This window comes from Streptomyces sp. CoH27 (genome assembly GCF_020181035.1).
GTDB lineage: Bacteria > Actinomycetota > Actinomycetes > Streptomycetales > Streptomycetaceae > Streptomyces > Streptomyces camelliae.
The window spans coordinates 57,476-113,971 of record NZ_JAIQYY010000026.1; the positions used below are offsets into that span (position 1 = coordinate 57,476).

A 56,496-nucleotide genomic window follows, 5' to 3' on the forward strand; every position below is an offset into this window, starting at 1 on the left:
ATCAGCTCGGACTTGTTTCTCGCGAAGGGGATCGAGGCGTCGGTGATGAGCACGACCCCGGCCCGGCCGTTGGACTGCGAGATGATCCACCGTGCGCTGATGCCGGCCACGTCCTCGACCCGGGTGGTGACGTTGGTGAAGAGCTCGGGCCGCCTGCTGGGGCCGGGGGAGGCGACCGCATGCCAGCCGATGAGCGGGATGCCGGCCGCGCCGGCCCGGCCGACCTGCTGCGAGGTCGAACCGGGATCGAAGCCGCCGATGACGATGCCCGAGGGCCTCAGGGTCACGGCCTCGCTCATGGCCGCCTGGATCCCGGCGGGGCTGCCGCCTCCGTCGATCACCCGGACGTTCCAGCCGATGACTCTCGCGGCCTCCCGCACGCCGTTCGTGACGCCTGCGACTCCGGGGTTGGTCATGGTCTGCGCCACATAGACGATCGTCTTGCCGGAGACCGCCGTCGGGCCGCCGGTCGGGCCGTTCCAGGCGGTGTCGGTCTGCTCCGCTCGGGCAACCGCGGCCCGGGCCCTGGTCTGGGCCGTGGGGCAGCCGCTCGGGCCCGTGGCGGACGCCGTGGGGCCGGGCGGCGAGCCGCGCTGACAGCCGGTCAACACGGTTGCCGTGGCCAGCAGGGCGATGGACACCGATCGGGCCGTGACGACGAGGCGGGTGGCCTTGCGGTAGCTGCGGTGCACGGGAGCTCCTCGCGGAAGGACGAGCGTCAGGGGGCGGCCGGGGTTGCGGAGCCGGGCCCCTGGCGTGAGTCATGGAGCGGTGCCCGTGGTTCCGTCTCCGGACGTCGACGGAGGCGGCTGCGGCGGTACGGCCGGTGCGTCGCGGGCCGCACCGGCCCCGGTGCTCAGCCGGCGGGCGGAGTAGCCGGCCAGGCCGACGGCGAGCAGCAGGGTGCCGCCGTAGAACAGGGGGATCGTCCAGAAGTCGGCGCCCATCTGTCCGATGCCGGTGAGGCCGACGGCGAGCACGGCGACGGCGACGACCGTGCCCAGGGCGTTGGGGCGGCCGGGTTTGATCGCGGTGGTGCCGAGGAGGGCGCCGGTGAAGGCGGGCAGCAGATAGTCGAGACCGACACTGGGATTGCCGATCTCCTGCTGAGCCGCCAGCAGCACACCGGCGAAGCCGACGATCAGCCCCGATGCGGTGAACGCGTAGACGGTGTATCTGCGGGTCGGGATGCCGACCAGATCGGCGGCGCGCGGATTGGCACCGATGACGTACAGGCACCGGCCGAGCGGCAGCCGCTCCAGCACCACCCAGAGAGCGACGGCGAGGGCGAGCACGTAGAAGGCGGGCAGCGGCAGGCCGAGGAACCTGGAGTCGTAGAGGCCGGTGAAGGCCGCCGGCAGACCCTGTGGGCCCGGGACGATCCGGCCGCCGCCGGTGACCCAGCCGGTCACGGCGTACAGCATGCTGCCGGTCCCGAGGGTGGCGATGAACGAGTCGATCCGGCCGAACTCGACGACCACACCGTTGAGGACGCCCACGACCGCCCCGCCGGCGATCACCACGAGGCAGGCCCAGGGCCAGGGCCATGCCTCGTCGACGACAAGATGCAGCACCATGACGTGCGCCAGGCCGAGACCGTAGCCGAGGGAGAGATCGAACGAGCCGGTCACGATGGGAACCATGGCGGCGAGCGCGAGGACGGCCGGGATCGACTGGGTGGACAGGATCGAGTCGACGGTGTCCCGTGTGGGAAACGTGTGCGGCAGCGTGAGGGAGAAGAACAGGAAGAGCAGAGCGGTGAGGACCAGCAGGCCGTAGGCGCCCACGAGGTGCCAGGCCGGGCCGCGTCCGTGCGGCCGGGAACGGGGCGGGAAGGACGAGGGCGGGGCGGTCATGAGTCCGTGGTGGTTCCGGGGACCGGCGGCACGGCCGAGGCCGCCCGGGTGAGCCCCGCGACCGTGAGACCCGCTCCGCTCAGCTCGGTTGTCACGCATCCGCGGACGAACACCAGGGCACGGCGGCACACGCCCGCCACCTCCTCGAAGTCGGTCGAGACCAGCAGGACCGCGAGGCCGGCGGCCAGCGCCTCGTCGAGCAGGCGGTAGACGGCGGTCTTGGCTCCGACGTCCACGCTCGCGGTCGGCTCCTCCAGGATCAGCAGGCGCAGGCCCGCCCGCAGGCACCGGCCGATCAGGACCTTCTGCTGGTTTCCGCCGGACAGGGTGGCGATGGGGGCCTCGATGGCGCGGGGACGCACCGCGAACCGTTCGATCAGCTCCGTGGCCCGGGCGCGTTCACGGCGGGGGCTGATCCAGTGCAGCGCGGGCATGCCTCCCGCACGGGGATTGGCCAGGAGGTTCTCGCGGACGGTCAGCCCGGCGGCGCAGCCCTCCCGCTGTCGGTCGCCGGGTACAAAGCCGACGCCGAGAGCGACGGCCTCGGCGACCGTGCGGGGTCGGTAGGGCCTGCCGCCGAGGAGCACCTGGCCGCCAAGGAGGGGCAGGGCGCCGGCGAGGGCGCGGCCCAGGTCCATGTGTCCGGCGCCCGAGAGGCCGACCAGGCCCAGGACCTCCCCGGCCCGGAGGCGCAGCGTGACCGTTCCCGTGCCGGTGGTCCGCGCGCCGTCGAGGGTCAGGACGGCGGGGCCGCCTGCGGGGCCGGTGGCGGGGCGATGGCGGGCCGGTTCCTCGCCGACGATGTCGTGCACCAGCCGGGCGGGGCTGTGACCCGCCAGCGGGCCGTGGCTGACGAGCCGGCCGTCGCGCAGAACGGCGAAGGTGTCGGCGACCTCGTAGACCTCGTCCAGGCGGTGGGTGACGTAGAGGATGCCGTGTCCCTGGTCGCGCAGTGTGTGCAGGACGCGGAAGAGCCGGGCGCAGTCCGCGGCGGGGAGGCGGGCGGTCGGCTCGTCGAGGACGATGAGTGTCGTGCGGGCCGCCAGGGCCCGGCCGATGGCGACCAGGGAGCGCTCTGCCGGGCCGAGACCGGCGATCGGCGTGTCGGGATCGAGGTGTCCGGCGACGGCTTCCAGAGCCTCGGCGCAACGCTCCCGGGTCCGCGGCCAGGAGATCAGCCCGGCGCGACGCGGATATCCGATGGTCAGGGCGAAGTTCTCGGCGATCGTCATCCACTCCACGAGCCCGAGGTCCTGGTGGATGAAGGACATGCTGCGGGAGGCGGCATGACTGCCGAGCGGATGCCCGCCCACCGTGATCCGGCCCGCGTCGGCAGGGTGGACGCCTGCCAGCACCTTGATGAGCGTGGACTTTCCGGCACCGTTGGGGCCGAGCAGGGCGAGGACGCTGCCGGCCCGGACATCGAGGTCGACGCCGTCCAGAGCGAGGGTCCCGCCGAACCGCTTGGCAAGCCCGCGGATGCGGACCACGGGGTCGGCCCCGACGTCCCTGACCGCGTTCGCAGAGGTGTCGGGAGGGTCGTGCACGGACATCTCCGGGGGTCGGCAGGGCGATTTCTTCCCGACTGTTTGCCAGTGATACTAGTGGATCACCTCATGGCATTCCGGATTTTTCGCCTTCTGTGACACCAACGGCTCAGCAGCGCCGACGGCCTCAGACGCCGTCGAGCCCGCATTCGGCCCAGATGACCTTGCCCTGCGGGAGGTAGCGCGTACCCCAGCTCTGTGCCAGCTGGGCCACGAGGAACAGACCGCGGCCGCCCTCGTCGGTGGTGGCTGCCCGGCGCAGGTGCGGGGCGGTGTTGCTGGTGTCGGAGACCTCGCAGATCAGGGTGCGGTCGCGCAGCAGACGTACGCGGATGGGTCCGGAGCCATGACGGATGGCGTTGGTGACCAGCTCGCTCAGCACCAGTTCCGCGGCGAAGGAGGCCTCCTCGACTCCCCAGTCGGCCAGCTGCCGGAGGGCCGAGCCGCGCACCTCGCTGACGAGCGACGGGTCGGCGGGCAGGTCCCAGGCGGCGATCCGGTGGGGGTCCAGGACGTGGGTACGGGCGACGAGCAGGGCGATGTCGTCACGGGGGTGGGCCGGGGCCACGGTGTCCAGGACCGCCTCACAGGTCTCCTCGGGTGTGCGTTCCGGGTGGGCCAGGGCGCCCCGGAGCTGGTCGAGGACCACGTCGACGTCGCGGTCCCGGTCCTCGAAGAGCCCGTCGGTGTAGAGGACCAGCTCGCTGCCCTCGGGGAGGTGGACCTCCGCGGCCTCGAAGGGCAGGCCCCCCAGGCCGAGCGGGGGCCCGGCGGGCAGGTCGGGGAAGGACACCGTGCCGTCGGGGCGGACCAGCGCGGGCGGCGGATGCCCGGCGCGCGCCATGACGCACTGCTGCGTGGTCGGGTCGTAGACGGCGTACAGGCAGGTCGCGCCGATGATGCCGGTTTCTCCCGCGTCGGGGTCCTCCCGGTCGAGGCGCCCCACCAGGTTGTCGAGGTGGGTGAGGACCTCGTCCGGGGGGTAGTCGAGTTCGGCGAAGCTGCGAGCGGCGGTGCGCAGCCGGCCCATGGTGGCGGCGGAGAGCATGCCGTGACCGACGACATCGCCGACCAGCAGGCCGACACGGGTGCCGGAGAGGGGGATGACGTCGTACCAGTCCCCGCCCACCTCGGACTCCGCGGGCAGGTAGCGGTGCGCCACCTCGACGGCGTCCTGGTCGGGCAGACCGTGCGGGAGCAGGCTGCGCTGCAGGGCCAGGACCATGGTGCGCTCCCGCGTGTAGCGCCGGGCGTTGTCGATGGACAGGGCGGCGCGGGTGGCGAGTTCCTGGGCGAGCGAACGGTCGTCGTCGCCGAAGGGTGCCGGGTCCTGCCCGCGGTAGAAGGCGGCCACTCCCAGGACGACGCCACGGGCGACCAGGGGGACCGCGATGAGGGAGTGGACGCGGGTCAGCAGCTCCTCGGTGTGCTCGGGGTCGTGGGCGAGCCAGCCGGCGGCGGTCTTCAGGTCCGGCTCCAGCACCGCCTGCCCGCCGGTCAGACAGCGCAGTTGCGGCGTGGTCGGGCCGTAGTCGACGCGTTTGCCGACCGGGTGGAAGGGACAGTCGTCGCGGATGCCGTGGACCACCGTCCGGTACAGGTCGGTGAACGGATCGGCGGCCTCCTCGCCGCGCGGTACGGCCTCCGGCAGATCGATCGTGACGTAGTCGGCCAGTCGCGGCACCGCCGTCTCGGCGAGTTCCTCGGCGGTGCGGCGCACGTCCAGGGTGGTGCCTATACGCGTGCTCGCGTCGCTCAGCAACTCCAGGCGGCGGCGCGCGGCGAGGGCGTACCGCCCCACGTGCGGCTCTCCCACCATCACGAGCCCTCGCGCCGGGGGCGGGCAGCCGGGGTGACCGCCCGCCGTGCCGCCTGGCCCGCCCGCAGATGCCTCGCCCGTGCCGGGCACGTCGGCTCGGCCGGGGACGAGGCCGGGCGCCGCGGCGCGGGGAACGGCTCCGGACAGCAGGGCGGCGGGGACGACGGAGGCGGCGGGGTCGACGGGGAGGCGCAGCCCCTCCTCGGCCGACTGCGGGACGGTGGCCGACTGCGGGACGATGAGGGGTTCGTGCGGTGAGGGACCGGACAGAATGGCCTCGGTGACGAAGCCTTCCACCCCGGTGGCGCTCGTCATCGGGCGGCTCACCAGTGTGACCCGCCGGCCGTCGGACAGGAGGACTCGGACTGCGGCCCGCTGCGCGCAGGAGATCAGCTCGGCGGCCTTCTCCATCAGGATCTCCTGGTCACGCGGGTGCAGCCCGAAGGCCAGTTCGCCGACACCGACGCTGTGGTGAGGGCCGGTGGCGGCTTCGGCGCCGGTGTCCAGGTACGCCCGCAGCAGGGCGCGCTCACGTTCGGAACTCTGCCCCAGAAGCCGCCTCTCGATGGCGCGGGCCGCCTTGCGGATCACGGTGGCCAGCGCAGGGTCCTCGGCGCTGCGCGGATATCCGAGGCACAGGACGCCCTCGATGCGGCCGCTGATCGGGTCGCGGACGGGAAGCGCGCGGCAGGCGTTTCCCTGCGAGCGCTCGGCGAAGTGCTCGGCGCCGTAGACCTGGATGAGCTGCCGCTCCGCCAGCGCGAGACCGATTCCGTTGGTGCCGGCGTACTGCTCGGCGAACACGAACCCGGGTACGCGCTGGAACGCCGGGAGGCTTCGGGCCAGGGACGCCTCTCCGAAGCGGCGCAGCAGGACCGTGCCGTTCGCATCGGCGACGGAGATGTTCATCTTGCTGCCGGCGAACCAGGACTGCAGCCGGTCGAGCACCGGCACGGCCGCCCGGACGATACGGGCGTCACCATCGAAGTCGGCCCGGTAGGGAGGGCCGGAATCGTCGGGCGAGAGCCCCAGGGCCCGGCAGCGCTGCCACGAGTTCGAGATGGGGGTGCGCACACAGGCTTCCACGGGCTCGCCCTCCAGGAAACGCTCACGCGAACGGGCGGGCCCTGTGCCGTCTGTCGCACGCCCTGTCGGTATCGCTTTCCCGTCGGGCCGAACCACGCTTCGCCTCACTCGCGCCTGCAGGAGTCCGCTTAACCAAAACAATATGACATAGACGAGAAACAGGGACATTCGGCATCTCTAGCTACAGAACGGCTACCGGATTGACGGGCGAGCCCGTGCCGCCCGGGACGTTCAGCGGCGCCACGACGAGCAGGAACTCATGCCGCCCCGCCTCCGCCGTCGCGGCCGACAGGGCCTCCAGGTCGAGGTTGTCCAGCAGCGGCACCCCCATCGCTGCCAGGGCCAGGGCATGGACGGGCGAGTGCACGCCGTCGACAGGTGAGGGCCGTACGTCACTGTCGCCGTCACCGCCGAGCAGCGCGATGCCGCGCTCGGCCAGCAGTGGTACGGCGTCCACGTGGAAGCCCGCGCTCGCCGCACCGGGGTCCCAGGCACCGAGCTCCCCACGGCGGCGGACGTGCCCGGAGCGCAGCAGCACCGCGTCGCCCTCGCCGATCGTCACATCGAGTGCGCTCTCCGCGGCGATGACGTCCTTCGCACGCACCGCCTGCCCCGGCTCCAGCCAGCGGACCCCCAGGACCGCGGGCAGGTCGAGGAGAACCCCCCTCGTGACCAGAGGGCCGAGCGCCGACACCGCTCCGAAACGGGCACCTGCCGCGCCGACGAGGTCCGTCGCCGTCCGGCCGTCGTAGAGCTGCCCCCGGTAGGCGACATGGCACAGGGCGTCGAGATGGGTGACGGCCTTGCCGTGGTAGTCGGCGGCGAGGAAGTCCTTGTGGGTGGAGGGCTCCGGGCTCTCCACGTCACCGAGATCGGTCATGTGGTGCAGAGCGGGCCTGGGGTTGTCCGGGCCGGGCAGGGTGTTCCAGGGCAGCCCGAGCGGGACGACCTTCCCGGCCCGCACCACGGCCGCGGCCCGCCGCACATGCTCCGCGGTCACCCGGTTCCAGGCACCGCGATCGGCCGGGGCCCAGCGGCCCCAGGTGCGGACCGTCTCGAAGAGCGCGTCGAACTCCCGACGGGAGACGGCCGGCCCGTTGCCGGCATCGGCCGGCCCGGGATCCGCACCGTCCGCGGAGCTCGGGCTCATCCGCACTCACCGTTCCCAGCGTCGACACGGCCCCGGGGCGGGGCACCGCTCCGACGGCGGGACACCGCCCCGCGGGCCCGCCGACCCGGCTTCCCAGCTTGGCACGAGCTGCACCGGATCGCCGGTCCACCCGTTCGCCCGACCAGCCCCTCGAAGGCCGAGGGGCTGGTCGGGATGGAACGCGGTGGGCGCAGTCGCAGGACGGCCCGTAGATTGAGGATGAGGCCGTTGGGGCGGGAAGGGAGCGCCATCGGTGGCATCGCTGGTTGATCACGCGGCCCTGTTCGCCGCGACGCCGAGCCCCTATCTGGTGCTCGCTCCGGACCTGGTCATCGTGGATGTGAACCGGGCCTATCTGGCGGTCACCGGACGCACCCGGGAGGACCTGGTCGGCAGGCATGTCTTCAACGCGTTCCCGGACAACCCCGCCGACCCGGAGGCCGACGGGGTCCGCAATCTCGGCGCTTCCCTGCACCGGGTCCTCGCCACCCGCCAGGCCGACACGATGGCGCTGCAGAAGTACGACATCCCTGTGATGGGCCGGCCAGGGGTCTTCGATGAGCGGTGGTGGTCCCCGGTGAACACCCCTGTGCTGGGCCCGGACGGGCAGGTGGACTACATCATCCACCGGGTCGAGGACGTCACCGAGTTCGTCAAGGCGTACCAGGCCGCCCACCCCGCCGGCGTCCGGGTGGGGGAGCGGCTGGAGGAGGCGCAGGTTCTGGAGGCGGAACTGTACGCACGAGCGCGGGAGCTGCAACGCCTGAACGAGGAACTGCGGCAGGCCCACACCCGCGAACGCGAGGTCGCCGTCACCCTGCAGGAAGCCATGCTCCACGCCCCCGACCTGGCCCACCATCGCGACATCGCGGTGCGTTATCTGCCCGCCACCGGCTCCCTCAACGTCTGCGGCGACTGGTACGACGTCGTCGACATCCCGCCCGACCGGCTCGCCGTCGCCGTCGGCGACGTCATCGGCCATGGCCTGAGGGCGGCTGCCGTCATGGGCATGCTCCGCAGCGCCCTGTCCGCCGCCATCCGCGCCCTGGAACGCCCGGCACAGGCCCTTGAGGTTCTCGGCCTGTACGCCCGGTCCGTCGAGGGCGCTCTGGGAACCACCACCTTCAAAGGGGTCATCGACACGCGCAGCCGTCTGATCACCTACAGCAGTGCGGGCCACCCGCCGCCGGTGCTCGCCCACCCCGATGGCCGCTGCGAACTGCTGGACCAGGCCACCGACCCACCGCTCGGCGCCCGTCCGCAGCACGTCCCCCGCCCGCAGGCGAGCCTGCCGTACAAGCCCGGGGACACCCTCGTGCTCTACACCGACGGGCTCATCGAGCGGCGGGGCCAGGACATCGACGCCGGCCTCGGCCAACTGATCGACGTGCTCAGCGAGTTCGGCCGTCTCGGCACCGAACAGCTCGCCGACACCATCCTGGCGCGCCTGGGCGTCGCCAGCGGTGGCCGGGACGATGTCGCACTGATCGTCGTACGGCTCTGACGAGGCGGCAGGTCCCGGACAAGTCCTCTGCCACGGCCGTCGTCAGCGTGGCCGCGAACCCTGCGCAGGCCGGGGCGCGCCCCGCCTCCACCTGCGTTCAGGAATACCCGCGGGCGAGCTCTGTGTTGCCGCGAACATGACGACAAATGCGCCGCTGCCCGAGGTACTGCGATACACCGCCTTCTCCGACAGCCCCGATGGTGGAAACCCCGCCGGTGTGGTTCTGGACGCCACTGCCCTGGACGACAGCGACATGCTGGCCATCGCCGCTGACCTGGGGTACTCGGAGTCGGCGTTTTTGACCCCGCCGCCGCAGGGCCTCGGCGGCCAGGAGGGCCGGGCGTACACCATCCGTTACTTCAGTCCCAAGGCCGAGGTGCCGTTCTGCGGCCACGCCACCGTTGCCACCGCCATCGCGCTCGCCGAGCGGACAGGCCCCGGCGAGCTGCTGTTCGCCACACGTGCCGGCACCGTGCCGGTGGAGGTGACCGAGGAGAACGGAACCGTCACGGCCACACTCACCAGTGTCGAGCCGCACATCGAAGAGATCGCCCAGGCCGACCTGGCGGAGGCACTCGCCGCGCTCGGCTGGCCGGCCACCGACCTCGACCCGGCCTTCCCGCCTCGCATCGCGTTCGCCGGCGCCCGCCACCTCGTGCTGGCAGCCGCGACACGCGCACGTCTTGCGGATCTCGCGTACGACTTCGAGCGTCTCGAAGCTCTGATGCACCGCCTGGACCTGACCACGGTTCAGTTGGTGTGGCGTGCGTCGGCCACCGTCTTCCATGTCCGTGACCCGTTCCCTGTCGGCGGCGTCGTCGAGGACCCCGCAACCGGTGCCGCGGCCGCCGCGTTCGGCGCGTACGCCCGTGAACTGCGCCTGGTTCCCGAGGACGCCGTCCTCACCCTGCATCAGGGCGAGGACCTCGGCCGTCCTGGCGAACTCACGGTGACACTGCGCACGGGTGACTCGCGCATCCGTGTCAGCGGCACGGGAACCGGTATCAGCTGAGGCGCCGACGGGCCCTCGGCGTCAGCAGCAGTGCCCGTTCGCCTCCGCCTTGCTGAAGTCGCCGGCCGCGAAGGCCTTCGCCGGGATCGAGAAATACAGGGTTCCGGCATCGCCCCAGCCCCATCCCAGCTCCGCGTCCTGCGCGAGCTGGAGCAGGTGGACGGCAGGGCCGTCGGAATCGCGACGGGTCACCCGGGACCCGTAAGAGGTGTCGGGCCAGCCGAAGGCGCGATGCCGGCCGGCGGTGTTCCCGTCGATGTCGCCCATCGCGGTCAGGATGAGCGATGCCGCACCCCAGTGCTCGTCCGGGTCGAAGTCGACGTCGGCGTCCTCGATGTCCCAGCAGTCCGGAAGCATGGTCACCTCGGTCGCGCGCAGCGGCCGTACGGGATAGCTCCGTGCCGGTTCGGGGGCGGCTCTCTCGACTGCCCGGGTGGCGGCCGCGGGAATCACGCGGCAGGCCTCGGGCCCGGACGAGTCCAGCAGGCGGTACCGCTCGTACGGCACGTCCGGATCCAGGTGGAAGAAGTTGAGCAGGCCCGGCCGCGTCGGAAGCTCGGCCGCGAGCCAGGGGGCGAGGGCGTCGGTGTCGAGGACGGCGTGCGCGGACAGCGGGACGCCGTCGATTTCGGGCCAGGCGGTGCCTGGTTCGAGCAAGGCGGGCCCGCCGAGCCGGCATCGGCCGGTCGGCTCGGTGCCCGCTGTCGCGGGCTCCAGCCGGAAGCCGCGTCGGGCCATGGCCGCGAACTGCCGGCCGGCCTTCTCACCGAGCCGATCGGCGCATGTCCGGCGCATGCCGACGGGGTCGTCGAATTCCATACCCGGATCCTTTCAACCCGGGCTCACCGGCCACATGGTGGGGGAGACCGTTGCGGACGGAGGCGCTCCCGACCCGCCGGCTTCGACACCGACGACGTGCTCGCCCTGCGCGACATCGCCGCTCGCACCGCCATGGCCATCGACAACGCCCTGCTCTACCGTCCGACTGACCCTCGGTGACGTCATGGGACACGGACTGAGTGCGGCTGCGGCCATGGGCCGCCACTTGCCGGTCCGCCCGGACGGATCAGTGGCCGACCCCGGCCCGCCCGTGGGCATGAGCCTTGACCAGGGAATCACCATGCTCCGCCGGGCAGTTCACCACACCGAGACACCTCTGGACGAGGTATGCGACGCCCTCATGGCCGTACGCCCCCTGGTGAGTTGGACGAGGAATCGGTCGCGGTCGGCGTGTGGTCATGCGCAGCCGGGCGGGGTGACGCCTGGGGACCTGGCCGGTGGTGGCGAACGAACTGGCCGCCGATGCATCTCTGCGGGCCCGCGCCGAAGGGGAGGTAGGTCTCTGGTGGTCCGGGGCGGTGTTCTCCCAGCGGTCGGGATCGAAGCGGTCGGGGGGGCGGGTGGAGGCGGAGTGTCTCCGTGATGATGTGGCCGGCCGTCCGGACCAGGTGGTTGTGCCTGAGGTGAGACAGGACGGGCGCGGTGTGAGACTGGGCGCGGAAGGGGTGATACCTGTGTCGGACCCACCGCACGTGTCCTCCGGTCCCGACACCGCAGTCGAGCATCGGCTGGAAGAACTGATCACCGAGGCGCAGACGGCCCTGCCGGTCGAACTGCCCGCCCTGGCGAACCGGTGCGCCTCGGCGCTCGGACTGGGCACCGCGCTGATCTACCTTGTCGACCTGCAGCAAAGGCTACTCATCCCGCTGGACGAGGCCTTGCAGCCGCTGCAGGTGGACCACTCGTCGGCAGGCTGGGCGTACCGCACCGTCTCCCCGCGGGTCGTCGATGCCGACGACGGCGTGACCGTCTGGATACCTCTGATCGACGGTGCGGAGCGGCTGGGCGTGCTGGCCGTGCGGGTCGCCTCGCTCGACGAGGTACGGATGCGTCGTGGCCGGATGCTGGCCCATCTGTTCGCCATGCTGATCACCTCCAAACGCGCCTACAGCGATTGGCTCGCCGGCCGCACCCGTACCGTGACCATGGGGTTGCCCGCCGAGATGCTGCGGGCTTTTCTGCCACCCCACACCATCAGCAGCAGAAGGTGCGTCTCGACCGCGGTCCTGGAGCCGGCGTACGACATCGCCGGCGACGCGTTCGACCACTCGGTGGTCAAGAACGTGCTGCACACCATGATCATCGACTCCATGGGGCACGATCTGGCCTCCGGTCTGAGCACGTCGGTCGCCATGGCGGCGGCACGGAACGCCCGCCGCGCCGGTGGCGGCCTGGCCGATGTCGTCGGCGCCGTCGACCAGGCGCTCGCCCAGTGGCTGCCCGACCACTTCTGTACCGGCGTGCTGTGCCGGCTCGATGCCGAGACGGGGATCCTCCGCTGGGTCAATTGCGGTCCCCCCCCGCCGCTGCTGATCCGTGGCGAGCGGGTGATTGCCGGGGCACTGGACAGCCCCCCCGCAGCCGCCGATCGGCCTGGCCGGCCCACTCGCCCCGGCGCCCCGGCAGGTCCACGAGGCGACGCTGGCACCGGGTGACTGCGTCCTGCTCTACACCGACGGTGTCGTGGAGGCGCGCGACGCGGACGGTGCGGAGTTCGGCCTCGACCGGTTCACCGACTTCATCATCCGCTCCAACGCAGCCGGCCAGCGCCCCGCCGAGGTGCTGCGGCTGCTCATCCACGCCATCCTGGATTACCAGCGCAACCAACTGCGGGACGACGTGACCATCCTGCTCTTCGAATGGCGCCCGCAGCACCGGATGAGCCGTCATCGTCTCCCATAGCCTCGAAGCAACCGTGCTGCGGTCTGGGCGGGGGTCTCGTCCAGGGTGTAGACCGTCCGTGTCGCGACGAGTCGGGTGCCGTTGTCGTCGAGCCAGTGGGCGAGGAAGTCATGTCCGTCGATGATCCAGGATCGGCCCTTGCTCGCCATGCAGCGTTGCCGTTGGACGCTGAGTGAGGTCCCACGGTTGGGGGAGGGCAGGAGCCGGATGACGTCCGGGCAGCAACTCAGTGCCGTGCGGACCGTGGCCAGCTGCTGGTGGCCGGTGTAGCTGGTATGGCCCGCGCCCAGGGCGATGATGGCTTCGCGGTGGTCGGCGACAGCACATGCCACGGCGTGTGCTCGGGCTGGTTCCCACTCGGCTTCGGCCGCGAGACGCCCGACGGCGGCGATCCGCTCGCGGAGTCTGGCGATGCTCCATCCCACCTGCGCGTAGTACTCGTCCGCGAGGGCGTCCAGATCGATGAACGGTCTTTGCGTCCTCGCCGCGATCTCCCGGCCGAGAGTGGTTTTTCCGGTGCCGGCCGGGCCGATCAGAACCATCCACGGTGCCTCGGTGGGCGTTTGTCGGCTCACGCGGCATTCCCTCGTTTCGTCGGAGCGGTCGACGCGGACCCCGGCGAGGACCAGGATGCAGGCTTTGGCGTCCTCCATGCGGAGATCGAGGCGGATACCGTCAGCTCACACGTGCGCCTCCACTCACGGGTCTGCTCGTCGACGCGCTTGTCCTTCCGCCTTCCGCCTTGTGCAGGGCAGTTCGGGACGAGATGGCCGACACGTCTGCGCTGCGCGGGCCGCAGGCGCAGTTCATGGACGACGTGTATGTCGCTGTTCAGGTCGGGCGTGTGGACTGGTCGTTGCCGCGCAGTTGTTCTGGCGCGTCGTAACGCGGGTGGTGCCGGGTGGGCCCCGGCTACGATCTCCGCACACGAACGATCAAGGAACTGGGGCATGATCGGGATGGGCGGCGGACGCGGCAGGGGAACGGCTGGGGGCTGAAGACCCCCGGGAGATCGCTGGATACAAGCTGCCGGCGCGCATCGGCGAGGGCGGGATGGGCACCGTCCATCTCTCCCGCACCCGCGGCGGACAGCCCGCCGCGCTGAAGGTGATCCGGCGCGCATACGGCAGCGACCCCGGCTTCCGGCGCCGCTTCGAGCAGGAAGTCAAGGCCGCCCGCCGGGTGCAGCGTTACCAGGTCGTCCCGGTCGTCGACCACGAACATCAGCGGTGAACTGCCCTGGCCGGCATCGGTGTTCATCCCCGGACGGCCCCTCCACGAGGCTCTCGCGGCACACGGCCCGCCGCCGCAGCCCGCCGTCCTTCAGCTCGCCGGCTGCACCGCGAGGGCGCTGACCGCGATCCACTCGGCCGGCATCGTGCACCGCGACCTCAAGCCCAGCAACATCCTGCTGAGCCCCCAGGGGCCGTACGTCATCGACTTCGGCATCGCCCGCGCAGCCGACGCCACCCAACTCACCACATTCGGCGGCGTCATCGGCACCCCGCAGTTCATGTCTCCGGAGCACGCCCTCGGCGAGCCGGTCGGGCCGGCTATGGACGTGTTCTCGCTCGGCCTGTTCGCCGCCGTCTCTGCGAGCGGCCGCCACCCCTACGGCGAAGGCGGCGCCCTCACGCTCGCCGCGTAGATCGCCAACACCGCCATGCGTCCGCCCCGCCTGGACGGCTACGACGACCTGCTCCGCCCGCTCCTCGAACGCTGCCTGGCCGCCGACCCGGACCAGCGCATCGGCACCGAGGAACTGGCCGCGCTCTGCGAACAGACCGCAGGCCGCCGTCTGAACGACTTCACCGGCCGGCGCTGCCCGACCCGCTCGCCGCGGACCTCGTCGCCCCCGAGCAGGCTGTCCTCTCCCTGCCCCCGGAGCCGACCGTCGTCGACGCTGACCCGCTCGGGCGGCACGCACGACACGGCGGGCGACGACAAGCACACGGTGCAGCCCGCCCCCGGCCGCTTCAGCGTGTTTTCGCACGGCGCGCGTAGTCGGGCCGTGCGGCGTAGCGTGTAGGGCGCAGCGGACCGGCCCGCCCCGTGGTGGCCCCATCCGTGGCCGGTTGATCGCGCCGCCCGTCCCATCCCGCGAGACAGGAGCGCCATCCATGACAGCACGCCTTCGCCGACCTGGCAGGGGCCGTTCGGCGGCCCTGCGTGCCGGTGTCCCGCTCGTCACCATGATGCTGGCCGCGGTCGGCTGCAGTGAACCGGCCGCCCAGGCGCACACCGGGCACCCGGCCCGCGCCGCAGCCGACCCCGTCCCGGCCACCTCCGCGCCCACGTGTGCCGACCGGGTCTACTCCGCTATGACCCAGGCCCAGCGCATTGGACAGCTCTTCATGGGCGGGATTTCGGCGGCCCGCCCCAGCACCACCGACCTGCGTACACTCCGCGACAATCACGTGGGCTCCGTCATGCTGACCGGGCGCGGCACCGCAGGCACCGAGGCGACACGCAAGCTGGTCGACGGCTTCCGCGGCCAGGCGGACACGGTCTCCGGCCGGCGAGTGGGCCTGATGGTCGCCACGGACCAGGAGGGCGGCCAGGTACAGGTGCTGAGCGGCCCCGGTTTCTCGCCCATACCAGCCGCGCTGACCCAGGGCACCTGGCCGGCGTCGACGCTGCGCACCCGGGCCGCGGTCTGGGCGGCTCAGTTGAAGGCCGCCGGAGTGGACCTCAACCTGGCCCCGGTCGCGGACGTGGTCCCGGCTGACCTGGGGACACGCAATGGTCCCATCGGGCACCATTACCGCGAGTACGGTCACACCCCCGACGCCGTCGCCGTGCACAGCGAAGCGTTCGCCGCGGGGTTCGCACAAGCCCACGTGAAGACCACGCTCAAGCACTTCCCCGGGCTGGGCCGGGTGATCGGCAACACCGACACCACCGCGAACGTCGTGGACTCCGTGACGACCGCGTCCGATGCGTACCTGACGCCCTTCCGGTCCGGGATCAAGGCCGGCTCGCCGTTCGTGATGGTCTCCCTGGCCACCTACACCAAGATCGACGCACACCACCTGGCGGCCTTCTCGCCGACGGTCATCCGCACGCTGCTGCGCACCCAGCTCGGCTTCAAGGGCGTGGTCATCTCCGACGACCTCGGACAGGCCGTCGCCGTACGGTCCTTCACACCGGCCCAGCGAGCGGTCGACTTCCTCGCGGCGGGCGGCAACCTGATCCTCACTGTGAAACCGTCCACCGTACCGGCGATGGCGCAGGCGGTCAGTGCCCGGATGCAGAAGGACGCCGCGTTCCGCGCCGACGTCGCCGACAGCGTGCACCGGATCCTCGCCGCGAAGGCCGACGCGGGACTGCTCAGCTGCGGCTGAACTGACGCTCCGGGCCGGGCGGGCCTGTCCGACGTGCCCGGTGCGGTGGATGGCTCGGCCTCCTGCCAAGGATGTCCCTGAGGAGAGCGATGCCCGGCAGCGGTCACACCTACCTCTGCGAGTTCGACGCGATGAGTGCCGGCCGCATGTCTCCCGGTTCTACCTGCGCACCGGGCGCCCCTCGACCCGCCGGCGGCACGTCGCCTTCCCGTCGACCCGGTGCGGATCGACGGCGGATGTGGGTACGCACGCGTGGCACCGCGGAGTGCTTGCGATCGACGCCATGCCTCGCACTACGGCCAGGCCTTTCACCGCCACGTCTCGGCGCTCCTGCGGGAGGCGGGCGTCGAGGGTGATCACGACATGCTTGCCCACGCCATGCTCGCCTTCGTGAACCTGGAGACCGTGAACCACCTGCGCGGCCACTCCCAGGTCACCACCGCGCGCCTTCGGAGCACCTGGGCGGACCTGGTACGGCGGGTGACCGGAGCCGATGTGCACGACGGCCGGACAGCCGAACCATGATGGCCCGGCCGCGACAGGCCGCGCCCCGGGACACCGCCGTCACCGCGGGAAGACGCGCACGGCGCTGCTCCCGCCCATGGCCTGCGCCTCTTCGGCATCATGGGCACAGCGGTGCACGACGACGTTGCCCAGATCCCTGGACAGCTGGGTGACGAGGGCGGTCACGCCCTGCTCCCAGTCGGCCGGGGCGGCGGCCGGGGGAACGACGATCAGCTCCAGCACGTCCGCAGGATGTGTCGCCGTCCCCTCGATGACGGCGCCACTCAGCGCGAGATGGTCCGGCGCTGGGCGGAGGTGGGCTCGCGCATGCTCGCGAACCGTGTCGATGACGCGCTCACGCAGGTCGGCCAGTTGACGCAGAGCGGCCCAGGCGACGTGGCCCGCGACGACACGTACGACCTCCCCCCTGCGCCTGGGTGCGACGAGGCCGAGCAGTCCGAGGCGGAAGAGCGCCGCTTCCAGCTGGGCCGGCGCCACCGCGGCTCGCTCGGACAAGTCGGCGAGAGTTAGCGGTTTGTCGGCCTCGGTGGTGTGGTGATCGACGAGGGCGGTCACCAGCCGGCCCGAGGTTCCGGGGAACAGGGCCGACAGCGGGGTCCGGAAGTTCATGGCGATGTCCGGTCTATGGATGCCGCGGTTCGAGGGGCCGGGCATCGGACGGCCGGCCGTCCGTCAGCGCGGTCACGGTTGCGTGGAACTCCTTGAGAACATCGTGGAATCCGGCCCTGCCCCACAGCGACAGCCCCAGAACAGCGACACCCACGGCCGTCATGTGTACAGCCCCCGGCAGGTCCCGGCCCGACAGCGTGCGCATCGCGGCCTCGTCGCCGCGGGCCCAGGCCCGCGTCGCCTCGGCAACGGCGAACTCGTAGTGGGGCGGGGCCGCCGCGGCGACCTCGTCGGCATGCCGGACCAGCTGGGCCACCCCCCACTGCCTGCCGGTCACCTCCATGATGCCGACGGTGGAGCGCAACAGACCGCTCAGGACGGCGTACACCTCCATCCAGCTGCCCGCGTCCAGACCGGCCAGCGCCTCTTCGACCGCGATACCGTCGTGGTCCATGTAGCCCCGGACCACGTCGAGTGCGCGGTCGGGAGGGGTCTTGTGCGCTGCGTCGCTCATGCGGCTCACACTAGGGTCGCCCCGACGTGTGCGAATCGGTCTCTGGGCTCAGCCGGCCTCGGAAGATGGAACTAGGACGACGGCACGGAAGAGGGTGATCACCGCAGTGACGGTGCGGGACGTGGGCAGGACCACCGACCACACGATCCGCCGGTCACCAGCCCCGTCCGTGCGCGCGGCGCCGATGAGTTCCGCCTGGTGGGACCAGGATGATCCACAGGGGGACGAGGACGGCGGCGACGACCAGGGTGCGCGCGGCGCCTTTGCCCATGGCCCCGGCGGCTGACGGCTGCTCGTCCGAGACCGGCCGCCTGCCGCTGCGGCGCTGCGCTGTGCACAGCTGGCCCGGCTGCACGCCCCGATCGGTCTCGACCTCGGCGCCCGCACGCCCGAGAAGACGGCCGTCGCCATCACCGCGGAGATCGTCGCCGCCGGCAACCGGCGAACCGGCCTCCCCTTGTCCGGCCTGGCCGCCCGATCCACCGGGACCGAATCCTCGTGCGGGGCACGGCTCACTGAGTCGCCGCCCAACGGGCACCCGGCCGACGAGTTCCTGCCCGGCCTGCCGAGGAGTCGAATCTAGGTCAGTTCCAGCAGGCCGCGACGCACCGCCTCGGACACCGCGGCCGCCCTGTTGTCCACGCCGAGCTTTCTGTAGATCCGGACCAGGTGTGTCTTGATCGTCGCTTCGCTCAGATACAGCGACTGCGCGATGGAGCGGTTGCTGAGTCCGTCGGCCATCAACCGGACCACTTCTGCCTCACGTTGCGTCAAGTCCCGTACGGATTCGGGAACTTGGCCGAAAAGGTGGCCTACCAGTTCAGGGGCCAGGCCCATGCCGCCCTCGGCGGCGCTGCGCACGGCGCGGAAGAGTTCCTCGGGCGGGCCCGCCTTGAGCACGTAGCCACGGGCGCCTGCCTCCAACGCCCGCACCACATCGGCGCGTCCGGAATAGCTGGTGAGCATCACCACGGGCAGTCCCGGAGCTTCGGAGGTCAGGCGACGTACGGCCGCCACCCCGTCGATACTCCCGTTCCCGGCGAACCGCAGGTCCATCAGCACGACATCCGGCGCCAGCTCGATCGCGAGGCGCACGGCCTCTTCCCCGCTGTCCGCCTCCGCGATGACGTCGAGGTCCGCCGCGCCCTCCAGCAGAGCCCGCAACCCGGCCCGTACGACCGCGTGGTCATCGGCGAGCAGCAGGCGCAGCGCAGCAGCCGTCATCGGGTCGCCGCCGAGGTCACGGACACCAGCGCACCGGCCCGACAGCGGACCGGCAGGGTGGCCCGGACCCGCGTGCCCCGACCGGGCAGGCTGTCGACGACCAGCTCACCGCCGCCCTCGTGCAGCCGTGCCCGGGTCGAGGGAAGGCCGAGCCCCCGGCCCGACCGGGATGCCTCACCGGTGCCGGCCGGGTCGAAGCCGACACCGTCGTCGCACACGTCCAGCTCGATGCGGTCCGGGTGACGGTGCAGCGTCACCGACAGGTTGGTGGCCCCGGCATGTTCGCGAACGTTCGCCACCATGCTCTGCGCCACACGGAACAGAATGGTCTCGGCATGTCCGTCCGGATCGGGGCGATGGGTACCGGTCGAGCGGAACTGTACGCGCTGCACGGCCCCTTCCAGCTGGGCGCGGGCGCACAGCAACCGCAGGGAGTCCTCCAGCCCGGCTTCGGCGACCGCGACCGGGGTGAGGTCCCGGATGATCCGCCGGGTCTCCGCGAGTCCCGAGTCGAGGCCGTCGACGACCGCACGGACCCGGGTCCGCGCCACATCGGGCCGCTCGGCCCAGTCCCGCTCGGCCGCCTGCAGCAGCATCAGGCTGCCGGACAGTTCCTGGGCGAGCGTGTCGTGCAGGTCCCGGGCGATGCGCGCACGTTCCTCCAGTACGCCGGTCCGGTGCCGCTCGTCCGCCAGCACATCCCGTGTGCTGCGCAACTCCTCGACCAGTCGCTGCCGTTCGGCGAGGCTCCGCTGCTGCGACCGGTACAGGGCTACGGTGCCCCAGACCGCCGCCACCGGGACGAGCACCATCTCCGCGTCGAACCCACCCGTGCTGCGGGTCAGTTGGCCGACCAGGAGGAACGTGATGGCGAGCACCGCGACAGCAGCGGCCCGGGCATCCAGTGAACGCAGAGCCACGCACGCCAGCGGTACGGCACACCAGAGATAGGCACTGGTCAAAGGGGGCGGGGTGAGGAGGACGAGGATCGTCCACAACAGCAGCAGAGCCGTGACCCAGGTACGCCGGGCGAGGTGGCCGAGCCTGCTCCCGAACGCCAGTCCTCCGGCGTATGTCATCGCGAGCGTCCCGCTGACCATCACGATGTGCCAGCACAGGGCGAGGTTCAACTGGCTGAGGCGGACCATTGCGGCGCAGACGACGAGGAAGAACACGAGGTGCGGCAGGTCGCTCGCGGTGAACCGGCGAGGGCGGCCCGGCATGAGTGCGCGGGCGGGGCCGGGGTCGGACACGGCAAACCCCCTGGACGAATGATCCATCGGGACAGGGGGACCGAGTCTATCCGTCGCTTGTATGACCGATGTGAAAAGCGGGGCTGCCGGCTGAACGGCGAGGAGCACAGACCGGCAGCCCGCTCGGCGGTCATGCCCCGGGGTGCAGCCCGAGCCAGCCGGGTGTGGGATCGCCCTTCACCTCACCGAAGTACAGGGCGAAGGTCTGCTTCCAGCGCTCCACCTCGGCGCGGTCGGCCATGAAGCGGGGGAAGCCGTCCACGTGGGCATTGGGGTACTCCCACAGGGGCTTGAGGCCGGCCGGGGGAGTGACGTCGGTGCGCACCGACCAGCCGTTGAAGGAGTTCTTCTGCCGCTCGGTGGACAGCTGCCAGTTGAGGAACAGCTTGGCGGCTGCCGGGTTCTTGGCCCGGTCGAGGATGGCCATGCGCTGGCCCCAGCCCATGAAGGGGTGTCCGTCGGTGATGACGAACCGCGCGGGCGATGCCGCAGCCGGGACCGCCGAGCCCGCGGTGCCGATGCCGATCGCCTTCTGCCCGGCGAAGACGGCGTCGCCGGGGGAGTTGCTGCCGCGTGCGAACCGCACGTCCTGGGCGGCGAGCCTGGCCACCCACTCCCAGCCGTACTGCCGGGCATAGAGCGTGTAGAGGTAGAGGACCGCGTCGTCGTCGTGCGGATACGACGAGGCGATCTTTCCCTTCCACTTCGGGTCGACCAGGTCGTACGCGTTGCGCGGTGCCTCCGGGCCCACGGCCGCCGTGCCGTACAGGAAGCTGAAGGCGATCGCTCCGGTGGCCACCCATGCGCCCTGCGGGTCCTTGAATGCGTCGTAGACCTTGGAGAAACCGGCGGGTTTGTAGTGCAGCAGCCGGCCCTGCTGCTTCCAGCGGACGAAGTCCTGCAGGGTCTGCAGTTGTACGAGGTCGGGGACGAGGGTGCCGGTGGCGAACTGGTTGTCGACGCGGACGTCGTGATACTTGCTGTAGTCGACGATGAGCGTCAGATCGATGCCCGGGAAGCGGGCCTTGAACGCGGCCTTCGTACCGTCCTGCTGGGTAGGGGTGTCGCCGCCGGCGTACACGACGAGCTTTCCGCCCTCCGCGAGAGCGGCCCGGTACAGCTCGTCGAGCGTCCGGGTCTCCTCGGGAGCGGCCGAGTGCCGGGACGCGGCGGCCGAGGCAGGGACCGCCGAGGCACCGAACGCACCGGCGCCGAGGGCGGCGCCGGCACCGGCGGCAAGGAGGTGTCGTCTGCTGGGAAGGCTGGGCATGCGAGGGGAGACCTCTCTGATGGGGATGGCGGACAAGGCCCCGGCGCCCTGGGCCGTCGTCATATTGCCGCTGCCCGGCCCGGCTTCGCGTCGTCCCGTCGGAGAGGCAAGACCGGCGGTCGATGGAAGCCGCGTCCAACCGTTCGGTTGAATGGCCCCGGCCGGTCCGGAGCGGCCGGCACCGGCAGATCGGGCAGCAAGGAGCTCCGGCCCTGGTGCAGGAGCGAGGGGGACGGGCAGAGGGGGCGAGTAGAGGTCAGCCGGCCGCGGCGGAGTCGAGATGGCGGGTGTCACCGAGGCTGACGACTTGGCGGTTGTGGAAGAAGTCGTCCTCGCACAGCGTGGTGATGCTGCCGGAGGGCGCCCGGAAACTGGCGTAACCGACCGCCTCGATCGGCATCCTGATCCAGGACGCCACGACGAATGTCAAGGAGCCGCCGTGCGTCACGATGATCTGGTGTACGCACGGATGCTGCAGGATCTCGTCCAGGGCTGCGTAGATGCGCCGCACCCACACAGCCTTGGTCTCGGCGCCCTCCACACCTTCGTCGTGTTCCAGCCGCTCCCCGACAGCCGGCGGCGGGACGAACCGCTGGTCCAGCCACTCCTGCGGCCTTCCCTCCGCCGCTCCGTAGGACTTCTCCCGCAGCCTGCGATCCAGGACCGGCTGCACGCCGAACAGCTCAGCAACCTCCATGGCCGTTCGCCGGGTGCGCCGCAGATCCGAGGAGAACAGCTCCACTTCGGCGCCGTCCGGCACCTGGGTCCGCAGTGCCTGGGCAATGGAGGCTGCCGCACGGATGCCGGCAGGCGTCAGCTCTGCATCGTGCCATCCGCCGACGACCCCGTCGACGTGGTGCGTCGCCTGTGGATGGGTGACGACGTAAAGAGTGCGCATGGATTGCGTGCTCCTGCCTGTAAGTGGCCTCCGGCTTGATTGAGTCCGCAACTATGGAGGAGACGACTCGGCAACACGATCAAACGGGCCGGCTTTGCCTGTCCCCCGACGCTTCATCGTGGCCGAGGCCGTGACGGACACGCTGAGGCATGCCCAGGCCTCACTGTCAGTGGCTTTCTCCAGAGCAACCGCCCGCTCGCCGAACTGCTCCCCTGGGTGATCCAACGGCTGGACCATCCGCTCACCGTGGAAGACCTTTGCTCAACACCCTTCGGGCCGTCATCCCGCAGCCGGCCGACCACCATCAGTCGTAGAAAACGCGGATCACCTGAGATGAATGGATGGGGCTGTCACACCGGCGCCTCCCGCTCACGGCGAGCGGGAGGCGGAGACTGATCCCTGGTCGTGGGCCGGGCATCCCGTCCATTGGGCGCTCTCACCCGACCTCTCCCACACGCTGTAGGTGGCCTGGTGGCTGCCGGCCTCGGCCGGTTCAGCCCAGCTTCTTCAGCAGCTCGGCGGCGAGCGGGCCGGAGGAGGCGGGGTTCTGCCCGGTGACCAGGTTGCGGTCGATGACCACGTGCGGCGCCCACGGCTCGCCGACCTGGACGTCGACGCCGGCCTCTTCGAGCCGCGTCTGGAGCAGCCACTTGGCCTTGTCGGCGAAGCCGGCCTGGGTTTCCTCGGCGTTGGTGAACGCGGCGACCTGGTACCCGGCGAAGGCATTGGATCCGTCGGCCTTGGTCGCCGCCAGGAGCGCGGCCGGGGCGTGGCAGACGACACCCAGCGGCTTGCCGGAGGCGAGGGTGTCGGTGAGAATCTTGCCCGAGGTGGCGTTGACGGCGAGGTCCTCCATCGGGCCATGGCCGCCGGGGTAGAAGACGGCCTCGTAGTCGTCGAGGTTCACGTCCTCCAGCCGGATCGGGGTCTGGATCTCCGCCATGGACGCAAGGGCAGCGGCGATCTTGTCGGAGCCCTCCTGGCCGCCGTTGACCTCGGGGGCGAGGCTGCCCTTGTCGACGGTGGGGACGACGCCGCCCGGGGTGGCGACGACGATCTCGTGGCCGGCGGCCTTGAACGCCTCGTACGGGGCCACGGCTTCCTCGGCCCAGAAGCCGGTGGGGTGCTTGGTGCCGTCGGCCAGCGTCCAGTGGTCGACGCCGGTCATCACGAAAAGGATCTTCGACATGGTGCATCCTTCGGGGGAGAGAGCCTTACTTCGCCGCCTCACCGAGGCTCTGGGCACAGATCGTCAGCGTGGCGACGCTCTTGAACGTAGGACGCCGGATCATTTGTTTCCAATGAAGACGCCTATGGCTGCCATTGGAACCTCTATGGGTGAGGATGCCATGGAGAATCGTTAGATTCTCCATGTGAGCGATAGGAACTCTCCTGGCAAGAGCCCGGCTCCGCGCCCGGCCGCTGCCCCGCACCAACCCGATCTGAACCTGCTGCGCACGTTCCTCGCCGTGTACAGGTCGGGCTCGTTCACCGGCGCCGCTCAGCTGCTGGGGCTGTCGCAGCCCACGGTGACGACGCAGATGCGCACCTTGGAGCGGCAGACGGGGCGGGAGTTGTTCGAGCGGCTGCCGCGCGGGGTCGCGCCGACGGTGGTGGCGGACGAACTCGCGGCACGGGTCGCCCCGGGGCTCGACATGCTCGCCGCGGTGACCGGTCCGGACGCGGCGGCGGGCCGGACGCCGGATCCGGTGCACATCGCGGGTCCCGCCGAGTTCCTGTGCACCGTCGTACTGCCGGCGCTGGCACCGCTGGTGGCCGACGGACTGCGGCTGCGGGTGGCGACCGGGCTGGCCGATGCGCTGCTCGGCGAACTGCGGGCCGGCCGCCACGACCTGGTGATCTCCACGATCCGGCCCCGGGGCCGTACGCTGTCCGCGGTCCCGCTGGCGGACGAGGAGTTCGTCCTGGTGGCGGCGCCCTCGTGGGCCGACCGGCTGAAGGAACCGCTCGCCGTCGAGGGCCCCTCGGTCCTGCATCCGGTTCCGCTGATCACGTACGCGGAGGACCTCCCCATCGCCCGCCGTTACTGGCGGCACGTCTTCGGCCGCAGGCTCTCCTGCCCCGCCGCCGTCACGGTGCCGGACCTGCGTGGCGTGAAGGCCGCGGTCGTGGCCGGCGCGGGCTTCACCGTGCTGCCCCGCTATCTGTGCACCGAGGAACTGGCCTCGGGCACCCTCGTACCGTTGTATGAACCCGACGACCCGCCGATCAACACCGGGTATCTTGTGCAGCGGCCGGGCGTCCCCGATAACCCGGACGTGAACCGGGTCCGCGACCACTTGCTGCGCACGGCCCGTTAGAGATCGTCCTGCCGCACGCCTCCGATGTCGTCATGGCGGCGCCATGCCGGCGGATGACCCCCTTCAGCGCTGTCCTGTGCCGGTCCGGCGCCGCACGAGTGCGACGGTCTCCCACGACACGGTGGCAACGGCCACCAGCGACAGCAAAAGGTAGAAGACGAAGAGCTTGTGCAGGTCGTCGAGGAAGTACCAGATCGACGCGGTGGCAGTGAACCAGAAGGCGACCAGTGAGCCGACACCCCGCTGCCGGCTGCGCACCGCGCTGACGATGCAGCAGCCGGCGGCGAGTGCGAGCAGGGCGGCGATGCCGACGTACGAGCTGCCCCACCCTATGTCGGCGCGCCGCAGTTCGGAGTTGACCGCAACGGCCTCGGCCACCGGCCCCCAGCCCACCGCGCACGACAGGCGTGTCGACCACGGCAGCGCCACCACGCCCAACACGCCGGCCGCGATGGCGACCCGGCCGAAGTGAGCGGTGTCCACCAGTTGGCCGTGTGCGCACAGCAGCGACAGCAGGCATCCGAGCAGAGCCAGAGTGCTGTCGGCGGAAGGGCGGAGCGAGATACGGAACGTGTCCCGGAGGGCGGTTCGATCGCCGGATCGCGTCGCCCGAGGCCCGGGCGTGGTGGCCTGGGCTGTCGGCATGGCGGCCTGTGTCAGGGCGTCGGTGAGGGCTGCGCGCATCTGCCCGGCATCGGCGAACCGCTCCTCCGGGTCCTTGCCCAGGGCGCGCAGGATCACCGCCTCCACCGCCGGTGGTATCTGCGGTCTCAGCCGGGAGACGGGCTCGGGTTCGGCGAACAGATGCTGATGCATGACGGCGAAGGGCGATTCGCCACGGAACGGGGGCCGCCCGGTCAGCAGTTCGTGCAGCAGACACCCCATCGCGTACAGATCGGCCCGATGGTCGATCTCCGCCCCGTTGATCTGCTCAGGGGAAAGGTAGGCCGGAGTGCCGATCGCCGCACCGCTACCGGTGATGCGGGTGGCGGTCTCGGCGAACGCCTTGGCGATGCCGAAGTCGAGGACCTTCACGGTGTCGGGTCCGGTGAGCATGATGTTCGAGGGCTTGATGTCCCTGTGCACGATGCCGCGTTCGTGGCTGTGCTGCAGTGCGTCCAGTACCGCGCAGGCCGCGTTGATCGCCTCGGCGACGGGGAGCGGGCCGCCGCGCAGCGCCTCGGCGAGGGTGGCACCCTGCACGTACTCCATGACCAGATAGGGCTGCGGGCCGTCCGGGTGCGGCTCCTCGCCGACGTCGTGGATGGTGGCCACTGCTGGATGGTTCAGCGCGGCGGCCGCGTGAGCCTCACGCCGGAAGCGGGCTCGCGACTGCGGGTCGTGGGCCAGCTGCGAGGAGAGCAGCTTGACTGCGACGGTGCGGCGCAGTTGCCGGTCGACCCCCCGATGGACCGTTCCCATGCCGCCCTGCCCGAGCTTCTCGACCAGCTCGTACCGGCCGCTGAGGACCATATCCCGCCCCACTGAACGCCTCCTGTGAATCAGAACCCCGGCGCAGCTTACGTCGCGACCTGGACGGGCCGATCGCCGCATTCGTCGAACTCTCCGTCATCCTGGAGAAGGACCTCGACATCGAGATCAGCGACGAGGAACACCGGCGCGGTGGGCGCCTGTGTCGCGGTGAGGTTGACGGCGAACATGAACTCGTTCCAGCTGAAGACGAAGCAGATCAGCGCGGTGGCGGCGAGGCCGGGCATGGCGACCGGTGCGACGATGCGCAGCAGGACGGTGGGCAGTCCGGCGCCGTCGACTTCGGCGGCTTCCAGGATCTCCTTGGGTACCTCGGCGAGGAACGAGCGCATCATCCACACTGCGATCGGGAGGTTCATGGCGGTGTAGAGGACGATCAGTGTCCATACGTTGAGAAGAACATCACGTCGGTCCATTTCTGGACCGGTTCGATGGACAGTGCGTAGGCGGCCGGCACCGCCAGGGCGAGCATCAGCAGTGTCGAAATGACGCTGGCCATGGCCGAGTTGAGCAGGTACGGGGTGACGTCCCGGCTGAAGAGCAGCTTGTACTGGTCGAGGGTGAGCGGCGCCGGCAGGCTGGGCGGGTTGGTGGCCGCGTCGGCCTCCGGGGGGAGGTGAGGACCGTCCATGCCACCGGTGCGAAGAACGCCAGTGTAGCGAGCCGGCTTCAGCTCGGTCAGGGTGTGGTTCAGCGTGCGCCGGACGCGGCGATCTCCATGGGCGGGCGAAGCGTCCGCCCGGCCGGCTCCACCCGCTTCCGGTACCCGTCTTGCCCCGTACTGGCGGACGCCCCAGCTGATCGTTTCCACAATGAGGCTCGGGGTGCCGGCCCACACCGCCGGCGGGTACGGCTCTGGGTCGTCCGCGTGCCGTTGTGCGGCGGCGTTGGGAAGGTCGGCCGCAACGCCTGGGCGGGCCCGCGTGTCCGGCAGATGAGCAGTGATTGACCGTGGCGTGGGTGGCTGCTGCAATGGCCGCATGTTCTCCGCAACGATCCTGGTGATCAGGGCGCACATCGACTTCGGTCGGGTGTGGTCCGCGGCGTGTTGCTGACCGCGCGCCCGCTTCGCCAGGATCCGTTCGTATCGTCCCGGAGTTCGCCATGCCCGACCCCACCCCCGGTGTGCCCGTCCGCGTCGACCCGCGTGGGCCGCGCTTTGCCGCCATCCTCACGACCCTTGTCCTGCTTCTGGTCCTGGTCACCGGCAGTGGCGTGCTGCTCGCGGCGCAGGCCGTCGTCTTCGCCCTTGGCGCGGTTGTCGGACTGCGCTGGTCCCCGTACGGCTGGCTCTACCGGCGGTTGGTGCGTCCCCGCCTCGGGCCGCCGCAAGAACTTGAGGACGAGCGGCCTCCGCGGTTCGCGCAGGCGGTCGGCCTGGGCTTCGCGGTCGTCGGGGCGGCGGGTTACCTGTCCGGTGCCACCTGGCTCGGCATCGCCGCGAGTGCGGCGGCGCTCGCAGCGGCCTTTCTGAACGCGGCCTTCGGCTACTGCCTGGGCTGCGAGCTCTACCTGCTCGCGGTCCGCAGCCGGGCCCGGCTGAGCCAGGGGTGAGGGGCCGTGAGCGATCCGACCGCGCTGATCGTGGCCGCCGTCGTGCTGGTGGCCGCGACTGTCTTCGGGCTGGTCCGCCGCCGTCGCGACGGCAGGCTGCGCGACGGCGGCCGGGGCGACGCACTGCGGTTGTCCTCCGTTGAGCTGGGTGCGGCACTCGGCGAGCGGGCGACGCTGGTGCAGTTCTCGACAGCCCTGTGCTCGACCTGCCCCGGCACCCGGCGACTGCTGGCCGGCGTGGCCGCCCAGACGCTCGGCGTGCGTCATGTGGAGATCGACGCCGAGGCGCGGCTCGACCTGGTCCGCCGCTTTGAGGTGATGCGTACGCCGACGGTGCTCGTACTCGACCGCGCCGGTCGGGTCGTGCGGCGCGCCTCCGGGGCGCCGACGCGGGCCGACGTGGTGTCGGCGGTGGAGTTGGCCACGGCGGACTGAAGGACCATCTCGTTTTCCGGGCTCCGCAGATGCGATGCGGCCTTGAGCGCCGCGGAAGGGCCGGGGCCTGCTTGGCCGAGGTCGGCCTGCACGGATCTCTCTGGGGGTTGCCCGACCGCTGGCCGCGGAGCGTCTCGGAAGCCGACACACGGTGGCCCGGGGCCGTTCCTGGGCGTCGCTGGTCGATCGCCGCCATGTGCTGCTACAAGCCGGCGGGACGTTCCGGCTGATCTACTGGCCGCGCCGCCACCGTAAGCACAAGGGCAAGAGACGCGACACCTTCGCTTGGAGCGCCTACCGCGACCTGGTCGTCCGCACCCTCAACACCCACCGCGCCGCCGGGATGCGTGACTACGCGGCCGCACACGACTGGCTGACCACCATCCAACTGCCTTCATAGGTACCGGACTCATACTCACACGGCTGCCGGCAACAACCCGAAGAGAATCACCAGGTCCTGGATCGTCTTCGGCAGCGACGGCTCCTTGATGAGCGTCCTGATCGCCGAGGCGAAGTACTTCAGGGACTTGGCGACGATGGGGCTGTTGCAGAGGTGCAGACTCGGGACCGCCCCGGCACCTGCCGAGTCCCTCGTGGGCGCGCTGCGGCCGGGGCGCGGTTCCCGAACTGCCAGGAGGAGCCGGTCCGCGGGACAGGCCTCAGCCCTCCGGGTGGAACGGGACAGGCCTCAGCCTTCCGGGTAGAAGAGGAACAGCGTGCAGCCGGTGGCGGTTGAGGGCACATGCCACGAGCCGGCCGGGGCGTGCAAGAACGTGCCGGCAGGGTAGTCGCGTGCTCCGTCGTTGAAGGTGCCGGCAACCACATAGACCTCCTCCGGGCCGGGCTCGTGGACGTCGCGGCGTGGCCAGGAGGTGCCCGCCTCCATCTCCAGCACGTTGGCGTGCGCGCCGTCCGGTCCCCGCCACAGGGGACGCAGCCGGATCCCGGGGAACAACTCACGGACCGGGGATTCGTCGACAGAGACGGAGGTGTAGCCCTCCTGCGCAAGGATCTCGGGGTGCATGCCTGCAACGGTGCCGTGCGCGGGCCGCCCCCGGACAGAGCCTGCGATGACATCGTGGGGTACTTTCGTGCCATGCATCGCGTGGTTGCCCTGGTGCGGCCGGTGCAGTCGACGTTCGAACTCGGCTGCGCCGTCGAGGTCTTCGCCACGCAGCGGCCAGGGTTGCCGCAGCACTACGCATTCGAGACGTGCACCGAGAGGCCCGGGCCGGTGCCGACCACGGGCGGGTACGCGATGACCGTGTCGCAGGGCCTATCGGCGCTCGACGCCGCAGACACGGTGATCATCCCGGGCTGGCTGCCGGTGGAGGAGCCGCTCTCCGATCCCGTGCGCCGGGCGCTGCTGCGGGCGCACGCGCGTGGGGCGCGGCTGGTCACCATCTGCTCCGGGGTGTTCGCGCTGGCCCGCACCGGACTGCTGGACGGCCGCTCGGCCACCACGCACTGGGCGCGCGCCGAGCAGCTGCGGCGTGAGTTCCCCCGGGTGCGCGTGGAGCCGGACCGGCTGTTCGTGGATCACGGTGACGTCGCCACCAGCGCCGGCGCGGGCGCGGGGTTCGACCTGTGCTTGCACCTGGTCCGGCACGACCATGGGGCCGCGTACGCCTCCCTGCTCGCGCGGCACCTGGTGCTGCCGCCGCTTCGCGAGAGCGGCCAGGCGCAGTCCGCGCCGCCTCCACCGCCCGGGGACACGCTCAACGGCCTGCTCAGGTGGGCCGACGAGCGCTTCGGGACACCGTTGTCGGTGGACGACCTGGCCGCGTACCTCGGCGTCTCGCCTCGCACCCTGGCCCGACGCTTCGCCGACCAGCTCGGCGCGAGCCCGGGTGCGTGGTTGCTCTCCCGGCGGGTGGCCGCGGCACGGACCCTGCTGGAGGAGACGGATCTGCCGGTCGAGGCGATCGCGACCCGCGTCGGCCTCTCCTCTGCGGTCAACCTGCGCCGCCGCTTCCGCGCCCAGACAGGCACGACCCCGGGCGCCTACCGGCGAGCGTTCCGGGTCCCGTGATTCGCCGGGCCGGCCCTACATCAGGCTGACGCCGAGCGTGGGGCGTCCTGGCTTTGTTCACGGGTAGCGGGTTCCGGCACAGATCTTGGGGAGCCGTCGCGGAGGGCCACTGAAGCAGGATCATCTTGCGGATCCGCGGCGGGGATGCGGGGCGAGGTTCGCCGTTGGCGAATCATCCTCGGGGCCGCGCGTCGGGCGGGTCATCGTGGCTGAACGATCGAGGGCAGGTTGGAGCAGATGTTCGCCGAGGCCGGATGCAAGGGCAGTGTGGCTGTTCTGGACATCGACGGTCAGGGTCGGGTGATGTTCAGAGATACCGAATTGGTGGTTGCCGCGTCCACATGCAAGATCGTGGTGGCGTTGGAGCTGTTCTGTCAGGCTGCCGAGGGGAGCCTGGATCCGGCGGAGCGTGTTCGGCTCTCGCCGGCGCAGGCCACGCCTGGCGGTCAGGGGTTTTGCATCGTCGAGGACGAGGCCGAGGTCTCCTTGCGTGATATTGCCCGGATGATGCTCACCATCAGTGACAACACCGCAACCGAGGTGTTGATCCGCCGGGTGTCGCTGTCGCGCGTCCATGCCCGCTCGGCCGGCTTGGGTCTGGACCGGATCCGGTTGGTGGGCACGATTCGGCAGGAATTCGATGCCATTGGCCGCGATGCGGATCGCGTCCCATGAAATGGGGTAGCCGGGCAGGGTCCCGGAACGCGCGGGTGTCTGCCCGGGGCGTGCATCCGCCGGCGGTGCATGCTCCCTGGACAAGGGCAGGCCATCGCGCAAGTCTCCCTGGCGAAGTGGACTGGGCAGAGGATCATCACGATGTCGCCTTTGTCGACGCTGGTGGAAACCAGCTCGCCAAGCAGCAAGCGGACAAGAGTCTGGATTTCCCCGATCTGCTGTGCCTGATCAGCGACCGGTCGACCGCCTTCCGCGCCGCGGTGGCCTCCGTGCCCAGCATTGAGAGACCTCAAGGCCGCCCGCCTGCAACGGGTTCACGCGGCGGACGGCCTCCGGGCTCGACGCAGAAGCGTCTACGTCGGCACGGTCGCTCCGCCGCGGTCCTCATCTGGCTCCGGTCGTGATCAGAGAGCCGGATCCGACGGCCCCACTATCGCCCGCAGTGCCGCAAGGTGCCCCTGATATGCGTCCCGGCCTTGCCGGGTCAGCCGGAGCCACACCCGCTGCCGGGTGTCGCGGACGGCCTTGCGCTGCTCGACGTAGCCGGCGCCCATCAGCACGGTGACGTGCTTGCTGAGCACGGAAGCGGAGAGGTCGAGTTGCTTTTGGACCAGTCCGAACTCCGCCTCGCCCGCAGCGTCCAGGAGGGCGCAGATGCGTAGCCGGTTCGGGGCGTGGATGGTGGTGTCGAAACCCTCCAGCCGGTCGTGGATCTCGGCGCTCACGGGGTCTTCCGGTGCAGGCGGGCGAAGGCAACGTGGAAGCCGACGGACACGGCGGCACCGATCAGCGATGCCGCGATCAGCCACACCGGCCGTCCCGTGACGCGGAAGGCGAGCGCTGCCCCCACCAGCAGCACGGGCAGGCCGACCGCGAGCGGCACGGTCGCCCGCTTCGGCAGCACGTCGAACCGTAGCGCCACCCCGGTCTTGTTGCGCCACGCCCTCGCCGCGACGGCGAAGAGCGCCGCGTACACCGCGGTACTCGTCAGCAGGATGGCTATCCATGCGGGGCGCGGCAGCAGCCAGTCCGAGTCTGCCATGACGCCTCCGCAGGTGATCGGGAGCGCGGCGGTGTAGAGCGTGACCGTGACGAAGAACCAGTTCGGCCACGGTGTGGCCGACACTGCCGCAGTTGAGGCCCGGATGTGCGCGGTGTCGGCCAGGGCGGCATGGGCCTGCTCCGGCGTCAGCTGTACCCCGTGAGTTTCCATGTCGGAAAGAGTAGTGGCTAGTTTCCATTATGGAAAGAGGCAAGCTTCCGGTACGGCAATTGAGCGACTCGGCCGCTTCGGTTCTGTCTCTCCGATCGTGATCGGATCGCGTCCCATGAAGTGGGGTAGCCGGGCAGGGTCCCGGAACGCGCGGGTGTCTGCCCGGGGCGTGCATCCGCCGGCGGTGCATGCTCCCTGGACAAGGGCAGGCCATCGCGCAAGTCTCCCTGGCGAACGGGAAATTCGACTCTGGCGCTGATCTTGTGACGCGGTAGGTGTCAGTGGATATCGCCGCCGTGGCCACCGGCCCGCTGTGGATGCAGTTGTATTGGCTCAAGCGCCGTGACCTGATCCGCCGGGCCGAGGCCGCCGGTTTCCGCGCTGGTCCTCACCGTCGACGCGCCCAGGGTGGCGTTCCGTTCGCGGGGCGCCGCCAACGGATTCGCAGTGCGCCGGGCATCCGGGCGGTCAACGTGGCGCACGACGTGATGGCCGCCCCCCACGCAACCGGGGCGGGGAGCCGGGACGGGGAGCCGGCCATCGCCCGGCAGACCAAGGAGCAGTTCGACGCCTCGATCACCCGGGAGGATCTCGCCGGGCTGCGCAAAGTGACCTCCCTGCCCCTGGCATTTGAGGGCGTGCTCACCGGCCTTCGGCCCGCACCGCGTGGTGTGCGGCGGGGCCGAAAGCGCCTTGTCGTACGGTCGTTGGGAGCGCGGCGTCAGCCGACCTGTCCGGTCGGCCGCATGGTGATGTGGTTGATGTCCACGCCCGCGGGCTGATCGACGGCGAAGACGATCGTGTCCGCCACCTGCTCGGCGGTCATCACCGGCGCCGCCTCGGGGGTGCCGCCGCGCTCGTCCCAGAACGGGGTGTCCACCACCCCGGGAGCGACGACCGTCACGCCGACCCCGTCCATGCCGACGAGCAGCCGGGTGTTCTCGGCCAGTGCGTGCGCGGCCCACTTGGTGACCGAGTACAGGTTGCCAGGCGTGTTGCGCACCCCGGCGACCGAACCGATGATCACGATCCGGCCTTTGGACTCCCGCAGGTGTGGCAGGGTCTCCCGCACCAGCAGGGCCGGGCCCAGGACGTTGGTGAGGACCATGGCGCGCATGTCCTCGGGGGCGTGGCTCTCCAGGTTGCCGGGCAGTGAGAAACCGGCATTGGCGATGACGTTGTCCAGTCGGCCCCACGCCTCCACCACGTGGCGCACGGCGGAGGCGACGTCGTGCGCGTCGCTGGTGTCGCCGGTGATCGTCAGCAGCCGCTCGCCCGCTGCGGCCGAAGCAGCGAAAGCGGCCAGCTTGTCCGCGTCACGTCCGGTGACGGCCACGCGGTGGCCCTGCTTGAGCAGGGCGCGGGCGGTGGCGGCGCCGATTCCGGTCGAGCCACCGGTGATCAGCGTGACGGGTTCCATGGGACGGCCTCCTCAGCGATGTGGTCATCGGGGCTCCGCCAGGGCCCCGGATGCCGATGAACACGAGGTGGCGCGTGAGGTCGACCGACTCCAGGTCGCCGGTCCCCCGAAATGCCTGCACTATACCCAGCGATCTTCCCGCTGAGCCTGTACGCCATCGTTGACCGGCCATGATGCCGCATGGGGCCGAACCCGCGCTGCCCGGCCCTTTGTTGGGATCTGCGCGGCGCGCAGGTCCCAGGCTGCGCTCACGCTGTCGGTGTCAGTGACGGCTGTGATCATGGCTCGCGTGTTCTTCGCGGAGTTTCGAGACGTTGTTCCCTCATCTGGCCCGTGTCGTGGTGGAGTTGGTCGAGCGGACCGCGGCTGGGATGGTCACGATGCATGCGCGGGCCCGCTCGGCGGGTGCGCACTGTCCGCATTGCGGTAGTGCGTCGGTCCGGGTGCACGGCCGGTACATGCGACGGCTTGCGGATGCTGCGGTCGGTGGCTGTACCGGAAGATCTTGTGGGTGAGATCCGCGTGCTCGGTGTCGACGATTTCGCGCTGCGTAAGGGCGACTCGTACGCCACGATCCTGGTGGATCTGGAGAAACGGCGTCCGGTGGACGTGCTGCCCGGCCGGGATGCCGAACCGCTGGCCGCATGGCTGCAAGCCCATCCGGAAGTGGAGATCATTTGCCGAGACCGGGCCGGGGCATATGCCGAGGGCGCCCGCACGGGAGCCCCACAGGCCCAGCAGGTCTCCTCCACACCCCGCCCATCGATCCACAACTCGTGACAATTACCCAGCCGTTGGCCGACAGGACCAGCCTGCTCGGGGTTCTGCTGGTCACCGTCCCTGCTCGCGGCATTGGATACTCGATCCGTCATATGATCGGCTTGCGGCTCGGCCGTTGCCGTGCGCGCCCACCTCAGAAGGCAGATCCCAGCGTGTTCCAGGAAACCCCGATATTCAACCGCCTTGTCGCAGAGCGCGGTGATGTGCCGGCGCAGGCCCGTGGTGAAGCCGACCGCGTACGCCATGAGCTGGCGCAGGTCTTGCCCTCTGCTGCCTGGCCTGTCGCCCACGTGCTCCGGCAGCAGCCCCAACTGCCCGGCGGGAACATCTCTTCCGCCGTCTTGTGAGACGTGTTCGCGCAGGCGGTGGTCGTCGGGCGGCAGTCCGTGCCCGGGGGCGGTCCGCCGTGAGCTCGCCATCAGGCACGGCCGCGGACCGGGCGTTGTCAGTGCCCCTTGCCATCATGTGGATACGACTGCGGGCTTCGGCCCGGGCCGTGGCCGGGTGGGTACCGGGTTGGCGAGCGTCAGATGCGGGGGAGAGGCGAGCGGCGTGGGGATGTCCAGCTGGTGGGCGGTGGGAGCGCTGAGGGACGAGACGGTGGCGGAGATCGCCTCGGTGGCGCTGCCGGCGATCAAGGAGATGGGGGAGCGCCCATCGGCACGGCAGGCCTGGTCGCGCTGGGAGAGGGATGCGGCCCGGGGTGGCGGCGCGGTGCCGCTGTCGCGGCCCGACGGCTATAGCACCGACGAGGCACTGCATCTGTACGGCATGGTCAACGCATCGCCCTTCGACGCCCTGGACGATTCGTGTGAGCTCCACGTCATGGAGTTGTGGGAGAGATTCGACGAGGCTGTCGAGCCGTACATCACCTCCGTGCGCAAGGACAATCCGGTGGCAGCCCTGTTCCACGGCCTGGGTCCGCGGCGAGCCCGCATGCTGCCGGGCTGGGCGGGCGACGCGGTGCTGACCGCAGCCGAGGTGCGCGACCGCCTGGAGACCGTCGAGTCCGTGTTCGCTCTGTCCGCAGCGGAGCGGGAGCAGGTGCTGGGCCGCATCGAAGACTGGCTGGGGGACGAGGATTCCGCTGATGTCCTCGACCGCCCGCTGCGGGTGTGGCAACAGGCCGCCGCGGCCGGCCTGGGGCTGCTGTCCTGCCGAGTCTGGTTCTGACTGCGCCCTCCTGCCGGTTCCCCCGTCGGGGACGAGGGCGGGGCTGCCGGCCGGGTGTACGACGTCCATGTCCGCGACGTCCTGCCCAAGGGAGTGGCATGGGCGCGCTTCGCCGGGACCGTCTTCGGAACGCGGCAAGCGCACCGCCGAGCTACGGCGGCGATCCCAGGCCGTTGTTGGTCGACCACACCGCTGCACCAGGCCGTTCCTCAGGTGATCCTCTACTGCCCGACACGGGAACGTATCCGGAACACTGGCGATCTGCCGGCGCAGGTAGGCACGGATCGCGCGGGACGAGTACGCACGGTCGGCGAAACATGCCACCAGGAAGGAGTCTGCACCATGCTGGACGGCTGTACCCCGCTCCTGCCCGAGACCATCGGCCGCTACTACGACCGCGGTTACTACCAGGGCGTGGCCCTGCCCCAGCTCCTCGCCGAGCACGCCCGTACGTACGCCACCCGCACCGCCCTCGTCCATGGAGATCGTCGCCTCACCTACCGCGAACTGAACCGCCGTGTCGACCGCGTGGCTGCCGGGTTCACGCTCCGGGGCATCCGGCCCGGCGACCGGGTCATCGTCCAGCTCCCGAATGTGCCCGAGTTCGTCATCACCGTCTACGCCCTCATGCGTGCCGGCGCCCTCCCCGTGTTCGCTCCCACCTCTCAGCGCGCCGACGAGATCGGATATCTCGCCCACATCGCGGAAGCCGCCGCCTACATCGGCCCCAGCCTCCACCGCGGCTTCGACCATGCCAACATGGCCGCGGAGATCAGCTACGACCATCCGCGTCTGCGCCGTGCCTTCATCCTCGACGGTCCCGACGGCGCCCAAGGAGGCTTCGCCACATCTCCCAGCGGATGTCTGTTCTTCCCGCTCCGCTCGGTGGACGCTCCGAGCGACCCGGACCGCACGTACAACCCCAACGACGTCGCGTTCTTCATGGCATCGGGCGGGAGCAAGTCCGCACCCAAGCTGGTCCCGCGCACACACAACGACTACGCCTACCAGACCCGAGCCGCAGCCGACCTGATCGACCTCGGTCCCGAAGACGTCTACCTCGCGGCCCTCCCGGCCGAGTCCAATGTCACCTTCGGCTGTCCCGGTATCGTCGGTACCCTCGCCACCGGCGGCACTGTCGTGCTGATCGACACCGCCGGCCCCGCCGATGCCTTGCGCGTGATCGAGACGGAGAAGGTCACCGTCACCTCCCTCGTCCCCGCTGTCGCGCAACTGTGGCTGGACACCTTCCGCCACGGTCAGTACAGCCTCTCCAGCCTGCGCCTCATGCAGGTCGGCGGCGCACGCCCCCATCCCGAAGTCTCGGCACGCATCCAGCGGGCCTTCGACTGCCGCCTCCAACAGATCTTCGGGATACCTGAGGGACTGCTCTCCCTCACCCGCCTCACCGACTCCGACGAGGTCATCCATCACACGCAGGGTCGCCCCCTCTCGCCCGGGGACGAGATTCGCATCACCGACTTGGACGGCACCGACGTACCGGCGGGCACTCCCGGTCAGCTCTGGACGCGCGGCCCCTCCACGCTGCGCGGCTACTACAAAGCCCCCGACCAGAACACCCGCGCCTTCACTCCCGACGGCTTCTACAAGACCGATCACATCGCCCGCCTCACCGAAGACGACAACCTCGTCATCGAAGGCCGCATGGACGCGCACTCGGGCCCCCGCGAGCCCCGGCATTCCATCCGCTGAAGCCGTCACATCGACCTCGACCGTCTCCGGGACTCCGTGCGGGGCTCGTGAAGCATCTCCTGGGTGTTCCCAATTCGCCCCGCGTCGTGCTGGGGCGCATGCCATCGTGAAGCGTCCGGCCCGCTGCTCTCCCTCGTAGGTGCAGGCCGGACGCACGTTCATCTCGGACCACAGGAGCCTGGCGGAAGCGTACGACGCCCACCGCCACGACCTCGTCGACTTTGCGGGCGGCAGTGTTACCCGGGAGCTTCGGGACGTCCTGCTGGACACCGCCGCTTTTGCGCACAGCGGGACGCGGTCCGCGCCCAGGCATGCCGAGAATGGACTGCCTCCGTCGCCGTCACCGGGGGAGTCCGGCCCCGGTGCGCAGGCGACCTCGCGGTAGGACTTCGATCAAAGATCGCCACGACCTGTTCCGCTTGAACGGTATCTCGAAGATCTTGGAAAAGAGCCATGCCCCGAGCACTGAAACGGGCAGGGCCACTACGAGAGTGAACCAGAATACGGGCAGGCCAGGCGAGACAAAATGCGGGGCCACTCGGCGAATTACGGTCATGACGATCGGCAGATGGATCAGGTAGAGACTGTAGGAGAAGCTACCGAGGCTCCGAATGGGGCGCGTGGTCAGAAGCCGTATCAGGATGGCGGGTCGGCCGGTGGCAACTGCGGCGAGCAGCATCGTCATGGCGGGAGCGATGGCGAGATCTATCCAGAAGTAGTGGTTCACCGTCCAAACAGAACCCTGCATGACGCTGAGAGCCAGGACGGGCAGGGCGGCCAGGACAGCCAACCATCCCCAGGGCAGGCTTCGAACTCTGTCAGACGCGACGACGATGCCTGCGCCTACCAGGCCTGCGACGAACACGGGAGCGAGATGTGGGGCGAGCCAGTTGTCGCCCTCCACGGGGGATGCGCCCGCTGCCATCAGGCCACGAGCGATCACTGGAAGTGTCACGCACGCGACCAGGACCGCCGCGCTCGACCGCCGCCGAATAAGGAGGAGAAGAGGGAAGAGGAGATAGAGTTCGGCTTCCACTCCGATCGACCAGAATGCGCCGTTCGGTGTCGGAGCGATGAAGACGTCCTGTGCAACGAGGCCATACACCAGAATTGACGTTCCGGTAGGCGATCCGGAGTGCGAAGCCGGCACCAGTGACCAGGAAATGGTCAGACTCAAGGTGAGTGCTGCCCAATATGGAGGCAGGATGCGCCAGGCGCGACGGCGCAGAAACTGGCTGACACCACCCGACCGCCAGCCGTGACGCGCCGGAGAGATCGCCAGGGAGAATCCCGACAGCACCAGGAAGAAGACGACGGCAAGGCGCCCGAACATCAGTCCTTCCAGCCACGGAGGCGCCGAACTGTCGGGGTACCCCGGGAAGGTGTACAGCCAGCAGTGGAACAGGACCACATACAGGGCAGCCAGGCCGCGGAGACCATCCAGGCCCAGCACTTGCCGACGGACCCGTGCTCCGCCCGTCGTAGCCTCCTGCCCCGTTGGAGTGGTCAAGTCGAGCGAACTGCCGACCGTACGACTCGAATCCACTGGAATCGTTCGATCCTTCCTCTGAGCCCGCGATCTACCGTGCGCCGCCGACGACTTGGGAGGCGCAGCACCCATGCGACCTGCGACATGCGTGTGCCCGCCGACCCGTTTCCCTGGCGGCACGGCGGGCGGCACAGCGCCACTCGCCGTGACTGGTACGTGGCATCCGGCTCAGAGGTTCAACAAACAGGCCGACATGGTCCTCATCTGGCCAGGGTGGAGGGACCTGCGCTCATGCAGAGGGGAGTCCAGCTGGGCAGCTTTCCTGAGCACTGTCGGGTGTTCATGCGGGCGAAGGTGCGCTCGACACGGGCCCTGACCTTGCGGTGAGAGGCATAGTGCTCCTCTTTCCAGTCGGGGAGGTCGGCCTGGCCGCGCTCGTGACGGTGCGGGATGACCAGGCCGGTGCCCCGGTATCCGCCATCGGCGATCACCCTGGCACGGCCGACGGGGCCGGGCCCTGGCGCAAACCGAGGTGGGCTCAGCCCGGTGAACGGGGCTGTCCAGGAGGGCTCCGACGCCATGATCACACCAGACACGACAAGACCAGAAGCAGCAGGTGGGGTTTCGGTCCAACGGTGGTACAGGTCGGCGTGGCCGTGGACACCCGTGGTGGCGGCGGCCTGTCCGTTTACAGGGACCACGGATCGACGAATCGACAAGGCGGCTTCGGCCGGCGCCGACCGGGGCGTCGTCGATCTGCAGGACACCGTCGCACCCGAGGACAAGGGCGACGCCCGGCACAGCGCTACCGCCTGGCTGGCCCAGGGCAGCCGATGCCGGCGGTCGGCACCTTGGCGGCGATGACGTCCGTGGTCTCGATGACTGGTGGCACGGCGAAGTGCTCGGGATGGGCCGCCAACCGTGCGCGGCCTGCCTCCAGGTGGTCCTGGCGGGCGGCTTCGTCGAGGAAGGCATCGACGACGGCATAGGTGGTCGGGCCCAGGCGGAGGGCCATCCATACGACCGTGCCGGGCTCCGCCTCGACCTGCGGCAGGGCCGACTTCAGCTGTGCTTCGACGGCGGCCTGGTGGCCGGGCTTGACCTCTATACGTACGAAGAATCCGATGTTGACCACGACTACCACCTCTGTGGTGTGGTGAGAGTGTGCCCGTTCCGGCACGGGCTGGATGGTGTTCTCAGCAGGGGCTTGGACGGTGTTACAGCGCCGCGATCGCCGCGGCGACGATCCGCGTCAGGCGTTCGGGGCCGTCGGCGGTCCTGGCCAGCACATGCATGCCGATGATGGTGGCCAGCAACCCGCTCGCGATCTCCTGCGGATCGCGACGCGAGTCGATCTCCCCGGTGCGCAGGCCCTCCTCGACCGCCGCCAGCAGCGCGCCTTCAATCCGGTCGAACACGCCTCGGATCACAGCGGCTGCCTCCTCGCCTGCGCCGGTAAGTTCGGCCGACGTGTTCACGGCCATACAGCCGCGTAGATACGGGTCCGTGAGATCGAACTGCGCCAGATCCCGCAGCGCGGTTCGGAGCTTGTCCTTGACCGGACCCGACCCCCGCAACCGCTCCGTCAGTGCGGCCACCTGGGCGTCGCCGTACCGTCGCAGTGCGAGCAGGAAAAGCTGCCGCTTGCTCCCGAAGGCGTGATACAGGCTCCCCTTGCCGATACCCAGAGCGTCCACCAGGTCCTGCGGCGTGGTTGCGGCATACCCCTTGCGCCAGAAGACTTCCATAGCCTCGCCAACGGCGGCTTGTGGATCGAACTGCTTGGGCCTGCCCATGAGTGGGAGGCTAGCCAATTCTGTACTTCGGGGTCAAGAACCTGCTCACATGCGAGCGCGAGTCTCTCGGTGGCAAGAAGGGTGCCGGGGTGTCCTCAGCGCCGAGCGGAGGTACGCGTTGCCGGCGCCGCAATCACCCCGTGGGGCACCGCCAGGGGTGCCGCGGTGACCCGTAGGACCTCATCGCGCCCCGAGCGGAGGTCGCCCCGCACGGTGTCATGGCTGATGAGGAGCGGCGTGTAATGTCTTCGTCGGCGTGGAGGCGTTCCCAGGCTCCGCAGCGGGGCCCGGGCCCCGGTCGGGGAGCTGGTCCGGTGGCACGCGCCGTCGGTACGCATCGAGATGGAGAAGGCGGCCTCCTCGCGAGGCAGCTGAAGACCATCAGGTGCGCGGATGACCCGGTGGCTCGGGTACCCCAGCGCCGCAATGAACGGGACGGCTGCAACGGAGCACTGCACGCCGGGCTTCGGTGTCGTGTGACCGCCAAGGCGAAGTACATGCTCACCACGAACCACTGCGCCGTCGACGTACCGGCGGGCAAACCGATCAGAGCCGGGGACCACCACGCCCAGCGGCAGGAGCCGATCAGCACAGCGTGGTTCAGCTACAGCCCGTACGAATCGAGGCCCGTGCCCTGGGTGGCAACCTCCACGGGCCGCCACGGTCCGGGACAAGCCTCGGACCTCGCGCTCATCCCGACCCTCGGTGCCCGGCCCGCTGTTGTACGAGCCAGGATCCGGGAATCTGGCGGAGCGTGGCGAACGGCCTCGGGCTTTCGAGCCGCAGTCCGGTCTCGATGCCGCGACGGCCGAAGGAGTCAGCAGGAAGCCGAGTGGGCAGCCGTCACTACCTGCTTCGCGTTTGCTCCACGGCGCCGTCGTCGAAAACCGCCGTCCCCAGGACGGTGCCCCCTTGGGCTCCGCGTGTCCGGGTCCCTGAGCCGGAGACGGAGTGGGCTGGAGCAAGCCGTTGGAGTTGTCCTTCGCGTCAGATCGCCGGGGCCGACGGGACCCCCTTTGAACGCCTGCGACAGAAGATCCGGGACCCACTGTCGCAGGCGTCCGTCAGCTGCACATCTAGCCGCACGTCAGCGTCGGCATCGCCCAGTCTCCGTGGTCGTTGCCATTGCCGTCGCCGGCGTCACCGACCTTGAGGTCGACCACTTGGGCGCCGCTGACGTCGACGTCGATCGGCACCGCGGCCTGTTTGCCGCGGAGCGTCGGCGTGGTCACCAAGGTCTTGCCGTCGGCGATCACGGAGAACGTCACCGTTCCCGCACCGCCTGTCTCGTCGTCGACACCGACGTCCGCCGTCAACCGGGAGCACTGTCCGGCGAGGTAGAGCTCGACGTCGCTGACCGCATTGGTGCCCAGGCCCTTGGCGTAACCGACTCCGGCGATACTGATCGGACGACCGTCCCCGGCCGCCTGTTCGCCGACGCTGGTGTCGCGCTCCACCGGACCCCACCCGTTGGTGGACGACAGGAACGGCAGGTCGCTCACAGCGCTCTTCCCGGCCGGCGGAGCCGGCGGGATCCCGCCGACGATGCGCTCGTCACCGCCGGAGGCCTGCCGTCCGTTCTGCAGGTAGTGCACCCTGGCGGTGAGTGCCGAGGCGGAGGGCAGCTTCCCGGCCGGCGGCTGGACCTTCCAGGTGAAGGTGGCCGATTCGCCGGGTTGCACGCGCTTGACCGACGTGGGGCTCGTGGCGCTCACGATCCAGCCATCGGGTGCGGAGAGCGAGGCCGTCAGTCGGGATGCGGACGGCCGGTCCTTCGGTACCCGCACCGTCGCCTCGGCCGTGAAGGCCTGTGCCGACTGAGCGGTGTCCGGCACGTCCAGGGTGACATCCGCTCCCGGACGCTTCGGCATCGCGTACGTCCGGTGGTCGTAGCGGGGGCTGTCGTTCGGCGCGACGCGCAGGGACGAGGCGTAGCTGCCGTAGTCGGTGAGCGAGACCTTGCCGAGCCCGCCGGTGCTGCCGTCCAGATTCCACACGGCGATGGCGATGCTGTTCCGGCCGTTCGGATTCAGGATGCCGTTGGGCACCGGGAAGGTGTGCTGCGGGCCGAGGTAGTTGACGTAGTTGCCGACCTGCCAGCCGTTCACGAAGATCGTGGCACGGTACTTGCGTGACGGGTCGTCGGTGAACGTCAGCCCGAGCGAGGTGTCCTGGCCGTGCGGCAGGTCCAGGGTGACGTCGGTGCGGTACCAGGAGACCCCGGGGCGTGTGTCTGTCGTCGGAAGGGACACCTGGTTCCAGTTGCCGTCCGGGTAGCCCGGCAGTGACCAGCCGGCCCGTTCGCCGTACAGGCCGCCGGTCGAGAGCGGGCCGCGCACCGGGTCCTGCAGGTCCTCGCCACCCCGAACGCCCTGCAACCGCCAGGTGACGGAGGTCAGCGGTGCCCCGACGAGGGAGGCGCTGGTGAGGCCGCGCGCGGTCTTGTTGCCGTTGGTCGAGTTGTAGTCCTCCTCGTGCCCCATGTTCACGGTGAGCACGGATATGACGTTGTCGCCCTTCGACTTCACCGAACCGGCCGGGAAGGTGAAGTCGGCGCTGCCTGTGGTGGAGCTGCCCAGGAAGGTGCCGCCCAGCCAGGCGGAGAACGCCTGCGCGTTTCCGCCGGAGTCCGAGACCAGGTGGATGCCGGTCTCCTTGCCGGTGGCGCGGAAGCGGCCGCGGTACCACGTGTTGCCGGTGTGGAACCCGTAGTCGTCCGCGTGGAGCACAGGCAGCGAGTTGATGCCGGAGACGCTGTTGGTGGTCGTCTTGTCGGCCACCTGCCAACTGGAGTCGTCGAAACCGGGGGTCGCTTCGGGGGACTCCTCGGCGTGCTTCCAGTTCGTCAGCGTCGGCAGGTGTACCGGGGCAGCCATCGGGATCTTCCCGGCGAGGCTTCCTGCGCCGGTGGCCTGGGTGTCCAATGCCTTGCCGTTCCAGGTGACGTGGTCGGCGGAGGTGAACACCTCGATGTTCTTGTCATCGGCGTTGTCGCCGGCGAGCGCCACGGTGTGGCCGTCGTCCAGGCTGGTCGCCGTCCGCAGCAGGTGGGTGCCGCGCACCAGCACCGGGCCGGTCGCCGTGTCCTGACGCCAGAAGGTCTTCGCCGTGGCCTTGTCGCCGACGAGCAGCAGCAGCGGGCGCTTTTCGCCGCCGCTGATGCCGATGCGGATCAGGCCCTTGTGCGTGTAGTTCAGCCGCAGGTCACCGGTGGCCGCGTCCCAGGTGGTCGTGACCGTGCCGCCGCTGCTGGTCACGGTGGGCTTGGAGGAGTAGCGCAGCACGGTCTCGCCGTCGCTGTCCGAGTCTCCGTACAGTACGGCGACGTCCCGGTTGCCGATGGTCGCGTGGGTCATGATCTCCGACGTCGAGTACTGCAGCTGTGAATCCCCGAGCCGGTAGTTCGCCACGATCACGTGCGAGTCGCGCCCGTCGAGGGTGATCGCCGTGCCCGGCTGCTGCGGCACGATGGGGTAGGTCGGCGTCGTGTTGGCGGCCGTCGATACGTCGATGGCGTCGATGGACACGTAGTTGTCCGTGGACCCTGAGCTGTGGTTCCCGTTGACGACGATCTTCAGTGTGTGTGCTCCGGACGTCAGCCCGGTCTTCTGGAAGATCACCGCCTGGTTCTCGCCGCCGGAGTCGTCGACCGTCGCGACCTTGGTGCCGTCGAGGAAGACGTCGGCGTAGCCGTGGTTGTTGGTCTTCGGGCCGATCCAGCGGATCGCGGTGCCGTCGAAGGGGACGGTGAGCGAGTCACCGGCCTTGTTGGAGAACGACTCGGTGTGCTTGTAGTCGCCGCCGGTGTAGCTCTGGTCGGCCACGTGCGACCACGAACCGGCGTACTGCAGCGCGGAGTCGGGGTCATCCCAGGTGTAGGTGGTGTCCGCGGACGGCTGGGCGTTGAAGTCCAGCGAGATGTGGGTCTTGTCGACCGACGTGGACGTGGAGTTCCCGTGCCGCAGGACGTGGAACTGGGTCTTGGTGTCGGGGTTCATCCGAGCGGTGTCGACGACCGCGGAGCCGTCCGGCGGCGTGGACCTGATCGCCTCGGTCTTGGTCAGCGGGTCGACCGACTGCGTGAAGTACCCGATCAGTTTGTCCTCGTAGTACTTCGGATCGAGCTGACGGTTCTCGCGGATCGCGGCCCCGTAGTCGTACGACGTGTAGTTCTCCGGCATGCCCAGCCAGCCCCAGTTGGTGCCGCCGTAGGTCATGTAGAAGCTCTGCGCGGTGGCGCCGACGGCTATGTTCTGCTTGTAGAACACGTTGGCGAACTGGTCGTTGATCAGCTGGGCGCACTTGTCGTAGCCCGGCCCGCCCCAGGGGTCGAAGGCGCCACCCTGGAACTCCGGCGAGTACAGCGGCTTGCCGGCCGGGTGGTCGTAGCTGATGTCGGGGACGCCGTTCCACTTCGAGGGGTTCGAGCAGTTGAAGCCCTGCGGGTAGGAGTCCGGTCCGTCGACGTCCAGGGCGCCGGTACCGGAGTTGAAGGTGCCGTTGTTGTTGCCGGTCAGCGGTACCGTGATGCCGTCGGCGCGGGCCTTGTCCTCCAGGTGCTTCATGTAGGAGCGGCCGGCGGCCGAGCCGTTGTAGTACTCGTTCTCGACCTGGTAGGCGATGACGGACCCGGTGCCGTTGGTCAGCTGGTGTCGGGCGATGATCCGGTCGATCTGGGTCAGCCACTCGTCCGCGTACTTCAGGAACTGAGGGTCGTCACTGCGGTTGTGCCCGGCCTTGGTGGTCATCCAGCCGGGCAGACCGCCGCTGTCGACCTCCGCGTTGATGTACGGTGCCGGGCGCGCGATCACGTAGAGCCCGGCCTCCTCGGCCATATCGAGCAGCTTGTCGACGTCACGCACCCCGCTGAAGTTGTACGCACCCGGCTTCGGCGAGTGGTATCCCCAGTCGAAGTACAGCGAGGTGGAGTTGAACCCGGCGGCCTTCATCTTCTGGAAGATGTCGCGCCACAGGTCCGGACTCGGGAGCCGGAAGTAGTGGAACTCGCCGGACCACAGGTAGGTGCGCTTGCCGTCGACGAGGAATGAATAGCCGTCGAGACTCACCGTGTGCGCCCGCGGACCGGCGGCGGACGCGGTGGCGGGTGCCTGCCCGCCGACGTCCTGCGCCACGGCGGGCGCGGTCGTGCCCGCGGCCAGGGCGACGGTCGCGGCCGTCGCGAGCACTGGCCTCCACCACCGACGGCGACCGGGTCTTGCAGCTTCTGAACCGAACCGATTACTCCGCACTGCGGCCTCCATACCGCCTGAGCAATCAACATCAAACAGACTCAGGCAAAGTCGAACAGTAAAGGGGCGCAAGGAGCAACACAATGGGGCGGGAGAAGACGGTCGAGGCCGCAGGGGATTGAAAACTGTACGCACCGCTGACCGCTGACCGCTGACCACTCGTCACCGGACACGGTCACCGAACGGCACGGGTGGGGCGTGAGGTCACGACCGGGGTGACGTCGGGCTGCCGGTCTGCCGAGACGGTCGCGACGCGGGCCAGGTGTTGCGCGCGGATGTAGGCGATCTCTTCTTCGGTGAAGGACATGGTGGGGGTCGTCCTTTCGTCAGGGGGAGGAGTGAGCGGCCAGGTGGACGCGTGCTGTCAGGAGCCGCCCCAGTCGGTCAGTGCCGCTATGACCTGGTGGGCGTCCGCTGTGTTCCACGCGCGGGCGAGGTGTCCGTCGGGCCGTACCAGCGCGGCCGCCAATCCGGACCAGGGCCTGGCGGGAACCACCTCTACCGTCGGCGAGCCCAGCGCGTCGAACTCGTCGGCTGGGGTGAAGTCCACCAACAGGAAGCGATCGACGCGCAGTCGGCGCAGCAGTGTGTCCCCGTCCGGCAGGTGCAGGTCCGGCACGCGGTGCCCGTCCAGCGGGTGGCCCGCATCGGGGGTGTCGTAGGAGACGCTGAGCCCTGACAGCAGTCCGGCCAGGTGCGCGTTGGTCTCCGGACGGGCGAGCAGCGTGCTCATCAGCTCGCGCATTGCCGCGCCTTGGGGGGTGAACGTGGTCATCAACGCGGTCTGGGCCTGCGTGTTCTGCGCCAGTGACTCGGCCACCGGGCGGCGTTCACGGTCGTAGGAGGCTGCGCCGCCGGTGATCAGGGGTGTGGCCCGGCCCTTGACCTCGGCCGCGAGCTTCCATGCGAGGTTGACGGCGTCCTGCATGCCGACGTTGACTCCCTGGCCACCCGCCGGAAAGTGCACGTGCGCGGCATCACCGGCCACGAAGACACGGCCGGCCCGGTACTGGCTGGCGTGGCGGGTGGTGTTGCCGGCCGTGGAGATCCACACCGCGCTGCGCAGCCCGTAGTCGGTGCCGACGATGCGCTTGAGGATGCCGCGCAGGTCCTCGACGGTGAGCGGCTGGCTCCGCCGGGCGGCGACCTGCTCGGGCGTCAGGCCGGTGTCCTCGGGCAGAACGCCGAACACGCGTTGGATGCCGTCGAAGAGCGGCACGACACCGACCCAGCCGTTCTCCTGATCCCAGACGTGAGCCGCGTGCTCCGGTGCCGCGTCCAAGTGGACGTCTGCAAGGTAGGACACCGTGTTGCCGGGCGTGCCGGGAAACTCGACGCCGGCCTGCTGGCGGACCTGGCTCCATGCGCCGTCGGCTCCGACCAGGTATCGGGCCGTGTGGACGGTGTCGCCTGCGCGCACGCGCACGCCGGTGTCGTCCTGCTCGAATCCGGTGACCTCCTGGCCGTAGTGCACCGGGATGCCGCGTGCTTCGACGAGCGAGGCGAGCACCCTCTCGGTGGTGGCCTGGGTGATCTGCAGGATGTAGGGGTGGGGGTGTCCAGCTCGGTGTAATTCAGCAGCTGCGGGAGCATGCCGAAGTGCGTCCGGGGCACCGTGTGGCCGTGCGACAGCAGAATGTCGGTGAGCGTGCGGCCGTCCTCGGCCCGCACGGTGGTGAGGACCTCCAGCGTGCGGGGATGCAGGACGGCGGCACGGGAGTTCTCGCTGCGCTCGGTGAGCCGCTCGAAGACCTCCACCTTCACCCCGGCCGAGGCCAGGAGCGCGGCGGTCAGCAGACCGACCGGGCCTGCGCCCGAGACGATGACGTCGGCGCTCATGGGTGCCCTCCGCTCACGATCGTGGGCACCGCTGCCGGGGCGGTTGCCCGCGCCGGTCGTATCGCTCTGGTCTCGCTGGTGCTGCGCACCGTCGGTGCCGGCCTCTGCATGTCACTCCTCTGACGTCCGTGGCCACGAGGCGCAGGGTCTCCTCGGGCATGGTGCCGGTGCTGTGCTGGCCGCCTATCGCCAGGACCGGGATCGTGAGCGGGCCCTCGTCGCGCCAGCGCAGAGCGTGCTCAGCGGACGTGTCGAGGGTGCGGTAGTACTCGAAGCTGGCGCGCAGCGCGGCCGGATCGCGCAGCTGGTCGACGTAGACGTCGATGGCCTGCTGCGGGATGGCGCCCGGGACGGCGGTCTTGGTCGTGAAGTTGTAGCCGAAGTAGATCTCCTCGCGGCCGGCGACTATGCGCTCGTTGATGTCCGTGAGGCGGTTGAAGGCGAAGTGCCACAGGAACTCGTTGGTCGCCGGGTCCGACATCAGCGGCGGGGACGGCGAGAGACCGGAAAGGATCGACTCGGCGCCGACGAGGCGGGTGACGCGTTCACGATGGCTCGCGGCCAGGGCGTAGCCGACCAGCATGCCCAGGTCATAGCCGACGACGGCGAAGCTCTCATGCCCCAGCTCGGTCATCAACTCCGCCATGTCGTCAGCGAGTGTGGCGGCGTCGTAACCGGTGGCGGGCTTGTCACTGGCGCCCATGCCCCGCAGGTCAGGGGCGATAACGGTGAAGTGCTCGGCCAGGGCGGGCATGACTTGGATTAACTATCCAGAGGAGCTGACCGCCACGCTGGACTCACTGGCCGGCCGACTGCTCGACCGCGCGCGCACGGAAGGCCTCGTCCATGGCGTCGTCACCTGGGGCGATCTGCTGCCGCTCATGTGCGGGATCGCCTTCGCCGCCAACGTCCACAGCGAAGACCGGTCGGCACGCCTGGAGTCCGGCCGCCGCTACCTGGGCGTGATGCTGCAGGGGATGCGCGGCTGAGCCCCTCTCGGGGGCTGGGGAGGAGCCGTGCCGACATTGAGCTGGACGTGGAGTCGAATCCACTTGATCCCCGCACGAAGTTGTTCGAGCAAGTAATGGCCTTGACCCGCCTTCTAGGTGACTTCTGCGCGCCTGCAAGCAACCGTACATCTGCACCTTTGCGCGGCACTTGCCATCCACGTGATGCGGCTCACATGCGCTTCCGGGAAGATCGGTTCGGGATTTAACTGTTCGGACAAGTAATGAGGTCGCGGGAAGCCGCGCCCCCGTCCACACAGCCCCATCGCCCGAAGAGAGATGACGATGTCGAAGGCATTCGAGCCCTACGAGCTGGGCGGCAAGCGCCTGGCCAACCGCCTGGTGATGGCACCGATGACCCGAAGCCGCGCCTACGGCCCCGGCCAGAGCCCCATGCCGTTGATGGCCGACTACTACGCGCAGCGCGCCTCCGCCGGGCTGATCGTCACCGAAGGTGTCCAGCCCTCCAGGGTCGGTCAGGGCTACCCCGACACCCCCGGCATCCACACCGCACAGCAGGTCGCTGCCTGGCGAAACGTGACTGACGCCGTACACGCCCAGGGCGGCGTGATCTATCTGCAGATCATGCACACCGGACGGGTCGGACACCCGGCGCTCATGGGCCTGCAGCCCGTCGGCCCCTCCGCCGTCCGGGCCGCCGGGCGGGTGTACACCCATGAAGGCCCCCAGGACTTCGTCACCCCGCATGAACTCACCGACGCGGAGATCCGCGCCACCATCGCGGACTTCGCTGCCGCCGCGCGCAACGCCGTCGAGGCGGGTTTCGACGGCGTCGAGCTGCACGGCGCCAACGGCTACCTCATCCACCAGTTCCTCGCCCCGAACAGCAACCAGCGCACCGACGAATGGGGCGGCAGCCCCGAGCAGCGCATCCGCTTCGCCGTGGAGACCGCCAAGGCCGTCGCCGAGGCAGTCGGCGCGGACAAGGTCGGCTTCCGCATGTCTCCGGGCAACCGCTACAACGACATCGACGAGTCCGACACCGCCGACGCCGAGGCCACCTACGCCGCCCTGGTCGAGGCCCTCGCCCCGCTGAGCCTCGCCTACCTGCACCAGATGGAAGCCCCCGGCGCGCGCGATCTGACGCTCCGGCTGCGCAAGGCATGGCCCACGGCCTTCATCCTCAACCCCTTCACCGGCCAGGAGCCCACCGGACCAGCCGAGTTGGAGCTCATCGAGGACGGCACCACCGACCTGGTCGCCTACGGAGCCCTCTTCCTCGCCAACCCCGACCTGCCCGCCCGACTGGCCCAGGGCGGCCCGTTCAACGCGCCCGATCCGGCCACCTTCTACGGCGGGGACGAGAAGGGGTTCACCGACTACCCGACGCTGGAGGAAGCCCGCGCCTGACGCTTCGGCGACAGACCCAAGCCCACCGGACATGCCGCACCTGAGCAGCACATACCCTGCCCTCAGGATGCGGACCTGAGGGCTGTCCGCGGCGGTCGGCCCAGCACCGGCCGCCGCAGACATGCGCTGCAAGCACGGCCGCACGTTGAGAAGGCAGAGGGAAGCACCGTGGAATCCGAGGCAATGCCCCAGGCCCCCGCGACCGGGGAACTCCCCGAGGCTGCACGCCGCGGACCGATCAGCCATGCGATCTTCCGGGTGGCCCGTCTGCACCGCATGCTCGCCGGCCAGCTGCTGCGCGAGGTCGGCCTGCACCCGGCCCAGGAACTCGTCATGATGCAGCTGTGGGACCGCGGCCGGATGCGCCAGACCGACCTGGCCCGGCACGTCGGCGCCGACGCTGCCACCATGACCCGCACCATCCAGCGTCTGGAGAAGGCCGGTTTCGTGCGCCGCGTGCGCTCCACCAGCGACAAGCGTTCCGTCCTGGTCGAACCCACTGCCGCCAGCCAGGCCCTGCGCCGACAGGTCGAAGACCTCTGGGCCCGCCTGGAGGACTACGTGGCCGGCGGTCTCACCGGTGCTGAACTCAGTGAGACCCTCGCCGTCCTCGAACGCCTCGAAGCCAACCTCGCCACCCACATCAGCGACGCCGAACCGCCCTCGCCTGCCTCTGCACCCGACGCCTGACCGGGCGATCGATGGCGGGGCCCAGCAGGAGCCCTCGGAAAGTCTGCGGTGTGGCGTCACATGATGTGACGCCAGCTGCACGGTGCCGAGGGTCGAGAACCTTCATCTATCGACCGTTGGACAAACGCACGGACGCCTGCACCGAACACAGCCCTCAGCCCATTACGACGAGAACCGGTCTGATCCTCCTCGCGGGCCCATTCATGAGCAAGGCAAGCCGGCGACCGTCACCACATGTCTCATGAGACACGTCAAAGTCTGGAGAAGGACGGCTTCCGGCCCGGCGACAGGGTGCCACGACAGGTGCGGGCCGGGCGTGCACCCGTGCCGTGCCCGGTACCCCGTGCTGGTGAGGTATGTCGGCGGCTTCGGCGTGCTGTGCCCCGACGAAGCGTAAGCGCACCAGGTCAGAGCAGCCGGGCTGCGTTCGTATCACCGTGGGACCGCCTGACAGGAGCAGCCCGAGCCCGTGGCCGGCATTCCGTCTCTGGCTGCCGAAGAGTAGCGGTACTGAAACACACAGTCACCATGTATCGAGTTGTGACAAAAGCCCCAAATATCAGCGAATGCTTTGCTTCGGTGAGACATTCGGTCATCGTCGTGGGGACCCGTCGTCGCCATCCCTGAATGGCCAGCAATGCCAGGAGTAAGTACGGCATGCCGAATCCAGACTCCGTCCGCCTGTTGCGCCGTGTGGTTGTCGGCTGCACGATTGCCGTCTCATTCGCCTTGGCCGGCATCAGCACGAGCGCAAGCGCCGCATCTGACAACAGCGCGCACGCCACCCATGGCAAGGCCCCGAGTGCCTCGATCGCCTACAGCACGGCGGCGGGCGGCCGGACCGTGGCACTCACCTTCGACGACGGCCCGGGGACGGCCACCGGCCAAATCCTGGACTTGCTCGCGCAGTACCACGCCAAGGCGACCTTCTGCCAGGTCGGCACACAGGCGGCCGCGAACCCCGCCCTGGTCAAGCGCATCATCGCCGACGGCCACCTGCTGTGTGACCACACCGTGGACCACCCCCAACCGATGCGCACCCTCCCACACGACCGGCAGGTCCACGAGATCACCGCGGCCAAGGACATGATCAGCAAGGCTGGCGGGCCAGGCACCCGGATCAGGTGGTTTCGTGCCCCCGGCGGTGACTTCAGCCCCGATAACCGCCAGATAGCTGTGCAAGCCGGTCTACGCCCGCTGGGCTGGACCGTCGACACCCGTGACTGGTCGCGCCCCGGTGTCGCCTCGATCCTTGCCACCGCGAAACAGGAACTGCGTCCCGGCGGCATCATCCTCATGCACGATGGCGGCGGCGACCGCAGCCAGACCGTAGCAGCCCTGCGCCAACTGCTTCCCTGGCTGACCGGGCAGGGCTACACGTTCAGCCTTCCCACAAGCTGACGCGGCTTCACTTTCCGTCGGCGAACTTGCCCAGCACGCACCGCCGGTGGGCCGTTGGGGATCGTCGTACAGCCCATCGGCCCCGACCGCGCTCGGGTACGGTTCCGGGGCGTCCGTGTGCAGCTGCGCGGCGACGTCGGGAAGGCCGGCCGCGAACGCCTCGGCCCGGGGCCGAGCGGTCGGCCCTGAACGCCCGCAGGCGCTCCGCACTCAGTGGTGAGGGTCCGTTTTTCTCAGGGTGACGGTCGGAGGCCGGAGAGGGTGACGTCGACGAGACGGTCGACGGCTTCCTCGGAGGGCAGCCGTGCGGCGGCGGACAGGGCGCGCAGGCAATAGCCGGCCGGTTCGCCGGGGGAGACGTCGTCGCGGACAGGGCCCGCCGTGGCCCGCTTCGGTGATGACGTCGCGCACCGGGCCGTGCAATGGCCGCTGGACCTGGACGACGTGCTGGTCCCGGTGGCCGAGGGCGGCGATCTCGCCGTCATCGCGTCGCTCGTGGGCGATGTGCGCGTACTCGCACAGGACCGCTTCGCGCTGTTCCGCCGGCCCATCGGCGTGCTCCCGGGCCTGGGCGAGCCGGGCCCGGTGCGCGGCGATGTGGTGTTCGTGCCAGGCGATCAGGATCGACTGGACGTCCGGGAAGTACGTGTACAGCGTCGCGCGCCCGATCCCGGGTTCTTTCGCGATGTGTGACATCGTCACTGTCGCCAGGCCGTGCTCGGCCGCGAGCGCGACGGCGGTCTCCAGGATCGCGTCCACAACGGCGACGGTCTGAGCGCCGTGACTGCGCCGGGTGGGCAGTGCTTCCGGCTCTCCTTCCGGGACGAACCGCCCAACCGCTCCGGGCGAGTGCACCGCGTGACGACGGCCAGTGGACCTTGGACGCTACCGCGGGCACGCAGACGCAGACGCAGACGCCGAGGAGGCCCTGTGGCGCCTTCAGGACAGGATCGCCGCACGGATCGAGGAGATCAACAAAGGTTGCCTGGAGGCACTTCGTCCTCGACGGACACCGGGTAGTACGCCCTACTTCGGTGCCTGGAAGCCGCCGATCTTCTGCTCAAGCAGTTCGGCCAGCCGCAGCGAGGTGCGATCCTCGAACATCGGACCGATGAGCTGCACTCCCACCGGCAGTCCCTCGGGGGACCGGCCCGCTGGTACGGCGGTGGCGGGTAGGCCGGGCATGGTGGCCACACCGGCCCAGACGAGCTGGTCGAGGTACGGGTACGCGACGCCGTCGATGTCGATCCGGCGTTCCCTCGGATCGGGGTTGTGGTCGTGCGGGAACGCGGGAGTGGGGGTGATGGGGCACACCACGGCGTCGAACTCGGCGAAGAGCTGCCGCCAGCCGTGGCGGTGGAGCTCGCGACGGCTGTTCGCCTCGATCCAGTCGCGGTGGCTCAACACCATGCCGCGCAGCCGCGTCGCATCGAGACTCCGGTCGTCTGCGCTCAGTCCGGCAGCGAGGGTCCGCAGCTGCTCGTACGCTTCGACAGGAAAACGCGCAGCGGAGCTCGAAAACAGCAACTGCGTGTAGAGCACCGCGGCTTCGGTCAGATCGGGCAGCAGCGGACTGTGCCGTTGGACGCGGGCGCCGCCGTCGACAAGCGCGTCGGCCACCCGGTTCACGCCCGCCCGCACAGCGGACCCGGTCGGAATGAGCGGATGCGTGTCGAGGACCAAGACCCGGAAGTCGCAGAGCCGCTCGTGGCGCGCGGGCGGCAGCGTCAAGTCGTGGGCCACACCGAGCGTGAGGGGGTCCGGTCCGGCCATGACGTCGAGCAGGAGCGTGAGGTCGCGGGCAGTGCGCGCCATCGGACCGACGACGGCGAGGTCAAGGTCGACCGGCAGTGCCGGCGCGGGCGGCGGGACCATACCGCGGTTCGCCGCCAGTCCGAGTGTCGGCTTGTGCGCGTAGACACCGCAGAAGTGCGCGGGGGTGCGCAACGAACCGCCGATGTCGGAACCGATGGACAGCGCGCCGAATCCGGACGCCAGGGCCGCCGCTGATCCGCCGGAGGATCCACCCGGCGTGCGACCGTGATCCCACGGGTTGTTGGTGGTGCCGTAGATCTCGTTGAAGCTCTGGATGTCTTGCAGTCCCGGGGGCACATTGGTCTTACCGAGCACCACCGCGCCTGCGGCCTTGAGTCGCGACACCTGCACCGCGTCCTCGGCCGGCATGTAGTTCCGGTGCTGCGGAATGCCCCAGGTCGTGGGCAACCCGGCGATGTTGTAGGACTCCTTGACCGTCACCGGAATGCCGAGCAGCGGCCGGTCCTCACCGCGGGCGCGCGCCTGGTCGGCATCGCGCGCGGCGACCTGTGCACGGTCGAAGTCCGGCACACAGATCGCGTTGATCGCCTTGTCGTCCCGCTCGATACGGGCGATCGCCTCTTCGGCCAGTTCCGCCGAGGTCACTTCACCGGCACGCAAGGCGGCCGCGAGTTCTTCGGCTGTCTGAAAGCTCCACTCCATGAATCAGACCGTACTTGCCCCTGGAACAGGTCATGAAATGCCGCTTCGCACAAGGAGTTCGGGAGACCTTTATCGGACACCCGCGCGTACTTCGTGAGGCTTCGAACCGACGTATGTCCGGTCAGCTTGATCAGCACCGGCATGGACGCGCCCTGCTCCGCAGCCCGGACCACACCCGATGGGGTGGCTCAACTACACCTCCGCTCACGGTTGTTCGCGGTGCTGGAGGGTGGCTCACTCGGGTTGTCCCGGCGGCGATCTCACGGAGCCCAGAACGCGGCGCGGTCGACGCAACCTCGCCGGCTCGGTCCGCTGAGCTGTGGAGACGGTCTGTCCTGTGGATCTTGGCGACCTTGCGGTCACACTCCGATGAAGCTCACTGTTTCCGCCATGTCCGCCCGCCCGGTACGCAGCCGTGGCACGCCTTCCTTCTCGAATCCCACCGAGACGCCGCAGAACAGTACGAGCCCGTCGTCGGCTCCGACTGTCTGGCTGACGGTATTGCGGTACATGGTCCACATCACCTGGGGGCAGCTGTGCAGCCCTTCCGCCCTCAGCAACAGCATGACCGTCTGCAAGTACATCCCCGCATCCCCCCACTGCCCGGGCCCCATTGTCCGGTCGAGGTAGCAGAACAGGACGACCGGCGCCCCGAAGGCCCCCGTGTTCAAGGCGGCGATCCGCTTGGGCCTGTCGGGGTCGTCGCGCTCGATTCCCAACGCCTGGTATCGCTGGGCGGCCGCGGCGGAAAAACGGTCCAGGTACGGCGACGTCAATTCGGCCGGGTACATCGGATACTCCCGCTCATCACCCGGGTCTCCCGCCAGTGCCCGGGCCGTCGCGCGCCTCTTCAGTTCGGCCAAGGGCTCGCCGGTCACCACGTATACGTGCCACGGCTGGAGGTTCCCGCTCGACGGAGCCCGCGTCGCCGCAGCCAGCACTCGTTCGAGTATCTCTCTGGATACCGGCTCATCGCTGAACGCTCGCACAGCACGGCGACTGTCCACGGCCTCGTACACATCCACGTTTTTGCGTCCTCTCACTCCGCCGGGCCCCTCTACCGTATGCAGCGTCGGTGCCGAGCATCACCACGCCCTGGACAGCGCCCTGACGGTCAGCCCAGTCGTTGGCAGGACCGCAGGAGACAGAGGCGATCTGACGGGTACTCAGTGGGAACGGCTCCGGCCGCTCCTGCGGTGAGCAATGGGCGTGCGCGCCCTCTCCTGGTCCTCTTCGCCGGCTGTACGGAGGGGGCTGTGCGAGGTCTATACGCGACAGCTGTCGATGTGGGTGACGTCGCGGAAGTCGGCGATGACGGGGCTGGCCATGGATTCGCGGTAGACGACGACGGCGCGGCCGTAGGGCCAGGTGATGTCGTTGTGGAAGTCTTGCTGGGCTTCGGAACAGCTGCCGAACATGAGGCCGCGGACGACATCGGTCCAGTTGGTGTCGTCGTGGTAGTCCTGCCCTTCGGGGTACGTCCCTGGGCCGAAGGTGACGAACATGGTCTGGGCCTCGGGGTTGAAGGTCACGGTCACGGTGTCGCCCATGTACTGCTGTCCCCGAAGCACGGAGGTTGTGTCGTCGGTCAGCTGCTGGGCGGCCGTCTTCTCAGCCGGCGTGGCCGGCACTCGCGCGTTCACCCATTCGTCGATGGTGGGCTGCGCGTCGTCGCTGCGGGTGTACGCGGGGGAGGGAACAGCTGCCTGTTGCGGGCTCTGCGGGGCGGCCGGCTCTTCGGAGCGAGACGGAGTAGGGCCGTTTGATTGCGGGGTGGACCCCTGAACCGCAGCGGCAGCGGTGGCGGCTGTGGTCGTCCGGTTGGTCGGCGAGGGGCTCTTGCCTTGGGCGGCGCCGGACGACTGGGAGGCGGCCAGGGCACCGCCGACGCTGCCGAGGACGGCGGCCGCGGCGGCGACGGCCAGATAGAGCCGGATGCGGCTGCCGCGATGTGACGGGACAGGCCAAGTCGGCTCGTCTTCGGCCGCCAGGTCCCAGTGCAGGCTGACCAGATCG

At 69.8% G+C, this 56,496-nt stretch carries 52 protein-coding genes and 6 pseudogenes (1 of these 58 running past the window's edge); 24 read left to right on the top strand and 34 right to left on the bottom strand.

The features are described 5' to 3' along the window. The 5 genes from LE548_RS35400 to LE548_RS35420 form a co-directional block, all read right to left on the bottom strand. Positions 1 to 692: substrate-binding domain-containing protein (locus LE548_RS35400; RefSeq protein ID WP_225101127.1), on the bottom strand; the 692-nt coding region annotated here is incomplete at its 3' end. 69 nt (positions 693 to 761) lie between these two features. Beyond that, positions 762 to 1,856: an ABC transporter permease gene (locus LE548_RS35405; RefSeq protein WP_225101128.1), complete on the bottom strand. Its 1,095-nt coding sequence runs from the start codon at positions 1,854 to 1,856 to the stop codon at positions 762 to 764. Beyond that, on the bottom strand, positions 1,853 to 3,403 hold the full coding sequence (locus LE548_RS35410) for a sugar ABC transporter ATP-binding protein (protein WP_374116215.1): 1,551 nt from the start codon (positions 3,401 to 3,403) through the stop codon (positions 1,853 to 1,855). Before LE548_RS35410 ends, LE548_RS35405 begins: the two co-directional genes overlap by 4 nt. A gap of 127 nt (positions 3,404 to 3,530) precedes the next feature. Then, positions 3,531 to 6,404: a SpoIIE family protein phosphatase gene (locus LE548_RS35415; protein WP_225101130.1), complete on the bottom strand. Its 2,874-nt coding sequence runs from the start codon at positions 6,402 to 6,404 to the stop codon at positions 3,531 to 3,533. An 85-nt stretch (positions 6,405 to 6,489) separates the two neighbouring features. Beyond that, on the bottom strand, positions 6,490 to 7,458 hold the full coding sequence (locus LE548_RS35420; RefSeq protein ID WP_225101131.1) for a cyclase family protein: 969 nt from the start codon (positions 7,456 to 7,458) through the stop codon (positions 6,490 to 6,492). A gap of 253 nt (positions 7,459 to 7,711) precedes the next feature. On the opposite strand from LE548_RS35420, the gene LE548_RS35425 reads away from it, so the two are divergent. Together LE548_RS35425 and LE548_RS35430 are read left to right on the top strand one after the other, a co-directional pair. Beyond that, the gene (locus tag LE548_RS35425; RefSeq protein ID WP_225101132.1) at positions 7,712 to 8,962 is read left to right on the top strand and encodes a PP2C family protein-serine/threonine phosphatase; all 1,251 of its coding nucleotides are present in this window, start codon (positions 7,712 to 7,714) and stop codon (positions 8,960 to 8,962) included. A 136-nt stretch (positions 8,963 to 9,098) separates the two neighbouring features. Further along, the gene (locus LE548_RS35430; protein WP_225101133.1) at positions 9,099 to 9,974 is read left to right on the top strand and encodes a PhzF family phenazine biosynthesis protein; all 876 of its coding nucleotides are present in this window, start codon (positions 9,099 to 9,101) and stop codon (positions 9,972 to 9,974) included. A 21-nt stretch (positions 9,975 to 9,995) separates the two neighbouring features. Here LE548_RS35430 and LE548_RS35435 read toward each other — a convergent pair whose 3' ends face one another. Next, positions 9,996 to 10,793, bottom strand: a complete 798-nt coding sequence (locus tag LE548_RS35435; RefSeq protein WP_225101134.1) for a DUF1963 domain-containing protein — start codon at positions 10,791 to 10,793, stop codon at positions 9,996 to 9,998. A 686-nt stretch (positions 10,794 to 11,479) separates the two neighbouring features. Here LE548_RS35435 and LE548_RS35440 point away from each other — a divergent pair. Then, positions 11,480 to 12,716, top strand: a pseudogene (locus LE548_RS35440) (PP2C family protein-serine/threonine phosphatase). On the opposite strand, the gene LE548_RS35445 reads toward LE548_RS35440, so the two are convergent. Next, the gene (locus tag LE548_RS35445; protein WP_225101135.1) at positions 12,701 to 13,369 is read right to left on the bottom strand and encodes an AAA family ATPase; all 669 of its coding nucleotides are present in this window, start codon (positions 13,367 to 13,369) and stop codon (positions 12,701 to 12,703) included. The pseudogene LE548_RS35440 and the gene LE548_RS35445 sit on opposite strands and share 16 nt — an antisense overlap. A 400-nt stretch (positions 13,370 to 13,769) precedes the next feature. Between LE548_RS35445 and LE548_RS46180 the strand changes: the two genes are divergently transcribed. The 5 genes from LE548_RS46180 to LE548_RS35460 all read left to right on the top strand — a co-directional run bounded on the left by LE548_RS46180 (position 13,770) and on the right by LE548_RS35460 (position 16,585). Next, a complete protein-coding gene (locus LE548_RS46180) occupies positions 13,770 to 13,949 on the top strand; it encodes a hypothetical protein (RefSeq protein ID WP_308030976.1) in 180 nt (59 codons plus the stop codon). Between the two features lie 19 nt (positions 13,950 to 13,968). After that, the gene (locus LE548_RS46185; protein ID WP_308030977.1) at positions 13,969 to 14,364 is read left to right on the top strand and encodes a serine/threonine-protein kinase; all 396 of its coding nucleotides are present in this window, start codon (positions 13,969 to 13,971) and stop codon (positions 14,362 to 14,364) included. A gap of 15 nt (positions 14,365 to 14,379) precedes the next feature. Further along, positions 14,380 to 14,745 (top strand): hypothetical protein, encoded by a 366-nt coding sequence (locus tag LE548_RS46190; protein ID WP_308030978.1) that lies wholly within the window; start codon positions 14,380 to 14,382, stop codon positions 14,743 to 14,745. A 91-nt stretch (positions 14,746 to 14,836) separates the two neighbouring features. After that, entirely contained in the window at positions 14,837 to 16,060 is a 1,224-nt protein-coding gene (locus LE548_RS35455) for a glycoside hydrolase family 3 N-terminal domain-containing protein (protein ID WP_225101136.1), read from the top strand. Between the two features lie 363 nt (positions 16,061 to 16,423). After that, positions 16,424 to 16,585, top strand: coding sequence for a hypothetical protein (locus tag LE548_RS35460; RefSeq protein WP_225101137.1), 162 nt, complete (start codon positions 16,424 to 16,426; stop codon positions 16,583 to 16,585). A gap of 39 nt (positions 16,586 to 16,624) precedes the next feature. Here the strand turns inward: LE548_RS35460 and LE548_RS35465 are convergent, their stop codons facing one another. Beyond that, entirely contained in the window at positions 16,625 to 17,194 is a 570-nt protein-coding gene (locus tag LE548_RS35465) for a hypothetical protein (protein ID WP_225101138.1), read from the bottom strand. Positions 17,195 to 17,207: 13 nt separating this feature from the next. Next, complete coding sequence (locus tag LE548_RS35470) at positions 17,208 to 17,708, bottom strand: hypothetical protein (protein WP_225101139.1); 501 nt, start codon at positions 17,706 to 17,708, stop codon at positions 17,208 to 17,210. A 361-nt stretch (positions 17,709 to 18,069) separates the two neighbouring features. On the opposite strand from LE548_RS35470, the gene LE548_RS35480 reads away from it, so the two are divergent. After that, on the top strand, positions 18,070 to 18,291 hold the full coding sequence (locus tag LE548_RS35480) for a hypothetical protein (protein ID WP_374116217.1): 222 nt from the start codon (positions 18,070 to 18,072) through the stop codon (positions 18,289 to 18,291). On the opposite strand, the gene LE548_RS35485 is transcribed toward LE548_RS35480, so the two are convergent. The 5 genes from LE548_RS35485 to LE548_RS35505 form a co-directional block, all read right to left on the bottom strand. Continuing rightward, positions 18,288 to 18,932 (bottom strand): response regulator transcription factor, encoded by a 645-nt coding sequence (locus LE548_RS35485; protein WP_225101140.1) that lies wholly within the window; start codon positions 18,930 to 18,932, stop codon positions 18,288 to 18,290. The genes LE548_RS35480 and LE548_RS35485 overlap by 4 nt on opposite strands. Beyond that, positions 18,929 to 20,185 carry a sensor histidine kinase gene (locus tag LE548_RS35490; RefSeq protein WP_308030979.1) on the bottom strand — a complete coding sequence of 419 codons (1,257 nt, stop codon included), beginning with the start codon at positions 20,183 to 20,185 and terminating at the stop codon, positions 18,929 to 18,931. The genes LE548_RS35485 and LE548_RS35490 overlap by 4 nt, the downstream gene beginning before the upstream one ends. Before the next feature lie 130 nt (positions 20,186 to 20,315). After that, complete coding sequence (locus LE548_RS35495) at positions 20,316 to 21,455, bottom strand: ABC transporter substrate-binding protein (RefSeq protein WP_225101141.1); 1,140 nt, start codon at positions 21,453 to 21,455, stop codon at positions 20,316 to 20,318. A 256-nt stretch (positions 21,456 to 21,711) separates the two neighbouring features. Further along, a complete protein-coding gene (locus LE548_RS35500) occupies positions 21,712 to 22,353 on the bottom strand; it encodes a histidine phosphatase family protein (protein WP_225101142.1) in 642 nt (213 codons plus the stop codon). Positions 22,354 to 22,846: 493 nt separating this feature from the next. After that, a complete protein-coding gene (locus LE548_RS35505) occupies positions 22,847 to 23,542 on the bottom strand; it encodes a type 1 glutamine amidotransferase domain-containing protein (RefSeq protein ID WP_225101143.1) in 696 nt (231 codons plus the stop codon). 184 nt (positions 23,543 to 23,726) lie between these two features. Here LE548_RS35505 and LE548_RS35510 point away from each other — a divergent pair, with 184 nt between their 5' ends. After that, entirely contained in the window at positions 23,727 to 24,674 is a 948-nt protein-coding gene (locus LE548_RS35510; protein WP_374116216.1) for a LysR family transcriptional regulator, read from the top strand. 63 nt (positions 24,675 to 24,737) lie between these two features. Here LE548_RS35510 and LE548_RS35515 read toward each other — a convergent pair whose 3' ends face one another. Next, positions 24,738 to 26,159 carry a protein kinase gene (locus LE548_RS35515; protein WP_225101144.1) on the bottom strand — a complete coding sequence of 474 codons (1,422 nt, stop codon included), beginning with the start codon at positions 26,157 to 26,159 and terminating at the stop codon, positions 24,738 to 24,740. A 122-nt stretch (positions 26,160 to 26,281) separates the two neighbouring features. Continuing rightward, a pseudogene (locus LE548_RS35520) lies at positions 26,282 to 26,828 on the bottom strand (carbohydrate ABC transporter permease); the annotation flags it as partial. Positions 26,829 to 27,269: 441 nt separating this feature from the next. Between LE548_RS35520 and LE548_RS35525 the strand changes: the two are divergent. The 3 genes from LE548_RS35525 (at position 27,270) to LE548_RS35535 (ending at position 28,554) form a co-directional block, all read left to right on the top strand. Continuing rightward, positions 27,270 to 27,719, top strand: a complete 450-nt coding sequence (locus tag LE548_RS35525) for a DUF4395 domain-containing protein (protein ID WP_225101145.1) — start codon at positions 27,270 to 27,272, stop codon at positions 27,717 to 27,719. Positions 27,720 to 27,725: 6 nt separating this feature from the next. Next, a complete protein-coding gene (locus tag LE548_RS35530) occupies positions 27,726 to 28,154 on the top strand; it encodes a thioredoxin family protein (protein WP_225101146.1) in 429 nt (142 codons plus the stop codon). Positions 28,155 to 28,350: 196 nt separating this feature from the next. Further along, the gene (locus LE548_RS35535; protein ID WP_225101147.1) at positions 28,351 to 28,554 is read left to right on the top strand and encodes a hypothetical protein; all 204 of its coding nucleotides are present in this window, start codon (positions 28,351 to 28,353) and stop codon (positions 28,552 to 28,554) included. Positions 28,555 to 28,842: 288 nt separating this feature from the next. Here the strand turns inward: LE548_RS35535 and LE548_RS35540 are convergent, their stop codons facing one another. Next, positions 28,843 to 29,178, bottom strand: coding sequence for a cupin domain-containing protein (locus LE548_RS35540; RefSeq protein ID WP_225101148.1), 336 nt, complete (start codon positions 29,176 to 29,178; stop codon positions 28,843 to 28,845). Positions 29,179 to 29,250: 72 nt separating this feature from the next. Here LE548_RS35540 and LE548_RS35545 point away from each other — a divergent pair, with 72 nt between their 5' ends. Continuing rightward, positions 29,251 to 30,186: a GlxA family transcriptional regulator gene (locus LE548_RS35545; RefSeq protein WP_225101149.1), complete on the top strand. Its 936-nt coding sequence runs from the start codon at positions 29,251 to 29,253 to the stop codon at positions 30,184 to 30,186. A gap of 237 nt (positions 30,187 to 30,423) precedes the next feature. Beyond that, the gene (locus LE548_RS35550) at positions 30,424 to 30,861 is read left to right on the top strand and encodes a serine hydrolase (RefSeq protein WP_225101150.1); all 438 of its coding nucleotides are present in this window, start codon (positions 30,424 to 30,426) and stop codon (positions 30,859 to 30,861) included. Between the two features lie 404 nt (positions 30,862 to 31,265). Here LE548_RS35550 and LE548_RS35555 read toward each other — a convergent pair whose 3' ends face one another. Next, positions 31,266 to 31,586, bottom strand: coding sequence for a transcriptional regulator (locus LE548_RS35555; protein ID WP_225101151.1), 321 nt, complete (start codon positions 31,584 to 31,586; stop codon positions 31,266 to 31,268). Beyond that, entirely contained in the window at positions 31,583 to 32,074 is a 492-nt protein-coding gene (locus LE548_RS35560) for a hypothetical protein (RefSeq protein ID WP_225101152.1), read from the bottom strand. The genes LE548_RS35555 and LE548_RS35560 overlap by 4 nt, the downstream gene beginning before the upstream one ends. Positions 32,075 to 32,355: 281 nt before the next feature. On the opposite strand from LE548_RS35560, the gene LE548_RS35565 reads away from it, so the two are divergent. After that, positions 32,356 to 32,856, top strand: a complete 501-nt coding sequence (locus LE548_RS35565; RefSeq protein WP_225101153.1) for an alpha-hydroxy-acid oxidizing protein — start codon at positions 32,356 to 32,358, stop codon at positions 32,854 to 32,856. On the opposite strand, the gene LE548_RS35570 is transcribed toward LE548_RS35565, so the two are convergent. Continuing rightward, entirely contained in the window at positions 32,796 to 33,494 is a 699-nt protein-coding gene (locus tag LE548_RS35570) for an SDR family oxidoreductase (RefSeq protein ID WP_225101154.1), read from the bottom strand. The two genes, LE548_RS35565 and LE548_RS35570, sit on opposite strands and share 61 nt — an antisense overlap. A gap of 516 nt (positions 33,495 to 34,010) precedes the next feature. On the opposite strand from LE548_RS35570, the pseudogene LE548_RS35575 reads away from it, so the two are divergent. The 4 genes and pseudogenes from LE548_RS35575 to LE548_RS35590 form a co-directional block, all read left to right on the top strand. Further along, a pseudogene (locus LE548_RS35575) lies at positions 34,011 to 34,241 on the top strand (transposase); the annotation flags it as partial. Between the two features lie 29 nt (positions 34,242 to 34,270). Then, complete coding sequence (locus LE548_RS35580) at positions 34,271 to 34,621, top strand: hypothetical protein (RefSeq protein WP_225101155.1); 351 nt, start codon at positions 34,271 to 34,273, stop codon at positions 34,619 to 34,621. Between the two features lie 253 nt (positions 34,622 to 34,874). Continuing rightward, a complete protein-coding gene (locus tag LE548_RS35585; RefSeq protein ID WP_225101156.1) occupies positions 34,875 to 35,447 on the top strand; it encodes a hypothetical protein in 573 nt (190 codons plus the stop codon). A 342-nt stretch (positions 35,448 to 35,789) separates the two neighbouring features. Continuing rightward, positions 35,790 to 37,160: an AMP-binding protein gene (locus LE548_RS35590; RefSeq protein ID WP_225101157.1), complete on the top strand. Its 1,371-nt coding sequence runs from the start codon at positions 35,790 to 35,792 to the stop codon at positions 37,158 to 37,160. A 340-nt stretch (positions 37,161 to 37,500) separates the two neighbouring features. On the opposite strand, the gene LE548_RS35595 is transcribed toward LE548_RS35590, so the two are convergent. The 10 genes and pseudogenes from LE548_RS35595 to LE548_RS35630 all read right to left on the bottom strand — a co-directional run bounded on the left by LE548_RS35595 (position 37,501) and on the right by LE548_RS35630 (position 48,287). Beyond that, positions 37,501 to 38,613: an acyltransferase gene (locus LE548_RS35595; protein ID WP_225101158.1), complete on the bottom strand. Its 1,113-nt coding sequence runs from the start codon at positions 38,611 to 38,613 to the stop codon at positions 37,501 to 37,503. Positions 38,614 to 38,984: 371 nt separating this feature from the next. Continuing rightward, positions 38,985 to 39,155: pseudogene (locus tag LE548_RS35600) on the bottom strand (transposase); the annotation flags it as partial. A gap of 299 nt (positions 39,156 to 39,454) precedes the next feature. Then, on the bottom strand, positions 39,455 to 39,784 hold the full coding sequence (locus LE548_RS35605; RefSeq protein ID WP_225101159.1) for a putative quinol monooxygenase: 330 nt from the start codon (positions 39,782 to 39,784) through the stop codon (positions 39,455 to 39,457). 82 nt (positions 39,785 to 39,866) lie between these two features. Beyond that, positions 39,867 to 40,445 carry a TetR/AcrR family transcriptional regulator gene (locus LE548_RS35610; RefSeq protein WP_225101160.1) on the bottom strand — a complete coding sequence of 193 codons (579 nt, stop codon included), beginning with the start codon at positions 40,443 to 40,445 and terminating at the stop codon, positions 39,867 to 39,869. Between the two features lie 1,076 nt (positions 40,446 to 41,521). Further along, complete coding sequence (locus LE548_RS35615) at positions 41,522 to 45,694, bottom strand: beta-galactosidase (protein ID WP_225101161.1); 4,173 nt, start codon at positions 45,692 to 45,694, stop codon at positions 41,522 to 41,524. Positions 45,695 to 45,869: 175 nt separating this feature from the next. Then, positions 45,870 to 46,001 carry a pyridoxamine 5'-phosphate oxidase family protein gene (locus tag LE548_RS35620; RefSeq protein WP_225101162.1) on the bottom strand — a complete coding sequence of 44 codons (132 nt, stop codon included), beginning with the start codon at positions 45,999 to 46,001 and terminating at the stop codon, positions 45,870 to 45,872. A 57-nt stretch (positions 46,002 to 46,058) separates the two neighbouring features. Next, entirely contained in the window at positions 46,059 to 46,469 is a 411-nt protein-coding gene (locus LE548_RS46710) for a hypothetical protein (protein ID WP_374116218.1), read from the bottom strand. Between the two features lie 30 nt (positions 46,470 to 46,499). Further along, positions 46,500 to 47,309: pseudogene (locus tag LE548_RS46715) on the bottom strand (FAD-dependent monooxygenase); the annotation flags it as partial. A gap of 53 nt (positions 47,310 to 47,362) precedes the next feature. Next, positions 47,363 to 47,533, bottom strand: a pseudogene (locus LE548_RS46720) (FAD-dependent monooxygenase); the annotation flags it as partial. A gap of 13 nt (positions 47,534 to 47,546) precedes the next feature. Then, complete coding sequence (locus LE548_RS35630) at positions 47,547 to 48,287, bottom strand: alpha/beta hydrolase (RefSeq protein WP_225101163.1); 741 nt, start codon at positions 48,285 to 48,287, stop codon at positions 47,547 to 47,549. Here LE548_RS35630 and LE548_RS35635 point away from each other — a divergent pair. From LE548_RS35635 to LE548_RS35650, 4 genes are all read left to right on the top strand, one after another. Next, positions 48,286 to 48,522: a hypothetical protein gene (locus tag LE548_RS35635; protein ID WP_225101164.1), complete on the top strand. Its 237-nt coding sequence runs from the start codon at positions 48,286 to 48,288 to the stop codon at positions 48,520 to 48,522. The two genes, LE548_RS35630 and LE548_RS35635, sit on opposite strands and share 2 nt — an antisense overlap. 303 nt (positions 48,523 to 48,825) lie before the next feature. Continuing rightward, a complete protein-coding gene (locus LE548_RS35640; protein WP_225101165.1) occupies positions 48,826 to 49,911 on the top strand; it encodes an alkene reductase in 1,086 nt (361 codons plus the stop codon). Between the two features lie 183 nt (positions 49,912 to 50,094). Continuing rightward, positions 50,095 to 50,601: a MarR family winged helix-turn-helix transcriptional regulator gene (locus tag LE548_RS35645; RefSeq protein ID WP_225101183.1), complete on the top strand. Its 507-nt coding sequence runs from the start codon at positions 50,095 to 50,097 to the stop codon at positions 50,599 to 50,601. A gap of 657 nt (positions 50,602 to 51,258) precedes the next feature. Beyond that, positions 51,259 to 52,002 (top strand): polysaccharide deacetylase family protein, encoded by a 744-nt coding sequence (locus LE548_RS35650; protein WP_225101166.1) that lies wholly within the window; start codon positions 51,259 to 51,261, stop codon positions 52,000 to 52,002. 210 nt (positions 52,003 to 52,212) lie between these two features. On the opposite strand, the gene LE548_RS35655 is transcribed toward LE548_RS35650, so the two are convergent. From LE548_RS35655 to LE548_RS35670, 4 genes are all read right to left on the bottom strand, one after another. Next, complete coding sequence (locus LE548_RS35655) at positions 52,213 to 52,698, bottom strand: TetR/AcrR family transcriptional regulator (protein ID WP_308030980.1); 486 nt, start codon at positions 52,696 to 52,698, stop codon at positions 52,213 to 52,215. Positions 52,699 to 53,028: 330 nt separating this feature from the next. Next, entirely contained in the window at positions 53,029 to 54,480 is a 1,452-nt protein-coding gene (locus LE548_RS35660) for an amidase (RefSeq protein WP_225101167.1), read from the bottom strand. A gap of 359 nt (positions 54,481 to 54,839) precedes the next feature. Next, positions 54,840 to 55,505, bottom strand: coding sequence for a nitroreductase family protein (locus LE548_RS35665; protein WP_225101168.1), 666 nt, complete (start codon positions 55,503 to 55,505; stop codon positions 54,840 to 54,842). Between the two features lie 240 nt (positions 55,506 to 55,745). Further along, positions 55,746 to 56,496, bottom strand: the 3' portion of a protein-coding gene (locus tag LE548_RS35670) for a serine/threonine-protein kinase (protein ID WP_225101169.1). It continues 1,031 nt past the right edge of the window; 751 of the gene's 1,782 nt are visible here — the last part of the coding sequence; its start codon lies off the right edge, out of view; it ends in the stop codon at positions 55,746 to 55,748.

What these genes read in the sequence shown, in the direction of transcription:
- LE548_RS35550 (WP_225101150.1), top strand. Translation starts at nt 30,424, where the DNA reads ATGTTCGCCGAGGCCGGATGCAAGGGCAGTGTGGCTGTTCTGGACATC.
- LE548_RS35655 (WP_308030980.1), bottom strand. Translation starts at nt 52,698, where the DNA reads ATGTCACACATCGCGAAAGAACCCGGGATCGGGCGCGCGACGCTGTAC.
- LE548_RS46710 (WP_374116218.1), bottom strand. Translation starts at nt 46,469, where the DNA reads ATGACCACGTTCACCCCCCAAGGCGCGGCAATGCGCGAGCTGATGAGC.
- LE548_RS35505 (WP_225101143.1), bottom strand. Translation starts at nt 23,542, where the DNA reads ATGTCGAAGATCCTTTTCGTGATGACCGGCGTCGACCACTGGACGCTG.
- LE548_RS35610 (WP_225101160.1), bottom strand. Translation starts at nt 40,445, where the DNA reads ATGGGCAGGCCCAAGCAGTTCGATCCACAAGCCGCCGTTGGCGAGGCT.
- LE548_RS35645 (WP_225101183.1), top strand. Translation starts at nt 50,095, where the DNA reads ATGCCCCAGGCCCCCGCGACCGGGGAACTCCCCGAGGCTGCACGCCGC.
- LE548_RS35630 (WP_225101163.1), bottom strand. Translation starts at nt 48,287, where the DNA reads ATGCCCGCCCTGGCCGAGCACTTCACCGTTATCGCCCCTGACCTGCGG.
- LE548_RS35455 (WP_225101136.1), top strand. Translation starts at nt 14,837, where the DNA reads ATGACAGCACGCCTTCGCCGACCTGGCAGGGGCCGTTCGGCGGCCCTG.
- LE548_RS46180 (WP_308030976.1), top strand. Translation starts at nt 13,770, where the DNA reads ATGGGCACCGTCCATCTCTCCCGCACCCGCGGCGGACAGCCCGCCGCG.
- LE548_RS35640 (WP_225101165.1), top strand. Translation starts at nt 48,826, where the DNA reads ATGTCGAAGGCATTCGAGCCCTACGAGCTGGGCGGCAAGCGCCTGGCC.
- LE548_RS35590 (WP_225101157.1), top strand. Translation starts at nt 35,790, where the DNA reads ATGCTGGACGGCTGTACCCCGCTCCTGCCCGAGACCATCGGCCGCTAC.
- LE548_RS35660 (WP_225101167.1), bottom strand. Translation starts at nt 54,480, where the DNA reads ATGGAGTGGAGCTTTCAGACAGCCGAAGAACTCGCGGCCGCCTTGCGT.
- LE548_RS35460 (WP_225101137.1), top strand. Translation starts at nt 16,424, where the DNA reads ATGCTTGCCCACGCCATGCTCGCCTTCGTGAACCTGGAGACCGTGAAC.
- LE548_RS35545 (WP_225101149.1), top strand. Translation starts at nt 29,251, where the DNA reads ATGCATCGCGTGGTTGCCCTGGTGCGGCCGGTGCAGTCGACGTTCGAA.
- LE548_RS35635 (WP_225101164.1), top strand. Translation starts at nt 48,286, where the DNA reads ATGACTTGGATTAACTATCCAGAGGAGCTGACCGCCACGCTGGACTCA.
- LE548_RS35405 (WP_225101128.1), bottom strand. Translation starts at nt 1,856, where the DNA reads ATGACCGCCCCGCCCTCGTCCTTCCCGCCCCGTTCCCGGCCGCACGGA.
- LE548_RS35525 (WP_225101145.1), top strand. Translation starts at nt 27,270, where the DNA reads ATGCCCGACCCCACCCCCGGTGTGCCCGTCCGCGTCGACCCGCGTGGG.
- LE548_RS35485 (WP_225101140.1), bottom strand. Translation starts at nt 18,932, where the DNA reads ATGACGGCTGCTGCGCTGCGCCTGCTGCTCGCCGATGACCACGCGGTC.
- LE548_RS46190 (WP_308030978.1), top strand. Translation starts at nt 14,380, where the DNA reads ATGCGTCCGCCCCGCCTGGACGGCTACGACGACCTGCTCCGCCCGCTC.
- LE548_RS35445 (WP_225101135.1), bottom strand. Translation starts at nt 13,369, where the DNA reads ATGGAGGACGCCAAAGCCTGCATCCTGGTCCTCGCCGGGGTCCGCGTC.
- LE548_RS35570 (WP_225101154.1), bottom strand. Translation starts at nt 33,494, where the DNA reads ATGGAACCCGTCACGCTGATCACCGGTGGCTCGACCGGAATCGGCGCC.
- LE548_RS35470 (WP_225101139.1), bottom strand. Translation starts at nt 17,708, where the DNA reads ATGAGCGACGCAGCGCACAAGACCCCTCCCGACCGCGCACTCGACGTG.
- LE548_RS35540 (WP_225101148.1), bottom strand. Translation starts at nt 29,178, where the DNA reads ATGCACCCCGAGATCCTTGCGCAGGAGGGCTACACCTCCGTCTCTGTC.
- LE548_RS35650 (WP_225101166.1), top strand. Translation starts at nt 51,259, where the DNA reads ATGCCGAATCCAGACTCCGTCCGCCTGTTGCGCCGTGTGGTTGTCGGC.
- LE548_RS35500 (WP_225101142.1), bottom strand. Translation starts at nt 22,353, where the DNA reads ATGCGCACTCTTTACGTCGTCACCCATCCACAGGCGACGCACCACGTC.
- LE548_RS35495 (WP_225101141.1), bottom strand. Translation starts at nt 21,455, where the DNA reads ATGCCCAGCCTTCCCAGCAGACGACACCTCCTTGCCGCCGGTGCCGGC.
- LE548_RS35620 (WP_225101162.1), bottom strand. Translation starts at nt 46,001, where the DNA reads ATGTCCTTCACCGAAGAAGAGATCGCCTACATCCGCGCGCAACACCTG.
- LE548_RS35430 (WP_225101133.1), top strand. Translation starts at nt 9,099, where the DNA reads ATGACGACAAATGCGCCGCTGCCCGAGGTACTGCGATACACCGCCTTC.
- LE548_RS35465 (WP_225101138.1), bottom strand. Translation starts at nt 17,194, where the DNA reads ATGAACTTCCGGACCCCGCTGTCGGCCCTGTTCCCCGGAACCTCGGGC.
- LE548_RS35435 (WP_225101134.1), bottom strand. Translation starts at nt 10,793, where the DNA reads ATGGAATTCGACGACCCCGTCGGCATGCGCCGGACATGCGCCGATCGG.
- LE548_RS35420 (WP_225101131.1), bottom strand. Translation starts at nt 7,458, where the DNA reads ATGAGCCCGAGCTCCGCGGACGGTGCGGATCCCGGGCCGGCCGATGCC.
- LE548_RS35560 (WP_225101152.1), bottom strand. Translation starts at nt 32,074, where the DNA reads ATGGAAACTCACGGGGTACAGCTGACGCCGGAGCAGGCCCATGCCGCC.